The organism is Methylibium sp. (assembly GCF_035762065.1).
Classification (GTDB): domain Bacteria; phylum Pseudomonadota; class Gammaproteobacteria; order Burkholderiales; family Burkholderiaceae_C; genus Methylibium.
Window position 1 is genome coordinate 1 of record NZ_DASTPW010000006.1, and the last position, 56,432, is coordinate 56,432.

Annotated in this window: 48 protein-coding genes; 15 read left to right on the forward strand and 33 right to left on the reverse strand. The window is 72.3% G+C overall.

Annotation, left to right across the window (positions count from 1 at the left end; translation table 11 throughout):
- The 10 genes from VFR90_RS02640 to VFR90_RS02685 form a co-directional block, all read right to left on the reverse strand.
- The coding region (locus VFR90_RS02640) for an MFS transporter (RefSeq protein ID WP_326404436.1) at window positions 1–1,180 on the reverse strand (1,180 nt) is incomplete at its 3' end.
- Between the two features lie 97 nt (window positions 1,181–1,277).
- A complete protein-coding gene (locus tag VFR90_RS02645) occupies window positions 1,278–1,889 on the reverse strand; it encodes a CBS domain-containing protein (RefSeq protein ID WP_326404437.1) in 612 nt (203 codons plus the stop codon).
- Window positions 1,890–2,055: 166 nt separating this feature from the next.
- Window positions 2,056–3,981 (reverse strand): potassium transporter Kup, encoded by a 1,926-nt coding sequence (locus VFR90_RS02650; protein ID WP_326404438.1) that lies wholly within the window; start codon window positions 3,979–3,981, stop codon window positions 2,056–2,058.
- A gap of 63 nt (window positions 3,982–4,044) precedes the next feature.
- A complete protein-coding gene (locus VFR90_RS02655; RefSeq protein ID WP_326404439.1) occupies window positions 4,045–4,752 on the reverse strand; it encodes a response regulator in 708 nt (235 codons plus the stop codon).
- The gene (locus VFR90_RS02660; protein WP_326404440.1) at window positions 4,749–6,284 is read right to left on the reverse strand and encodes a sensor histidine kinase; all 1,536 of its coding nucleotides are present in this window, start codon (window positions 6,282–6,284) and stop codon (window positions 4,749–4,751) included. The genes VFR90_RS02655 and VFR90_RS02660 overlap by 4 nt, the downstream gene beginning before the upstream one ends.
- Before the next feature lie 58 nt (window positions 6,285–6,342).
- Window positions 6,343–7,767, reverse strand: coding sequence for an efflux transporter outer membrane subunit (locus VFR90_RS02665; RefSeq protein WP_326404441.1), 1,425 nt, complete (start codon window positions 7,765–7,767; stop codon window positions 6,343–6,345).
- 16 nt (window positions 7,768–7,783) lie between these two features.
- On the reverse strand, window positions 7,784–10,957 hold the full coding sequence (locus tag VFR90_RS02670) for a multidrug efflux RND transporter permease subunit (protein WP_326404442.1): 3,174 nt from the start codon (window positions 10,955–10,957) through the stop codon (window positions 7,784–7,786).
- Entirely contained in the window at window positions 10,954–14,073 is a 3,120-nt protein-coding gene (locus tag VFR90_RS02675; protein ID WP_326404444.1) for a multidrug efflux RND transporter permease subunit, read from the reverse strand. The genes VFR90_RS02670 and VFR90_RS02675 overlap by 4 nt, the downstream gene beginning before the upstream one ends.
- Before the next feature lie 15 nt (window positions 14,074–14,088).
- Window positions 14,089–15,465 carry an MdtA/MuxA family multidrug efflux RND transporter periplasmic adaptor subunit gene (locus tag VFR90_RS02680; RefSeq protein ID WP_326404445.1) on the reverse strand — a complete coding sequence of 459 codons (1,377 nt, stop codon included), beginning with the start codon at window positions 15,463–15,465 and terminating at the stop codon, window positions 14,089–14,091.
- A gap of 232 nt (window positions 15,466–15,697) precedes the next feature.
- Window positions 15,698–16,327, reverse strand: a complete 630-nt coding sequence (locus VFR90_RS02685) for a LysE family transporter (RefSeq protein WP_326404446.1) — start codon at window positions 16,325–16,327, stop codon at window positions 15,698–15,700.
- A 130-nt stretch (window positions 16,328–16,457) separates the two neighbouring features.
- On the opposite strand from VFR90_RS02685, the gene VFR90_RS02690 reads away from it, so the two are divergent.
- The 4 genes from VFR90_RS02690 (at window position 16,458) to VFR90_RS02705 (ending at window position 21,807) form a co-directional block, all read left to right on the forward strand.
- Window positions 16,458–17,828 (forward strand): cyclic di-GMP phosphodiesterase, encoded by a 1,371-nt coding sequence (locus VFR90_RS02690; RefSeq protein ID WP_326404447.1) that lies wholly within the window; start codon window positions 16,458–16,460, stop codon window positions 17,826–17,828.
- Complete coding sequence (locus VFR90_RS02695; protein WP_326404448.1) at window positions 17,825–18,088, forward strand: hypothetical protein; 264 nt, start codon at window positions 17,825–17,827, stop codon at window positions 18,086–18,088. The genes VFR90_RS02690 and VFR90_RS02695 overlap by 4 nt, the downstream gene beginning before the upstream one ends.
- The gene (locus tag VFR90_RS02700; RefSeq protein WP_326404449.1) at window positions 18,085–20,637 is read left to right on the forward strand and encodes a sensor domain-containing protein; all 2,553 of its coding nucleotides are present in this window, start codon (window positions 18,085–18,087) and stop codon (window positions 20,635–20,637) included. Before VFR90_RS02695 ends, VFR90_RS02700 begins: the two co-directional genes overlap by 4 nt.
- A 72-nt stretch (window positions 20,638–20,709) precedes the next feature.
- Window positions 20,710–21,807, forward strand: coding sequence for a PA0069 family radical SAM protein (locus VFR90_RS02705; protein ID WP_326404450.1), 1,098 nt, complete (start codon window positions 20,710–20,712; stop codon window positions 21,805–21,807).
- 10 nt (window positions 21,808–21,817) lie between these two features.
- Here the strand turns inward: VFR90_RS02705 and VFR90_RS02710 are convergent, their stop codons facing one another.
- The 3 genes from VFR90_RS02710 to VFR90_RS02720 all read right to left on the reverse strand — a co-directional run bounded on the left by VFR90_RS02710 (window position 21,818) and on the right by VFR90_RS02720 (window position 24,084).
- Complete coding sequence (locus VFR90_RS02710) at window positions 21,818–22,291, reverse strand: VOC family protein (RefSeq protein ID WP_326404451.1); 474 nt, start codon at window positions 22,289–22,291, stop codon at window positions 21,818–21,820.
- A 64-nt stretch (window positions 22,292–22,355) separates the two neighbouring features.
- On the reverse strand, window positions 22,356–22,844 hold the full coding sequence (locus VFR90_RS02715; RefSeq protein WP_326404452.1) for a GFA family protein: 489 nt from the start codon (window positions 22,842–22,844) through the stop codon (window positions 22,356–22,358).
- 103 nt (window positions 22,845–22,947) lie between these two features.
- Window positions 22,948–24,084: a metallophosphoesterase gene (locus tag VFR90_RS02720; protein WP_326404453.1), complete on the reverse strand. Its 1,137-nt coding sequence runs from the start codon at window positions 24,082–24,084 to the stop codon at window positions 22,948–22,950.
- A 139-nt stretch (window positions 24,085–24,223) separates the two neighbouring features.
- On the opposite strand from VFR90_RS02720, the gene VFR90_RS02725 reads away from it, so the two are divergent.
- From VFR90_RS02725 to corA, 4 genes are read left to right on the forward strand one after another with little or no spacing between them, the layout of a single operon-like run.
- Window positions 24,224–25,234, forward strand: a complete 1,011-nt coding sequence (locus VFR90_RS02725; protein ID WP_326404454.1) for an LLM class flavin-dependent oxidoreductase — start codon at window positions 24,224–24,226, stop codon at window positions 25,232–25,234.
- Between the two features lie 38 nt (window positions 25,235–25,272).
- Window positions 25,273–25,995, forward strand: a complete 723-nt coding sequence (locus tag VFR90_RS02730) for a c-type cytochrome (protein WP_326404456.1) — start codon at window positions 25,273–25,275, stop codon at window positions 25,993–25,995.
- Window positions 25,992–27,284 carry a c-type cytochrome gene (locus VFR90_RS02735; protein WP_326404457.1) on the forward strand — a complete coding sequence of 431 codons (1,293 nt, stop codon included), beginning with the start codon at window positions 25,992–25,994 and terminating at the stop codon, window positions 27,282–27,284. Before VFR90_RS02730 ends, VFR90_RS02735 begins: the two co-directional genes overlap by 4 nt.
- Window positions 27,285–27,297: 13 nt before the next feature.
- Window positions 27,298–28,263: a magnesium/cobalt transporter CorA gene (gene corA, locus VFR90_RS02740; RefSeq protein ID WP_326404458.1), complete on the forward strand. Its 966-nt coding sequence runs from the start codon at window positions 27,298–27,300 to the stop codon at window positions 28,261–28,263.
- A gap of 13 nt (window positions 28,264–28,276) precedes the next feature.
- On the opposite strand, the gene VFR90_RS02745 is transcribed toward corA, so the two are convergent.
- From VFR90_RS02745 to hslR, 9 genes are all read right to left on the reverse strand, one after another.
- A complete protein-coding gene (locus VFR90_RS02745) occupies window positions 28,277–29,767 on the reverse strand; it encodes a DUF3526 domain-containing protein (RefSeq protein ID WP_326404459.1) in 1,491 nt (496 codons plus the stop codon).
- Between the two features lie 14 nt (window positions 29,768–29,781).
- Window positions 29,782–31,287 (reverse strand): DUF3526 domain-containing protein, encoded by a 1,506-nt coding sequence (locus tag VFR90_RS02750; protein ID WP_326404460.1) that lies wholly within the window; start codon window positions 31,285–31,287, stop codon window positions 29,782–29,784.
- A complete protein-coding gene (locus VFR90_RS02755; RefSeq protein WP_326404461.1) occupies window positions 31,284–32,012 on the reverse strand; it encodes an ABC transporter ATP-binding protein in 729 nt (242 codons plus the stop codon). Before VFR90_RS02755 ends, VFR90_RS02750 begins: the two co-directional genes overlap by 4 nt.
- A 17-nt stretch (window positions 32,013–32,029) precedes the next feature.
- Window positions 32,030–34,060 carry a TonB-dependent receptor gene (locus tag VFR90_RS02760; protein WP_326404462.1) on the reverse strand — a complete coding sequence of 677 codons (2,031 nt, stop codon included), beginning with the start codon at window positions 34,058–34,060 and terminating at the stop codon, window positions 32,030–32,032.
- 196 nt (window positions 34,061–34,256) lie between these two features.
- Window positions 34,257–34,754 carry a hypothetical protein gene (locus tag VFR90_RS02765; protein ID WP_326404464.1) on the reverse strand — a complete coding sequence of 166 codons (498 nt, stop codon included), beginning with the start codon at window positions 34,752–34,754 and terminating at the stop codon, window positions 34,257–34,259.
- A gap of 94 nt (window positions 34,755–34,848) precedes the next feature.
- On the reverse strand, window positions 34,849–35,985 hold the full coding sequence (dnaJ, locus tag VFR90_RS02770) for a molecular chaperone DnaJ (protein WP_326404465.1): 1,137 nt from the start codon (window positions 35,983–35,985) through the stop codon (window positions 34,849–34,851).
- A gap of 83 nt (window positions 35,986–36,068) precedes the next feature.
- Window positions 36,069–38,030: a molecular chaperone DnaK gene (gene dnaK / locus VFR90_RS02775; protein ID WP_326404466.1), complete on the reverse strand. Its 1,962-nt coding sequence runs from the start codon at window positions 38,028–38,030 to the stop codon at window positions 36,069–36,071.
- Between the two features lie 83 nt (window positions 38,031–38,113).
- Complete coding sequence (gene grpE, locus VFR90_RS02780; protein WP_326404467.1) at window positions 38,114–38,692, reverse strand: nucleotide exchange factor GrpE; 579 nt, start codon at window positions 38,690–38,692, stop codon at window positions 38,114–38,116.
- Window positions 38,693–38,838: 146 nt separating this feature from the next.
- The gene (gene hslR, locus VFR90_RS02785; protein ID WP_326404469.1) at window positions 38,839–39,258 is read right to left on the reverse strand and encodes an Hsp15 family ribosome-associated heat shock protein; all 420 of its coding nucleotides are present in this window, start codon (window positions 39,256–39,258) and stop codon (window positions 38,839–38,841) included.
- A 78-nt stretch (window positions 39,259–39,336) separates the two neighbouring features.
- On the opposite strand from hslR, the gene nadB reads away from it, so the two are divergent.
- Window positions 39,337–40,980, forward strand: coding sequence for an L-aspartate oxidase (nadB, locus tag VFR90_RS02790; protein WP_326404470.1), 1,644 nt, complete (start codon window positions 39,337–39,339; stop codon window positions 40,978–40,980).
- A 6-nt stretch (window positions 40,981–40,986) separates the two neighbouring features.
- On the opposite strand, the gene VFR90_RS02795 is transcribed toward nadB, so the two are convergent.
- From VFR90_RS02795 to VFR90_RS02815, 5 genes are all read right to left on the reverse strand, one after another.
- The gene (locus tag VFR90_RS02795; RefSeq protein WP_326404471.1) at window positions 40,987–41,472 is read right to left on the reverse strand and encodes a hypothetical protein; all 486 of its coding nucleotides are present in this window, start codon (window positions 41,470–41,472) and stop codon (window positions 40,987–40,989) included.
- A gap of 85 nt (window positions 41,473–41,557) precedes the next feature.
- Complete coding sequence (locus tag VFR90_RS02800; protein WP_326404472.1) at window positions 41,558–41,839, reverse strand: late competence development ComFB family protein; 282 nt, start codon at window positions 41,837–41,839, stop codon at window positions 41,558–41,560.
- A 76-nt stretch (window positions 41,840–41,915) separates the two neighbouring features.
- Window positions 41,916–42,785: a carboxylating nicotinate-nucleotide diphosphorylase gene (nadC, locus tag VFR90_RS02805; protein ID WP_326404473.1), complete on the reverse strand. Its 870-nt coding sequence runs from the start codon at window positions 42,783–42,785 to the stop codon at window positions 41,916–41,918.
- Window positions 42,785–43,900 carry a quinolinate synthase NadA gene (nadA, locus tag VFR90_RS02810; protein ID WP_326404474.1) on the reverse strand — a complete coding sequence of 372 codons (1,116 nt, stop codon included), beginning with the start codon at window positions 43,898–43,900 and terminating at the stop codon, window positions 42,785–42,787. The genes nadC and nadA overlap by 1 nt, the downstream gene beginning before the upstream one ends.
- Window positions 43,901–44,033: 133 nt before the next feature.
- Window positions 44,034–44,957, reverse strand: a complete 924-nt coding sequence (locus VFR90_RS02815) for an AraC family transcriptional regulator (protein WP_326404475.1) — start codon at window positions 44,955–44,957, stop codon at window positions 44,034–44,036.
- A gap of 65 nt (window positions 44,958–45,022) precedes the next feature.
- Here VFR90_RS02815 and VFR90_RS02820 point away from each other — a divergent pair, with 65 nt between their 5' ends.
- Genes VFR90_RS02820 through VFR90_RS02840 form a run of 5 tightly spaced genes read left to right on the forward strand, consistent with a single transcriptional unit; the run spans window position 45,023 to window position 49,826 of the window.
- Window positions 45,023–46,303: an MFS transporter gene (locus VFR90_RS02820; protein WP_326404476.1), complete on the forward strand. Its 1,281-nt coding sequence runs from the start codon at window positions 45,023–45,025 to the stop codon at window positions 46,301–46,303.
- 33 nt (window positions 46,304–46,336) lie between these two features.
- Window positions 46,337–48,079 (forward strand): thiamine pyrophosphate-dependent enzyme, encoded by a 1,743-nt coding sequence (locus VFR90_RS02825; protein WP_326404478.1) that lies wholly within the window; start codon window positions 46,337–46,339, stop codon window positions 48,077–48,079.
- Entirely contained in the window at window positions 48,076–48,585 is a 510-nt protein-coding gene (locus VFR90_RS02830) for an META domain-containing protein (RefSeq protein ID WP_326404479.1), read from the forward strand. Before VFR90_RS02825 ends, VFR90_RS02830 begins: the two co-directional genes overlap by 4 nt.
- 21 nt (window positions 48,586–48,606) lie before the next feature.
- Complete coding sequence (gene rraA, locus VFR90_RS02835; RefSeq protein ID WP_326404480.1) at window positions 48,607–49,113, forward strand: ribonuclease E activity regulator RraA; 507 nt, start codon at window positions 48,607–48,609, stop codon at window positions 49,111–49,113.
- Window positions 49,110–49,826 (forward strand): hypothetical protein, encoded by a 717-nt coding sequence (locus VFR90_RS02840; RefSeq protein ID WP_326404481.1) that lies wholly within the window; start codon window positions 49,110–49,112, stop codon window positions 49,824–49,826. Before rraA ends, VFR90_RS02840 begins: the two co-directional genes overlap by 4 nt.
- A gap of 32 nt (window positions 49,827–49,858) precedes the next feature.
- Here VFR90_RS02840 and VFR90_RS02845 read toward each other — a convergent pair whose 3' ends face one another.
- The 6 genes from VFR90_RS02845 to VFR90_RS02870 all read right to left on the reverse strand — a co-directional run bounded on the left by VFR90_RS02845 (window position 49,859) and on the right by VFR90_RS02870 (window position 55,464).
- Complete coding sequence (locus VFR90_RS02845) at window positions 49,859–52,582, reverse strand: putative bifunctional diguanylate cyclase/phosphodiesterase (RefSeq protein ID WP_326404482.1); 2,724 nt, start codon at window positions 52,580–52,582, stop codon at window positions 49,859–49,861.
- A 1-nt stretch (window position 52,583) separates the two neighbouring features.
- The gene (locus VFR90_RS02850; RefSeq protein ID WP_326404483.1) at window positions 52,584–53,033 is read right to left on the reverse strand and encodes a prepilin-type N-terminal cleavage/methylation domain-containing protein; all 450 of its coding nucleotides are present in this window, start codon (window positions 53,031–53,033) and stop codon (window positions 52,584–52,586) included.
- 104 nt (window positions 53,034–53,137) lie between these two features.
- Window positions 53,138–53,632, reverse strand: a complete 495-nt coding sequence (locus VFR90_RS02855; RefSeq protein ID WP_326404485.1) for a MarR family winged helix-turn-helix transcriptional regulator — start codon at window positions 53,630–53,632, stop codon at window positions 53,138–53,140.
- Complete coding sequence (locus VFR90_RS02860; RefSeq protein ID WP_326404486.1) at window positions 53,614–54,237, reverse strand: hypothetical protein; 624 nt, start codon at window positions 54,235–54,237, stop codon at window positions 53,614–53,616. Before VFR90_RS02860 ends, VFR90_RS02855 begins: the two co-directional genes overlap by 19 nt.
- Window positions 54,238–54,259: 22 nt before the next feature.
- Window positions 54,260–55,240, reverse strand: coding sequence for a thiolase family protein (locus VFR90_RS02865; RefSeq protein WP_326404488.1), 981 nt, complete (start codon window positions 55,238–55,240; stop codon window positions 54,260–54,262).
- A complete protein-coding gene (locus VFR90_RS02870; protein WP_326404489.1) occupies window positions 55,126–55,464 on the reverse strand; it encodes a hypothetical protein in 339 nt (112 codons plus the stop codon). Before VFR90_RS02870 ends, VFR90_RS02865 begins: the two co-directional genes overlap by 115 nt.
- 181 nt (window positions 55,465–55,645) lie before the next feature.
- On the opposite strand from VFR90_RS02870, the gene VFR90_RS02875 reads away from it, so the two are divergent.
- A partial coding sequence (locus VFR90_RS02875) for a crotonase/enoyl-CoA hydratase family protein (protein ID WP_326404487.1) occupies window positions 55,646–56,432 on the forward strand: 787 nt, incomplete at its 3' end.

A 56,432-nucleotide genomic window follows, 5' to 3' on the forward strand; every position in this document is an offset into this window, starting at 1 on the left:
ACACCTCGCTGACCGTCAGGTAGGCCGAGCTCGCGGCGGCCGAGGCGAGGAAGAACACGCCCGACCAGGCCAGCGTCTGCGTGGTCGCGTCGAGCACGCCGGTGTAGAAGCCCAGCCCGGTGAGCAGCAGGCCGACGCCCGACAGCGCATAGGTCGCCGAGATCATCACGCGCCGGCCGATGCGGTCGAACAGCGGGCCGAGCAGCAGCGGGCCGAGCACGTTGCCCGCCGCGAACGGCAGGATGTAGAGCGCCACGTCCGCGTCGGCCACGCCGTAGAAGCGCGTGAGCACCAGCGCGTAGGTGAAGAAGATCGCGTTGTAGAAGAAGGCCTGCGAGACCATCAGCGCGAGCACCACCATGCTGCGCACCCGATAACGCCGCAGCAGCAGCTGCGCGACCTCGCGCATCGTCGGAAGCTGCCGGCGCCCGACCGGCAGCGCGGCGCTCGCCGGCACCTCGGCGAGCGGGCGGCCGCTGCGCTCGCGCACCTCGGCCTCGATCGCGGCGACGATGCGCTCGGCCTCGTCGGCGCGGCCATGCGCGAGCAGCCAGCGCGGGCTCTCGGGCACGTAGCGGCGCACCAGCAGGATCGCCACCGCGAGCACGCCGCCGGCGAGGAAGCCGGCGCGCCAGCCGAGGTCGGGGCCGAGCACGCGCGCATCGAGCAGCCCCAGCGCCAGCAGCGCGCCGAGCGCGGCGCCAAGCCAGAAGCAGCCGTTGATCGCGAGGTTGACGCGGCCGCGCACCCGCGCGGGGATCAGCTCGTCGATCGCCGAATTGATCGCCGCGTACTCGCCGCCGATGCCGAAGCCGGTGACGATGCGGCAGGCGACGAAGCTCCAGAAGCCGGTGGTGAAGGCGGTCGCGACCGTCGCGGCCATGTAGACCGCCAGCGTCACCATGAACAGGCGCTTGCGGCCCAGCCGGTCGGCCAGCCGGCCGAAGTACACCGCGCCCAGCACCGCGCCACCGACGTAGGCCGAGCCGGCCCAGCCCACCTGCGCCGCGCTGAGGCCCAGGGTGTCCGGCCGTTGCAGCACGCTTGCGATCGAGCCGACGATCGTGACCTCGAGCCCGTCGAGCACCCAGGCGACGCCGAGCGCGATCACCACGCGCCAATGCCAGGGCGACCAGGGCAGGCGGTCGAGCCGGGCGGGGAGGGTGCTGAGCGCGCTCATGCGCGCGGGCTCGCTGGTTGCTCGCATCGGCGGCGCTGGGCAAACGGCGCGCGCGGCGCCGCGCCTCGCGGCGCGCGCCACCGGGCCGCGCCCGCTGCTAGGACAGCATCTGCCCCAGCTCCGCGAAGCTGTGCGCGATCTCCGGCACGTCGATCGTGCGGCCGAGCTGGCGCTCGATCTGCGCGCGCGAGACCACGCCGCGCACGCGGCAGGCCTTCGGGTCGGCCGCCGGTCCACGGTCCATCACCAGCAGGTGGTTGCGGCCGTGGCGCTGCAGCGTCGCGATCAGGTGCTCGACGCGCGCGTGGCGCAGGTCGTCGTGGTCGATCGCGTCCATCAGCGCGAGCGGCGTCATCACGTCGGCGACGCAGAGTTCGTCGTGGCGGATGCCGCGCTGCTGCACCACGCGCATCGGGCGGTCACCCTGCAGGTCGGTGGTGGTGATCAGGCCTTCGATCGCCGGCATCGCGCTGACGACGAAGAGCATGCGAACACCCTGGCAGATCATGATCTGCTCGGCATGCCGCAACGACGTGGCCGGGCCGGTGGTCGCGGCCTCGACCTGCGTGAGGTCGGTCATGACGTCGAGCGCGAGCGAGTCGAGCGTGACCGGCGCCGTCGATGTGTGCGGTCGGGCCTGGGCGAGCGCGGCGCCGCCGTCGAGGCGGCGGATGGTGAGGGCGCTGGCGGTCATCGTCATCTCGTCCATCGCAGGTTCCTTGATCGGGGCTGGGTGAGGAACGACTGATCGCCACGCGGCGGTGACGCCTGGCCACGGAGAGCCCCGATGCTGCACCCACAAGGCGCTCGGCACCAGCGCGATCGTCCGGACGAAGCGAGGGTCGCCCGCAGCCGGGTTCCAGCGACGCGCCGGCTCACACCTGCAGCCGCGTGCCGAGCTCCACCACGGCGTTGTCCGGCAGCCGCAGGAACTCGACGACGCCGCCCGCGTTGCGGCTCATCGCCGCGAACAGGCGCGCCCGCCAGTTCGCGAGGCCGCCGCCGGGCGCGGGCACGAGCGTCTCGCGGCTGAGGAAGTAGGTGGTCTCGAAGGGCGGGATCGCGAGGCCCTGGGCCCGCACGAGATCCAGCGCCTTCGGCACGTCGGGCGTGTCCATGAAGCCGAAGCGCAGGGTGACGCGCCAGAAGCGGTTGCCCAGCGACTCCACCTGCACGCGCTCCTCCTGCGGCACCCAGGGCACCGGCTCGAACTCGACGGTCAGCACGACGTTGCACTCGTGCAGCACTTGGTTGTGCTTCAGGTTGTGCAGCAGCGCCTGCGGCACGGTCGCTACGTCGGCCACCGGGTAGACCGCCGTCCTGCCGGCGCGGTGGATGGCCTGGGCCTGCAGGCCGTCGATGAAGCCGCGCAGCTCGAGGCCGTCCTGCCGAATCTCGTCCATCAGCCGCGCGCGGCCGCGCCACCAGGTGCTCATCACGACGAACAGCAGCAGCCCGAGCGCCAGCGGGAACCAGCCGCCGTCGAGGAACTTGACCGCGCAGCCAGCCACGAGCAGCGCATCGACGGCGAGGAAGAAAGCCGTCGCGCCGCCGGCGAGCCACGAGGGCAGCCGCCAGCGCTCGCGCACGACGAACCAGGTCAGGAGGGTGGTCGTCAGCATCGTCAGCGTGACCGCGATGCCGTAGGCCGCCGCCAGCGCCGACGAGCTGCCAAAAAACAGCACCGCGCCGAGCACGGCGGCCAGCAGCATCGAGTTGACCGCCGGCATGTAGATCTGGCCGGGCTCGCGCGCGGAGGTGTAGAGGACCCGCATGCGCGGCAGGAAGCCGAGCTGGACGGCCTGCCGCGTCAGCGAATACGCACCCGAGATCACCGCCTGCGAGGCGATGATGGCGGCGAGCGTCGCCAGCACCAGCGCGGGCACGAGCCAGGCCTCGGGGAACAGGTGGTAGAACGGGTTCTCGATCGCGGCCGGGTCCTTCATCAGCAGCGCGCCCTGGCCCATGTAGTTGAGCGCGAGCGCGGGCAGCACAAGCCCAGTCCACGCGATGCGGATCGGCCGCTTGCCGAAGTGCCCCATGTCGGCGTACAGCGCCTCGGCGCCGGTGAGCGCGAGCACGATCGCGCCGATCGCGGCCGGCAGCTGCCAGCCGCGCCCGGTGACGAACGACCACGCATGCAGCGGGTTCAGCGCGGCGAGGATCGCCGGCTGCTCGGCGATGTGCACGGCACCGATGGCACCGAGCGTCGCGAACCAGAGCACGATGACCGGCCCGAAGAAGCGGCCGACCAAGCCGGTGCCGTAGCGCTGCACCGCGAACAGCCCGACCAGGACCGCGATCGTCGCGGGCACCACGTACGCACCGAGCGCCGGCGCGATCACGCCGAGCCCCTCCATCGCGCCGAGCACCGAGATCGCCGGCGTGATGACGGCATCGCCGTAGAACAGCGTCGCGCCGAACACCCCGAGCAGCAGCAGGCCGCGCCGCAAAGCCGGCCGCGAGCGCACGGCCTCGGCCGCGAGCGCCGTCAGCGCGAGGCCGCCGCCTTCGCCGTGGTTGTCGGCGCGCAGGATCAGCACCACGTACTTCAGCGTAACGACCAGCATCAACGCCCAGAAGATCGTCGAGACGGCGCCGACGATGCGCAGCGCATCGAGCGGCACGCCGGTGTGCGGCGCGAACACTTCCTTCATCGTGTACAGCGGGCTGGTGCCGATGTCGCCGTAGACGACGCCGAGCGCGCCGAGCGTCAGCGCGGCGACGCCTTGTCGGGGCAGCCTGGACGGGGCTTCGGCGGTCGAGCGATCCGCGGCGAGGGTGACGGAAGCGGGGGGCATGGGCGACTCCTTGCGAGGAGCCGGGACGATCGCCCGGACGGCGTCAGCAACGCATAAGGACCGTCAGCCCTCGGTATCGACGATGCGGTAGCCGACGCCCGGCTCGGTCAGCAGCAGGCGCGGGTCGGCCGGCTCAGCTTCGAGCTTGGCGCGCAGTTGCGCCATGTACAGGCGCAGGTAGTGCGTCTGCTCGGTGGCGTCGGCGCCCCACACGTCCGCCAGCAGCCGCCGGTGCGTCACCACCTGGCCGGCCTGCCGCACCAGGCGCGCGAGCAGCCGGAACTCGGTCGGCGTCAGGTGCACGGCGGTGCCGCCGCGGCGCACCACATGCGCGGCGATGTCGATCTCGACGTCGTCGCGGCGGTAGGCGGTCACGGCCGGCTGCACGGCGGTGCCCCGGTGCCGCAGCGCCACGCGCATGCGCGCGAACAGCTCGGCCAGGCTGAACGGCTTGACGAGGTAGTCGTCGGCGCCGCCGTCGAGCAGGCGCACCTTCTGGCCGTCGGCCTCGCGTGCCGAGATCACGACGACCGGCGTGGCGCTCGTGCGGCGCAGCGTGTCGAGGAAGGCGCTGCCGTCGCCGTCGGGCAGGCCGAGGTCGAGCAGCACCAGGTCGATGCCGGCGCCGCTGCGCTCAGCCTGTGCGGCGAGCGCCTGCGCGTCGGCGAGGCTGGCGGCGGCCAGCACCTCGTAGCCCTCGACGTCGAGCGCCGCGCGCAGCGTGGCGCGCAGCTCGCGCTCGTCTTCGACGAGCAGCACGCGCAGGCTCACGGCACGGGCTCCTCGAGCGGGGCTGCCGGCGCTTCGCGCAGCGGCAGCCGGCAGTCGAAGCTCGCGCCGCCGCGTCCGCGGGAGCGCACGGCGAGCGTGCCGCCGTGCGCGCCGGCGATCGCGCGGCACACAGCGAGGCCGACGCCCGCACCGGGCGCCTCCTCGCTCACCGGCGTGGCTTCGCCGCGCCGGAAGACCTCGAACACTTTCTCGCGCCAGGCCGGCGTGATGCCGGGGCCGCGGTCGCGCACGGCGAGCCGGAGGTCGCCGTCGTCGCGGCACACCGCGACCTCGACCGGCGTGTCCGGCGGGCTGTACTTGAGCGCGTTGTCGATCAGGTTGTCGAGCAGCTGCGAGACCAGGATCGCGTCGCACCACAGCAGCGGCAGGCCGGGCTCGACCCGCGGATACACGCGCTCGCCGTCCTTGCGGCGGCGCGCCCGTCGCATTGCGCTGCCGACGATCTCCTCGGCCGACTCCCAGTCGCAGCGCAGCCGAACACCGGGTGCGTCGAGCCGTGCGAGCTGCAGCGTGTTGTCGGTGAGCCGCGCGAGGCGGCCGGCCTCCTCGACGATCGTCGTGGCGAGCCGGCGGCGCTGCTCGGTGCCGAGCCGGTCGGACTGCTGCTCGAGCGACGAAGCCGCGCTCATGATCGTCGCCAGCGGAGTGCGGTAGTCGTGCGAGACGGCGGCGAGCAGTGCGTTGCGCACGCCCTGCTCGTGCGCCTGCTCGCGCGCCTCGCGCTCGCGATGGGAGGTGGCGGCGCGCTGCAGCGCCTGGCCCATTTGGTCGCACAGCGCCTGCGCATGCGCGAGGTCGACGCGGTCGACCGCCGGGTCGATATCGGGCAGCAACGCGGCGCCGAAGGCGAGCCCGCGGCCGCGCAGCGGCAGATAGACGTCGCGCTGTTCCTCGAAGCGCCCGCTGCCGGGGCCGAGTGCGCGGTTCTCGCGCAGGCACAGATCGAGGCCGGCACGCTGGTTGGCGTCGGGATTGCCCACGACCGCCGGCTCGGCCGCCGCGTCGCCGTGCGGCGCGACGAGCACCGCGACCGGTGCACCGGGCGCGACGTAGGCGAGCAGGTCGCGCAGGGCGCTTGCATGGGTCACCGGATCGGCCGCGTCGCGCAGCGCGTCGCCCCACTGGCGCAGGCGCTGCTCGCGCTGCGCGCTCTCCTGCGCGGCGCGGGCCAGCGCGCGTTGGCGGATCACCAGCGCGCTGACGATGCCGTTGACGACCAGCATCGCGATCAGCAGCAGCGCGTGCTGGCGCAGATCGACGCCGAGCGTGTGGCGCGGCGGCACGAACGACCAGTTGAACGCCAGCACCGCGGCCCCACCCGCCACGGCCGCGGCCCAGCCCTGCCACCACAGCGATGCCACGGCCGAACTCAGCATCAGCACGAGCGCGAGATTGGCCAGATCGACGCTGCCGTCGAGCACGAACATCGCCGCCCAGCCGACCGCCCAGGCGACCCACGCCGGCCAGGTGCGCAAGCCGACGGGACGGGATGGCGCTGCGGCGGGCTGCATGGGCTGCGAGCGTAGCGTCGCCGTCGTCAGGACGGCGTATGCATCCCGGCGCTGCCGCCTAGACCGGCTGCCAGCGCCCCGCGATGTTCTTCAGCAGCTGGTTCACCGCCGCGAGCTGGCGGTTGCGCACGTCGAGCAGGCTGTTCTCGCTGCCGAGCGCCGAGGTCTGCGCGAGCACCACGTTGAGGTAGCTGACGGTGCCGGCGCGGTACTGGTCGAGCGTGATCTCGAGGTTGCGCCGCGCGGCGGCGAGCGCTTCCTGCTGCAGCTGCGCCTGCTGCTGCAAGCGGTCGGCGAGCACGAGGTTGTCCTCCACTTCCTGCAGCGCGGTCAGCACCGTCTGGCGGTAGGTGGCGGTGGCCTGGTCGGCGCTCGCGCGCGCCTGCGCGCTGGCGAGCCGGCGCTGGCCGCCGTCGAAGATCGCCTGCGTGATCGACGGGCCGATCGACCAGAACAGGTTCGGCGCGCTGATCAAATCGGCGAAGCCCGAGCGCTGCCAGCCGGCGCTGGCCGACAGCACGAGCTGCGGGAAGAAGGCCGCGTCGGCCACGCCGATCTGCGCGTAGGCCGCCGCGACGCGGCGCTGCGCGGCGGCGATGTCGGGTCGCCGTTCGAGCAGCGCGCCGGGCAGCATCTCGGGCACCGCAGGCGGCGCCGGCAGCGTGTCGTTGCGCGCGAGCGCGAAGGCCGACGGCGCCTGGCCGAGCAGCACCGCGATCGCGTGCTCGAACTGCGCGCGCGCGATGCCGGCCTCGAGCGCCTGGGCCTGCGCGGTCTTGAGCTGCGTCTCGGCCTGTAGCACGTCGGTGCGTGCGGCGACCCCGCCTTCGTAGCGGATGCGCGTCAGTTCGAGCGAGCGCCGGTAGGCCGCCACGCTGCGCTCGTACAGCGACTGCTGCGCCTCGGCGGCGCGCATCGAGAAATAGCTCTGCGCGAGCATGGCCTGCGCCGAAAGCCGTGCGGCGGCGAGGTCGTCGGCACTCGCCTGGTAGCCGGCCTGCGCCGCATCGCTCGCCTGCGCGAGCCGGCCCCACAGGTCGATCTCCCAGCTCGACGACAAGCCCACCGACGCGGTGTTGCGCGGCGCGCGCGTGACCTCGAAGCCCTCGCTCGAGACGCTGGAGCCGTTGCGGCTGCGGCTGGCCGAGGCGTTGGCCGACAGCGTCGGGAACAGCGCGCTGCGGCTGGCCTCGACCGCGGCGCGCGCGCCGGCCACCTGCGCGATCGAGGCCCGGAGGTTCTCGTTGCCGATGACCAGGCGCTGCTGGAGGTCGTCGAGCACCGGGTCGGCGAACAGCGTCCACCAGGCGTCGGGCACCGGCACGGTGGCGGCGTCGGCCGTGGCGCTGCCGCGTTGCCACAGGCCCGTTTCCTTGTATTGCGCGGGCGGCGCCACGGGCGCCGGCGGATCGACGCGCGTGATGGCGCAGGCCGAGAACAGCAGGGCCGGTGCGATCAGCAGCAGGGGAAGCGAGCGGCTCATGTCGTCTCGTCGTCGTTCAAGTCGAGGCGGAAAGCGCGGCGGCGCGCGCCGGCTTCGGCTTGCGCCGCCGCATCGCCGCGGCACGCAGCCGGTCCATCACCACGAACACCACCGGCGTCGTGTAAAGGGTCAGCAGCTGGCTCAGGATCAGCCCGCCCACGATCGCGATGCCCAGCGGCTGGCGCAGCTCGGCGCCGTCGCCGCTGCCGAACATCGCGGGCGCCGCGAGCGGCACCGCGCCGAAGATCGCCGCCGCGGTGGTCATCAGGATCGGGCGCAGCCGCAGCTTGGCGGCCCGATAGATCGCAGGCGCCGCGCCGGTGCGCGCGGCGCGCTGCGCGTGGATGGCGAAGTCGATCATCAGGATCGCGTTCTTCTTGACGATGCCGATGAGCAGCACGACGGCGATCAGCGCAATGATCGAGAACTCGGTCTTGAACAGCATCAGCGCGAGCAGCGCGCCGACGCCCGCCGAGGGCAGCGTCGAGAGGATGGTGACCGGATGCACCAGGCTTTCGTAGAGCATGCCGAGCACCAGGTAGATCGTCACGATCGCCGCGGCGATCAGCAGCGGCTGCGAGGCCAGCGATTCCTGCAGCGCGTTGGCGGTGCCGGCGAACACGCCGCGCACCGAGACCGGCACGCCCAGCGCGGCGATGGCGCCCTGGATCGCCTCGGTCGCCTGCGAGAGCGAGACGCCGGGCTGCAGGTTGAAGCTGATCGTCGAGGCCGGCGTGCCGTTCTCGTGGCTGATCGACAGCGGCGTGTTCGTCGTCTCCACGCGCGAGAAGGCCGACAACGGCACCTGCTCGCCGCTGCGGCTGGTGACGTAGAGCCGCCCCAGCGTCTGCGGGCTTTGCAGGTACTGCGGCGCGAGCTCCATCACCACGCGGTACTGGTTCAGCGCGTTGTAGATCACGCCCACCTGCCGCTGGCCGAAGGCGTTGTTCAGCGTGTTGTCGATCGTGGCGACGCTGACACCCAGGCGCGCGGCGGCATCGCGGTCGATCACGAGGCTGGTCTGCAGGCCCTTGTCTTCCTGGTCGGTGTCGATGTCGGTCAGCTCGGGCAGCTGCGCCATCGCGTTGCGCACGCGCGGCTCCCAGGTGCGCAGGTCTTCCAGCGAGTCCGCCTGCAGCGTGAACTGGTACTGCGAGCTCGACTGGCGGGCGCCGATGCGGATGTCCTGCACCGGCACCAGGAACAGGTTGGCGCCGGGCTCGCGCGCGAGCTTGCCGCGCAGTCGCGCGATCACGGTCTCGGCGGACTCCTTGCGCTCGGCCAGCGGCTTCAGGTTGATGAAGAAGCTGGCCGAGTTGCTGCTGCCGCCGCCGCGGCCGCTGCTGCCGGTCGAGCCGTTCACGGTGGCCACCGCCGGGTCCGCGAGCAGCACCGCCATGAAGCGATCGACCCGCTCGCGCATCGACTGGAACGAGCTGCCCTGATCGGCGCGCACGTTGCCGAAGATCGCGCCGGTGTCCTGCTGCGGGAAGAAGGTCTTCGGGATCGCGCCGTAGAGATGGACGTTCAGGCCGATCACCGCGGCCAGCGACAGCAGGGCGACCGGCTGGTGCCGCAGCGTCCACGCGAGCGAGCGCCGGTAGCCGCGCATGCAGGCGCGGGCCAGGCGCTCGCGCGCGCGCGCGAACGCTGCGCCGAGATCTCGAAGCCGGCCGAGACGGCCGGCGGGGCCCGGCCGGCGCCGCTCGCCGCGCGGCTTCAGCAGGGCCGCGGCCATCATCGGCGTGGTCGTCAGCGACACCAGCATCGACACCAGGATCGCCGCCGAGAGCACCACCGCGAACTCGCGGAACAGCCGGCCGACCACGCCGCCCATCAGCAGGATGGGGATGAACACCGCCACGAGCGAGAGGCTGATCGAGACGACGGTGAAGCCGATCTCGCGCGAGCCGCGCAGCGCGGCCTCGAGCGGCTTCATGCCCCTCTCGATGTGGCGGGTGATGTTCTCCAGCACGACGATCGCGTCGTCGACGACGAAGCCGGTCGCGACGGTGAGGGCCATCGCCGAGAGGTTGTCGAGGCTGTAGCCGCACAGGTACATCACGCCGAAGGTGCCGGCCAGCGAGACGGGCACCGCGACCGCCGGGATCAGCGTCGCGCGCCAGCTGCGCAGGAACAGCAGCACCACCAGGATCACCAGACCGATGGCGATGCCCATCGCGCGCTCGACCTCGCGCAGCGATTCGCGGATCGTCGGCGTGCGGTCGCTGATGACGTCGAGGTCGATCGCCTGCGGGATCTGCGCGCGCAGCCGCGGCAGCATCGAGCGCACGCGCTCGACGGTCTCGATCACGTTCGCGCCCGGCTCCTTCAGCACGTAGAGCAGGATCGCCGGCTTGCCGTTGGCGACGCCGTAGTTGCGCACGTTGTCCACCGAATCGACGACCTCGGCGACGTCGCGCAGGCGCACCGCGGCGCCGTTGCGGTAGCTCAGCACCACCGGCGCGTACTCGGCCGCGGTGCGCGCCTGGTCGTTCGCGCCGATCTGCCATTGGCGCGTGCCGTCGTCGACCGCGCCCTTCGGCCGGTTGGCGTTGGTCGCCGTCAGCGCGATGCGGACGTTGTCGAGCGCGATGCCCTGCGCGGCCAGCTTGTCGGGGTTCAGCTCCACCCGCACCGCCGGCAGCGCGCCGCCGCTGACGTTGACCTGCCCGACGCCGTCGACCTGCGCGATGCGCTGCGCGAGCACGGTCGAGGCCGCGTCGTACATCTGGCCGCGCGAGAGCGTCGCCGAGGTCAACGCGAGGATCAGCACCGGCGCGTCGGTCGGGTTCACCTTGCGGTAGGTCGGGTTGCTCGGCAGGCCGGTGGGCAGCAGCGAGCGCGAGGCGTTGATCGCGGCCTGCACGTCGCGCGCGGCGCCGTCGATGTCGCGGTCCAGGTCGAACTGCAGCGTCACGCGCGCCGAGCCGAGCGAGGAGCGCGAGGTGATCTCGTTGACGCCGGCGATGCTGCCGAGCGCGCGCTCGAGCGGCGTCGCCACCGTCGCGGCCATCGTCTCGGGGCTCGCGCCGGGCAGCGAGGCGCTGACCGAGATGGTCGGGAAGTCGACCTGCGGCAGCGAGGCGATCGGCAGCAGCTTGAAGGCCAGCGCGCCGGCCAGCGCGACGCCGAGCGTCAGCAGCGTCGTCGCGACCGGCCGCGCGATGAAGGGCGACGAGATGTTCATCGCGCCACCGCCGGTTGCGCACCGCGGCGGCGCCAGCGTGCGATCAGGTTCGCGAAGCCGAGGTAGATCACCGGCGTGGTGAACAGCGTCAGCAGCTGGCTGACGATCAGGCCGCCGACCATCACGACGCCCAGCGGATGCCGCAGCTCGTGGCCGACGCCGGTGCCCAGCATCAGCGGCAGCGCGCCGAGCAGCGCGGCCATCGTCGTCATCAGGATCGGCCGGAAGCGCAGCAGGCAGGCCTTGTGGATCGCCGCGCGCGGCGCCATGCCTTCATGGCGTTCGGCGTCGAGCGCGAAGTCGATCATCATGATCGCGTTCTTCTTGACGATGCCGATCAGCAGCACGATGCCGATGATCCCGACGATGCCCAGATCGAGCCGGGCCGCGAGCAGCGCGAGCAGCGCGCCCAGGCCGGCCGAAGGCAGCGTCGAGAGGATCGTCACCGGGTGCACGTAGCTCTCGTAGAGCACGCCCAGCACGATGTACATCGTGACGACGGCCGCAAGGATCAGCAGCAGCGTGCTGGTCAGCGAGGCACGGAAGGCCTCGGCCGCGCCCTGGAAGCTCGTCTCGACGCGGGCGGGCAGTTCGAGCTTCGCTTCCTCGGCCTTGATGGCATCGACCGCGTCGCCCAGCGCCGCGCCCGGCGCGAGGTTGAACGACACGGTCGCCGCCGGGAATTGCGCGACGTGGTTGATGGCCAGCGCCGCCGGTCGCTCGGTGACGCGAGCGACCGAGCTCAGCGGCACCTGCACCGTCGTCGAGACGCCGGCGGCGTCGACGGTCGTGCCCGGCAGGTAGATGCTCTCGAGCGCGCGCGGGCCGCGGCGGAATTCGGGCGCGGCTTCGAGCACCACGCGGTACTGGCTCGCCTGCGTGTAGATCGTCGAGATCAGCCGCTGGCCGAAGGCGTTGTAGAGCGCGGTGTCGATTGCCGCGACGGTCACGCCGAGCCGGCCGGCGGCCTCGCGGTCGATCTGCACGAAGGCCTGCAGCCCCTGGTCCTGCAGGTCGGTCGCCACGTCGGCCAGTTGCGGCAGCGTCTTCATCCGCTCGACCAGGCGCGTCGTCGCCGACGCAAGGTCGCCCGCATCCGGCGAACTGAGCAGGAACTGGTACTGCGTCTTCGAGACGCGGTCCTCGATCGTCAGGTCCTGCACCGGCTGCATGTAGGCGGTGATGCCGGGCAGGCGCGCGGTCGCGTCGGCCAGCCGCCGGATCACCTCGGTCGCCGAAGCGTCGCGCTCGGCGAAGGGCTTGAGCGCGATCTGCATGCGGCCGGTGTTCAGCGTCGCGTTCGCGCCGTCGACGCCGATGAACGAGGTGAGGTGATCGACGTCCGGGTCCTGCAGGATCACCTCGGCCAGCGCCTGCTGCCGCTCGCTCATCGCCTCGAACGAGGTGCTCTGCGTCGCCTCGGTGATCACCTGCACGAGGCCGGTGTCCTGCACCGGGAAGAAGCCCTTCGGCACCGCGAGGTAGAGCGCGGCGGTCGCGACCACCGTCGCGGCGAACACCGCGAGCGTCGCCGCCGGGCGGTCGAGCACCCGGTCGAGTGCGCGGCCGTAGCGGGCGATCAGCCGGTCGAACCACGCGCCGAAGCGCTCGCCGAGCCGGCTCCGCCTGCGCTCGCCTTCCGGCTTGAGCAGGCGCGCGCTCATCATCGGCGTAAGCGTCAGCGAGACGACCGCCGAGATCAGGATCGCGACCGCCATCGTGATCGCGAACTCGTGGAACAGCCGGCCGATCACGTCGCCCATGAACAGCAGCGGGATCAGCACCGCGATGAGCGAGACGGTGAGCGAGATGATCGTGAAGCCGATCTGCTTCGATCCCTTCAGCGCCGCCTCCATCGGCGAATCGCCTTCCTCGACGAAGCGGGCGATGTTCTCGATCATCACGATCGCGTCGTCCACCACGAAGCCGGTGGAGATCACCAGCGCCATCAGCGTGAGGTTGTTGATCGAGAACCCGGCCATGTACATCACGCCGAAGGTGCCGATCAGCGAGACCGGCACCGCGACGCTCGGGATCAGCGTCGCGCTCGCGCTGCGCAGGAACACGAAGATCACCGCCACGACGAGCGCGATCGCGAGCAGCAGCTCGAGCTGCGTGTCGCGCACCGAGGCGCGGATCGTCGTCGTGCGGTCGGCGACCACGGCCACGTCGACCGACGCCGGCAGCGTCGAGCGCAGCTGCGGCAGCAGCGCCTTGACCCGATCAACCGTCTCGATCACGTTCGCGCCCGGCTGGCGCTGCACGTTGAGGATGACGCCGGGGGTCGCGCCGCTCCACGCGGCCAGGCGCAGGTTCTCGGCGTCGTCGACGATCTTCGCCACGTCGCGCAGCCGCAGCGGGCTGCCGTTCTTCCAGGCGATCACGAGATCCTGGTATTCGGCGGCGGTGCGCAGCTGGTCGTTGGCGTCGATGGTGGAGGCGCGCTGCGCGCCGTCGAAGCTGCCCTTGGCCTGGTTGACGTTGGCCGCCGCGATCGCCGAGCGCACGTCGTCGAGCGAAAGCCCCAGCGAGGCCAGCGTCTGCGGATTCGCCTGGATGCGCACGGCCGGCCGCTGCCCGCCGGCCAGCGACACCAGCCCGACGCCTTCGAGCTGCGAAAGCTTCGGCGCGAGGCGGTTCTCGGCGAGGTCGTGCACCTTGATCACCGGCAGCGACGGCGAGGTGACGGCGATCGTCAGCACCGGCGCGTCGGCCGGGTTGATCTTGTTGTAGATCGGCGGCAGCGGCAGGTCCTGCGGCAGCAGGCTGTTCGCGGCGTTGATCGCCGCCTGCACCTCCTGCTCGGCGACGTCGAGCGCGAGGCCGAGCGAGAAGCGCAGCGTGACCACCGAGGCGCCGCCCGAGCTGACCGAGGTCATCTGCGCGAGCCCCGGCATCTGGCCGAACTGGCGCTCCAGCGGCGCGGTGACGGTGGTGGAGATGACGTCGGGGCTCGCACCCGGGTAGAGCGTCGTGACCTCGATCGTCGGGTAGTCCACCTCGGGCAGCGCCGAAATGGGCATCAGCCGGTAGGCGAGCAGGCCGGCGAGCACGATCGCCAGCATCAGCAGCGAGGTCGCGACCGGGCGTTCGATGAAGAGGCGGGACGGGTTCAAGGCGCTTGCCGGCTGTCAAGGCGCGCGGCCGGCCTCGAACGGTGCGGAGGCGCGCCGGTACGGGCGGCTCGCGGCGTCCGGGCCCGGGGCCGCACCGGCCGCGGGCGCCGCGCCGGGCGGGCCGCGCCGGCCGCCGCCCGGCGGCTCGCTTGCGCCGGCACGCAGCCTCGGGTCGCTGGCGATGACCTCCACCTTCGCGCCTTCGCGCAGCCGGTCCACGCCGTCGATCACCACCCGCTCGCCGGCCTGCAGCGCACCGCTGACGGCCATCCAGTCGCCGTCGACCGCACCCGTCTTCACCACGCGCGTCGAGACCGTGCCGTCCGCGCCGACCACGTAGACGTAGAAGCCCCGCGCGCCGCGCAGCACCGCGGCCGGCGGCACCGCGAGCGCGTTCTCCTGCGTGTCGAGCTCGAGCTTCACGCTGACCGACTGGTTCGGGAACAGCGCCTCGTCGCGGTTTGCGAACTCGGCCTTGGCCTTGATCGTGTCGGTCGCCGGATCGATCGCGTTGTCGATCGTCGCGAGCCTGCCGAGCGCGAGCCGCTGCGCGCCGCCGCGGTCCCAGGCCTCGACGACCAGCGGCTCGTTCGCGCGCAGCTTCGCGGTGATCTGCGGCAGGTGCGCCGAAGGCACCGCGAAGACGAGCGCGATCGGCTGCGTCTGCGTGATCGTGACCAGCCCGTTCGCATCGCCGGTCTGCACCAGGTTGCCGAGGTCGGCCTGCTTCAGGCCGACGCGGCCCGAGATTGGCGCGACCACGCGGGTGTACGAAAGCTGCAGGCGCGCCGTCTCGACCGCGGCCCGGTCGGTCTGCACCGTGCCTTCGAGCTGGCGCACCAGCGCTTCCTGGGTGTCGAGCTGCTGCTTTGCTATCGCGTCCTTCGCGAGCAGGTCGCGGTAGCGGGCCAGGTCGATGCGTGCGTTCTCGAGCTGCGCGCGGTCGCGCGCCAGCGTGCCCTCGGCCTGGCCGAGTGCGGCGCGGAAGGCGCGCGGGTCGATCTGCGCGATCACCTGGCCGGCCTTGACCTGCTGGCCCTCCTTGAACGAAAGCGACTGCAGCACGCCGGCCACCTGCGCGCGCACGACGGCGGTGTTGCTCGCGCTGATCGAGCCGATCGCATCGACCACGACGCGGATGTCGCGCAACTCGGCCGGCTGCACCGAGACCGGCTGCACGCCGGCACCGAAGCGGCGGTTCGCGCCGCCCGGGCCACCGCCGGCGCCGCCGGCACGTGCGCCCGGCTCGGCGCCGCCGGCCGCCGGCTGCGTGCTACGCGCGTGCCACCACCAGCCGCCGAGCGCCGCGAGCACCACCGCCAGGGCCAGCATCCACGGCCAGACGGCACCGCGCTGGGTAGCGGGTCGTGGCGACTCGAATCGAAGGTTCATGGGGGTCGGTGGCTCGTGGCTGGCCGGGGAAGGCGCCTCGCAGTGTGCCGCCCGCACCGCGTCGCCCGCCCGGTTCAATCAGGCGCTTGATTCGGCCGCCCGGGCACGAGCGGCGTCTTGCAGCCCGGTAAAGAAACTTGAACGGCGTGCCGTCGCGGCGCGCGTCGAAGCCGTTCGACCGCGGCGGCCAGCCGGCAGCCCCCACCGTCCGCGACGGCCTCGCGTGGCGGTGCTAGCCGCCGCGCCGCACCGTCGCCAGCAGCGCCGCGACGCCGACGAAGAGCCCGCCGAAGCAGCGGTTGATCCAGCGGATCTGCCCCGGCTCCTTCAGTGCACGCAGCAGTTGCGCGCCGAGCGCGGTGTAGACGGCCATCACGACCAGATCGGTGAAGCCCAGCGTCGCCGCGATCCACAGGTACTGGGTGCCCAGCGGCCGGGCGAGGTCGAGGAACTGCGGCACCACCGCCAGCAGGAATACGGTGCCCTTCGGGTTGACCGCGTTGACCGCCCAGCCGCGCAGCACCATCGCGAGCGGCCGGGCGAGCTCGGCCGAGGCGGCATCGGCGACCAGCGGGCGGGCCGGCGCGCGCCAGTGCGAGATCCCCAGCCACAGCAAGTAGGCGACGCCCACCCACTTGACCACCGCGAAGGCGAGCGCCGAGGTCGCGATCAGCGCGCCCACGCCGATCGCGACGGCGAGCACCTGGGTCCAGATGCCGAGCACCAGGCCGATCGTCAGCGGGTAGCCGCGCACGAAGCCGTGGCGCGCGCCGGCGCTCATCGCGGCCACCGCGCCCGCCCCCGGCGAGATGCTGATCGCCCAGGAGGCGGCGAAGAAGGCGAGCCAGGTCGACGGTTCCATGCGGCACCCCACGGCGATGCGACACGGCGAATGTAGTGCCGCGTGCCGCCGCGTCGGCGCCTTGCGCTCAAGCTTCGCCAGCCGCTGCCGAAAGCCCAGGGGCGGGCAGCCCCGCATCCGAAGTCCAACCATGCACGAGACCCTGACCCTCACCGTCGGCCAATTGCGCCCGGGGCTCTACATCCACCTCGATCTCGGCTGGATGGACCATCCGTTCCCGCTGAGCCATTTCAAGATCACCGGCGATTCGCACCTGGCGACGCTGCGCACGCTGGGCCTCGGCCGCGTGCGCGTCGATGCCGAGAAGAGCGACGTGGCGGTGCTCGAGGCCCGGGTTGCCGAAGGCCTGCTGAGCGCGAAGCAGGCCGAGGCGAACTCGGTGCTGCGCGCACAGGCCGAGGCGCGGCGCGCGGCCGAGGCCGCCGCCGCGATCGGCGAGGCACCGCCGCCGGCGCTTTCGCCCGAAGCCGCCGAGCGGCTCGCGCGCCGCGCCGCGCTCGAAGCGGAACAGGCCTGCGCCGCGCTCGCCGAGCGCCGCTACAACGAGGCGAGCAAGGCGCTGAAGGCCGCCTTCGACCTCGCCTTGAAGCAGCCTGCGGCCGCGCGCGAGCAGGCCGAAGGCCAGGTGCGCTTCTTCCTCGACCACCTGCTCGGCGCCGAAGAACTGGCGATCCGGCTGCTGAGCGAATCGGCCGGCGACCGCGCGGCGATGCACGGCATCAACGTCGCGGTGCTCTCGCTGCTGCTCGGCAAGCAGGTCGGCCTCACGAAGGACGAGATGTTCGACGCCGGCGTCGGCGCGATGCTGCACGACGTCGGCAAGATCGAGCTGCCCGACCGCGTGCGCTGGCTCGACGCCAGCGCGCCCGGCGTGCCGCAGCACGAGCGCCAGTATTACCAGGAGCACGTGAGCCGCGGCGTCGTGATCGGCCGCGGCATGAACCTCGCGCCCGGCGCGCTGCTCGTGATCGCGCAGCACCACGAGCATGCCGACGGCAGCGGCTTCCCGCTGCGCCTGACGGCCGAGCGCATGACGGCCGCGGCGCGCATCGTCGCGCTCGTCAACCGCTACGACCGGCTGTGCAACCCGCCCACGCTCGACAAGGCGCTGACGCCGCACGAGGCGCTGGCGCACATGTACAGCCAGCTCAAGCACCGCTTCGACGCCGCGGTGTTCGCCCTCTTCATCAAGATGATGGGCGTCTACCCGCCGGGCTCGCTGGTGCAGCTGAACGACGAGCGCTACGGCATGGTCGTCGGCGTCAACGCCGCGCGGCCGCTGAAGCCGCGCGTGCTGGTGCACGACGCGAAGACGCGCCGCGAGGACGCGCTGCCCCTCAGCCTCGAATCGCTGCCCGGCCTGGGCATCCGGCGCAGCCTGCGCACGGCGCAGCTGCCGGCCCATGCGCTGGGCTACCTGTCGCCGCGCCCGCGCATCACCTACTTCTTCGAGCCGGCCGGCGCCGTCTATCCCGAGGCCACCGCCGGGGCGGCACGATGAAGCTGCTGGCGCGCTTCCCGCAGATCCTGGTCGGCGGCCGCCGCGCGGCCGGCAACGCCAGCGAAGTCGTCCAGCGCAGCGCGTTCTGGCCGACCACCCGCAACCACGAGGAGACGCTGAACCATCCGCTCGGCAGGCCGGTCGGCCCATTGCCGCCGGCGCAGCGCGCGCTCGTCGAGCGCCCGCGCAACGACTGGGCCAGCACCGTCGCCGCGTGGCGCAGCACCACCGGGCTCGGCAGCCGCGAGGACCGCACATGACCGACACGTCGCTGCTGCCCGCATTGCCCGCGCCGCCGGCGTGGCAGGCGCTGCTCGACGGCCTGATCGAACCGGTCTGCCTCGTCGAGCCGCAGCACCTCACCGTGCTGGCCGCCAACCCCGCGGCCGGCCGGCTGCTGGGCCACGCGCCGGCCGTGCTGGTCGGCCGCTCGGTGTTCGATCTCGCGATCACCCCCGAGGACCAGTCGTTCTGGGAGGACGTCGTCGCCGGCCATGCGACGCCCACCGGCGTGCAGATCCATTCCGATTCGCTGGTGCGCCACGCCGACGGCCGCGTGCTGCCGGTCGAGCGCTGCGTCAGCCGCGTGTGGCTGCGCCCGGGCCAGGCCATCTACGTGCTCGGCCTGCGCGACCTGTCCGCGCAGCGCCAGGCCGAAGACGAGCTGGAGAAGATCGTCGCCGAGCTGCGCGCGACGCGCGAATCGACCGCCGAAGGCCTGCTCGTGACCGATCTCGACGGCACGGTGCGCGCCTGCAACCGGCTGTTCGCCAAGCTCTGGGATCTGCCCGAGGTGCTGGTCGCCGAGCCCGACGACCGCGAGATCCGCCAGTGGATGCGGGAGCAGGTGCTCGACGAGCGCGAATTCGCCGAGCGCCTGCGCGAGCTCGACGGCGACCCGCTGCTGCGCGGCAGCGACCTCCTGCGGCTGCAGTCGGGCCGCGTGCTCGAACGGGTGGTGCTGCCGCAGTACAGCGGCGGCCGGCCGGTCGGGCGCATCAGCTCGTTCCGCGACGTGACCGAGATGCTCGCCAACGCCGAGCGCCAGGAGCTCGCGGCGCGCGTCTTCGAGTCGAGTCTCGACGCGATCTTCGTCACCGACGCCGAGCACCGGATCGTCGCGGCCAACGCGAGCTGCGAACGCCTGACCGGCCTTGCGCGCGAGGAACTGATCGGCTTGCGCACCGACCGCCTGCTCAGCGAGCCCGACGGCCCGGGCGACGCCTGGTTCGCGACCGCCGCCGCGCGCCTGACGCGCCAGGGCTTCTGGGAAGGCGAGCTGCGCCACCGCCGCGCCGACGGCACGGTGCTGCCGGGGCATGTGTCGCTGGTGCGCATCGGCGGTGCCGCTTCGCAGCCGACGCTCAACGCGGCGAGGAGCCGCGCCGCGGCGGCCGGCGCGAGCCTCGCCGGCGGCGCCGCCGCGGCCCGGCACGTCGGCTTCTTCAAGGACCTGAGCGAGACGGTCGCGGCGCACAAGCGCATCGAGGAGCTGGCCTACACCGACGCGCTGACCGGCCTGCCCAACCGCGTGATGCTGGCCGAGCGGCTGGAGTTCGCGCTGGCGATGTCGCAGCGGCACGAGACGCCGTTCGCGCTGCTGTTCCTCGACCTCGACCGCTTCAAGCAGATCAACGATTCGCTCGGCCACGTCTCGGGCGACCGCGTGCTGGTCGAGGTGGCGAGCCGGCTTTCGACCTGCGTGCGGCAGGTCGACACCATCGCGCGCCTGGGCGGCGACGAGTTCGTGATGCTGCTGACGCAGACCGACGCGCGCGGCGCCGAGACCATCGCGCGCCGCGTGATCGACGTGCTGGGCCTGCCCTTCGACCTCGACGGCATGAGCTTCTCGGTCACCGCGAGCATCGGCATCGCGATGTTCCCGACCGACGGCGAGTCGATGAACGACCTGATCAAGAACGCCGACGCCGCGATGTACCGGGTGAAGGAGCGCGGGCGTGCGGGCTTCCGCTTCTACCAGCCGCAGATGAACGTCGACCTGCTCGCGCGCATGAAGCTCGACCACGCGATGCGCGTCGCGCTCGAGCGCGGCGGCTTCAGCCTGCACTACCAGCCGCAGGTGGACATCGAGACCGGCGCGGTGATCGGCGCCGAGGCGCTGCTGCGCTGGATCGACGAGGACCTCGGGATCATTCCGCCCGGCGAGTTCATCCCGGTCGCGGAAGAGAGCGGCTTCATCGTCGCGCTCGGCGACTGGGTGCTGCAGGAAGCGGTGGCGCAGGCCGCGCGCTGGCAGGCCGAAGGGCGGCCGGTGCGCGTCTCGATCAACGTCTCGGCGCTGCAGTTCCAGCAGCTCGACTTCGTCGAGCGCGTCGCAGCGGTGCTGGCCAGCGCGCAACTGCCCAGCGAATGGCTCGAGCTGGAGCTGACCGAGTCGATCCTGGTGCGCGACGCGAACGAAGCGCTGCAGCGCCTGCGCGCGCTCGACGCGCTCGGCGTGCAGCTCGCGATCGACGACTTCGGCACCGGCTACTCGAGCCTCGGCTACCTGAAGCGCTTCCCGATCAAGAAGCTGAAGATCGACCGCAGCTTCATCAAGGGCCTGCCCGGCGACGCCAGCGATGCCGGCATCGCCTGCGCGGTGATCCAGCTCGGCCGCGCGCTCAACCTGCGCGTGATCGCCGAAGGCGTGGAGACGCCCGCGCAGCGCGACTTCCTGCGCCGCAACGGCTGCCACGAGTACCAGGGCTGGCTGTTCGCGCCGGCGCTCGAAGCCGCGCAGTTCGCGCGCCAGACGGCAGGGCGGATGGCCGGCGCGGCGGGCGCGCCGGACGCGAACCGCGCCTGACCGGCTGCGCGCAGGACAGGCCCCGGGTTCGGCCGGGTGCGAGGCTGTATGGAAACCCAGTAACCTCGCCGCATGGGCGAGAGCATCGATCCGCGTGCGCCGGGCGCCATCCACGGCCGCGGCACGGCGGTGCGCATCGCCCACCGCTACGAACGTCAGGCACGCGAGGCCTTCTTCGACGGCTGGCCCGAGGATGAAGACATCGACGCGGGCGCGCCGCCGCCCGCGACGACGGTGCGCGACGAACAGGCCGGCTCCATCCTCAGCCGCAACGACTCGCCCGACATTCCCTTCGAGCTTGCGATCAACCCCTACCGCGGCTGCGAGCACGGCTGCATCTACTGCTACGCGCGGCCGACGCACAGCTACCTCGATCTCTCGCCGGGGCTCGACTTCGAGACGAAGCTGGTGGCGAAGGTGAACGCCGCCGAGCTGTTGAAGCGCGAGCTCGGCCGTCGCGGCTACGTGCCGAGCCCGATCAACATCGGCTCGGCGACCGACGCCTACCAGCCGATCGAGCGTCGCCTGCGGCTCACCCGCGCGGTGCTCGAGGTGCTGTGTGCCTGCGAGCACCCGTTCACCATCGTCACCAAGTCCGCCGGGATCGAGCGCGACCTCGACCTGATCGCGCCCGCCGCGCGGCGCCGGCAGGCGCAGGTGTTCATCAGCGTGACGACGCTCGACGCCGCGCTCGCCCGCAGGCTGGAGCCGCGCGCTGCCTCGCCGCGGCGCCGCCTGCTCACCGTGCGAAGGCTGGCCGATGCCGGCGTGCCGGTGGACGTGAACCTCGCGCCGGTGATCCCGTTCATCAATGAGCCCGAGATCGAGGACATCGTCGCCGCCGCCGCCGAGGCCGGCGCGCGCGCGATGCACTACACGGTGCTGCGCCTGCCCTGGGAGGTGGCGCCGCTGTTCCGCCAGTGGCTCGACCAGCACTTCCCCGAGCGCGCCGCGCGCGTGATGGCGCGGGTGCAGGAGATGCGCGGCGGCAAGGACTACGACGCCGATTTCTCGACCCGCATGAAGGGCGCCGGCATCTGGGCCGAGCTGATCCGCCAGCGGGTCTGGAAGGCGGCGGACAAGCGCGGCATGACGCGCGAGCGCGTCGCGCTCGATGCAAGCCGCTTCAGGCCGCCCGGCAAGGACGCGGCGCAGGGCGCCTTGTTCTGATGCGGTGCCGTCAGCCGCGGATCGCCGCTTCGATCGCCGCGACGTCGATCTTGCGCATCGGCATCATGGCTTCGAAGGCGCGCCGGGCCGTCTCGCCGCCCCGGGCCATCGCGTCGGTCAGCACGCGCGGCGTGATCTGCCAGCTGATGCCCCACTTGTCGCGGCACCAGCCGCATTGGCTTTCCTCGCCGCCGTGGCCGACGATCGCGTTCCAGTAGCGATCGGTCTCTTCCTGCGACTCGGTGGCGATCTGGAACGAGAAGGCCTCGCTGTGCTTGAAGGTCGGCCCGCCGTTCAGGCCGATGCAGGCCACGCCGGCGACGGTGAACTCGACGACCAGCACCGCGCCGGCCTTGCCGCCGGGGTAGTCGGCCGGCGCGCGGTGCACCGCGCCGACGCTGCTGTCGGGGAAGGTCGCGGCGTAGAAGCGCGCGGCGTCCTCGGCGTCGTGGTCGTACCAGAGGCAGATCGTGTTGCGGGCCATGAGCGATCTCCTGGAATGGCTGTGGCGCAAGCATGCATGAGGCTCGATGACCCCGCGGGCCGCCTCAATCGACCCAGAGGCCGCGCTCGCGGTGCCAGTCCTCGAGCGTGGCTTCGGGGTGGCCGTCGAAGCAGCGATCGCCCGCGCCGATCGCGGGCTCGACCCACCTGGCTTTCGACGCCAGCATCATGTGCACGCTCGAAGGCGCCTTCGGCAGCGCGCTGTCCATGGCTGAAGCGAACGGGTGGAAGAGCTCGGGGTACGTGGGGTCGAACATCCACAGCGCCGTCGCGCAGGCCGCACAGAAGTGCCGCTCGCCGCCGCTGACGCGGCAGGCGCCGTGGACGTCCGCCAGCTCGGCGCGGTACACGGCGGTCTCGCCCTCGACCCTCAAGCTGCGCTTGTCGGCATGCAGGTTGATCGCGTAGCCACCGCCGCCGGCCGTCTTGCGGCAGATCGAGCAGTAGCACCGCATGAAGGGCACCGGCGCGTGGCTTTCGGCGCTGAAGCGGACCTTGCCGCAGCGGCACGAGGCTTCGAGCTTCAACGGCATGGCGACTCCCTGTCCAGAGGCCCGGCAGCGGCGCGCCGGCATGGGAGCGCGCCTCTCGCACGGGTCTTCGTCGACCCGTGCGGTGGCAAGGGAGGCGCCCGCCTCAGCGCCCAGCCGGCTCGCGCGCCGCGACCAGCCGCACCCGCGTGATCTCCGACGGCGCGCCGAGCCGGATCGGCGGCCCCCAGTAGCCGGTGCCGCGGCTCGTGTAGACCCACAGCGCGCGCAGCCGGTGCAGCCCCGCGGTGTAGGGCTGCTGGAAGCGCACGAACAGGTTCCAGGGCCAGAACTGGCCGCCGTGCGTGTGGCCGGAGAGCTGCAGGTCGAAGCCGGCCTCGGCCGCGGCGGCCGCACTGCGCGGCTGGTGGGCGAGCAGCACGCGCAGCGCCGCATCGGCCGGCGCGCCGCGGATCGCGCGGTGCGGATCGCTGCGGTCGTCGGGCGTGAAGTGGCCGGCCGAGTAGTCGGTGACGCCGGCCAGCACCAGCCGGGCGGGGCCTCGTTCGATCACCACGTGCTCGTTGTTCAGCACCCGCAGACCGAGCTGGCGCAGATGCGCGATCCACTCGGCCGCGCCGCTGTAGTACTCGTGGTTGCCGGTCACGAAGAAGGTGCCGTGGCGCGAGCGCAGCCCGGCCAGCGGCTGCACGTCGGCGGCCAGGTCGCCGACGCGGCCGTCGACCAGGTCGCCGGTGATCGCGATCGCGTCTGCATCGAGCCGGTTCACCACGTCGGCGATGCGCTGCACGTAGCCGCGCTTGACGGTCGGGCCGACGTGCACGTCGCTGATCTGCACGACGGTGAACCCGTCGAGCGCCGCGGGCAGCCCGGCGATCGGCACGCGCACTTCGCGCACGCGGGCGGTGCGGCGCGCACCGACGACGCCGAGCACCACGCCGGCCAGCGCCAGCAGCGGCACTGCCAGCGCGGTGGGCCCGGCCAGCGGCGGCAGCTCGAAGGCGCCGCCCAGCAGACGGCTCGCAAGCAGCACCGCGTCGCGCAGCAGCGTGGCGACGAACAGCATCGAGAACAGGCCGAGCGCCAGCATGCCGATCCAGGTGCGGCGGTCGGCGGCTGCGCGGTCGTGCGCGCGGCGGCTGCGAAAGCCGATCGGGATCGCGAGCCAGCAGGCCAGCAGCAGCGCGAGGAAGAGGCCGGCGGCGACGGGGCCCGGCAGCTCGGGCGCGACGCGCCAGCCGATGTACAGGTGCGCGAGCGTGGCGACGGCAAGGATCGGCATCGCCGCCAGATGGCGCCGCGGCGCGTTCGTTCAAGCCGAGGGCGGCGAAACCTGCCTCCGCGCCGGCCGGGCCGGCGCCGCCGGCCGCGAGCGGCCCTGGCGAACGTGATGGCACCGACCTTTGGGCACCATGCACGACATGGCCGTCCCCGCGTTCAACACCCCCCTGTCCGTGCTCGACCTGGCGCCGATCGTCGAAGGCGGCGACGCCGCGCAGGCGCTGGCCCACAGCATCGAGCTGGCCCAGCACGCCGAGCGCTGCGGCTACCGCCGCTACTGGGTCGCCGAGCACCACAACATGGAGGGCGTCGCCAGTTCGGCGACCGCGGTGCTCGTCGGCCGGCTCGCGGCGGCGACGCGGACGATCCGCGTCGGCTCCGGCGGCGTGATGCTGCCCAACCACGCGCCGCTGGTCGTCGCCGAGCAGTTCGGCACCCTCGCGACGCTGTTCCCCGACCGCATCGACCTGGGCCTCGGCCGTGCGCCCGGCACCGACCGCGCGACGATGCGCGCGCTGCGCCGCCGGCTCGACGCGAGCCACGACGAGGACGAGTTCCCGCAGGACGTCGTCGAGCTGCAGGGCTACCTCGCGCCGCTGTCGCGCTCGCAGACGGTGCGCGCGATCCCTGGCGCCGGCACCGAGGTGCCGATCTGGCTGCTCGGCTCCAGCCTGTACAGCGCGCAGCTCGCGGCCTACCTCGGCCTGCCGTTCGCGTTCGCGTCGCACTTCGCGCCCGACCTGCTGCTGCGCGCGCTGGAGACCTACCGCGCCGGCTACCGGCCTTCGGCGAAGTGGCCCGAGCCGCACGTGATGGTCGGCGTGAACGTGGTGTGCGCGGCCAGCGACGAGGAGGCGGCGCACCTGTTCACCTCGATCCAGCTGCGCTTCCTCGGCATGCAGCGCGGCGAGCGCGGGCCGCTGCCGCGGCCGATCGAGCCGGCCGAGCTGGAGACGTGCTGGAGCGCGCCCGAGAAGGCGCAGGTGCAGCGCATGCTGGCGGCCTCGGCGGTCGGCTCCGCGCAGACGGTGTGGCGGCAGCTCGGCTCGCTGGTCGCGCAGACGCGCGCCGACGAGCTGATCGTCGCCGGCGCGATCCACGACCACGCGGCCCGGCTCGCGTCGTACCAACTGCTCGCGGCGCGGCCTTGACGCCGGCCGGGCGCTGGCCGACGCCGCGGCCCTGCACGATGCGCGCACTGCGGGTGCTGGCTGCCGTCGTCCTGCTCGCCGGTGCGGGCCGCGCCGCTTCGGCGCAGCAGCCGGCGCCGGACAACCCCGCGGCCGGCGTGCAGGACACGATGGCGCAGCGCATGCAGGCCTGCGTGGTCTGCCACGGCAAGGAAGGCCGCGCGACCAACGCCGGCTACTTCCCGCGCATCGCCGGCAAGCCGGCCGGCTACCTCCACAACCAGCTGCGCAACTTCAAGGAGGGCCGGCGCCGCCATGCCGCGATGCATCACCTGGTGCAGCACATGTCGGACGACTACATGCGCGAGATCGCGCAGTACTTCGCCGCGCTCGACCTGCCGTATCCGCCGGCGCAGCCGGCCGCGCTGACGCCGGCGCGCATCGGCCTCGCCCAGCGTCTGATTCGCGACGGCGCGCCCGAACGCGGCATCCCCGCCTGCGCGGCCTGCCATGGCGAGACGATGGCCGGCAAGCTGCCGGCGATGCCCGGGCTGCTGACGCTGCCCGGCGACTACCTGATCGCGCAGTTCGGCGCCTGGCGCACCGGCCAGCGCCGCGCCCACGAGCCCGACTGCATGGGCGAGGTCGCGCGGCGGCTGACGCCCGACGAGATCACCGCCGTGGCCCGCTGGCTTTCGGCGCAGACGCTGCCGCTAGGCACCGAGCCCGAGCCGGCGAGCCGCGCGCCGCTGCCGCTGGCCTGCGGCAACGCAGCGCCATGAGTGCGATCGCGCGCACACGCCGGTGGAGGCGCCGGCTCGGGGCCGTTGCGGGTCTCGTGCTGGTGCTCGGGCTCGTGCTTGCCGGGCTCGTCGCGTGGCTCAACCTGCGCGGCGAAGCACCGCTCGAAAGCGGTACCGCGGTGCGCGCGAGCGCGGCGCTGATCGAGCGCGGCGCCTACCTCGCGCGCGCCGGCAACTGCATCGGCTGCCACGCCGGCGTGCAGGGCGAGCCCTTCGCGGGCGGGCGCGGCGTCGAGACGCCCTTCGGCGTCGTCTACGCCTCCAACCTCACGCCCGACGCGGCGACCGGCCTGGGCCGCTGGTCGCCCGCCGAGTTCTGGCGCGCGCTGCACCACGGGCGCTCGAAGGACGGCCGCCTGCTCTACCCGGCCTTCCCCTATCCGAGCTACACGCGCATGCGCCGCGAGGACTCGGATGCGCTCTACGCCTTCCTGCGCGGCGTCGCGCCGGTCGAGCGGCCCAACCGGCCGCACGCGCTGCGCTTTCCCTTCGGCACGCAGCCGGCGCTGGCGGTGTGGCGGGCGCTGTTCTTCGAGGCCGAGGACTTCGCGGCCGATCCGGCGCAAAGCGAATCGTGGAATCGCGGCAAGTACCTGGTGCAGGCGCTGGGCCATTGCACCGCCTGCCACTCGAGCCGCAACGCGCTGGGCGCGACGAGCCTCAATGCCGAGTTCGCCGGTGGCCTGATGCCCGACGGGAGCTGGTATGCGCCCTCGCTCGCGAATCCGCGCGAAGCCGGCGTGCAGGCCTGGCCGCGCGCCGAGGTCGCCCGGCTGCTGAAGACCGGCCGCTCCACCCACGCGACGGTCGCCGGCCCGATGGCCGACGTCGTCTACACCAGCACGCAGCACCTGCGCGACGACGACCTCGACGCGATGGCGCAGTTCCTCGCATCGATCCCGGTGCGCGAGGCGCCCAAGCGCGCGTTCGAGCGCGCACCGGAGCCGACGCTCGCACGCGGCGCCGCGCTCTACGAGACGCACTGCGCCGCATGCCACGGCGATCGCGGCCAGGGCGTGGCCGGCATCTACCCGGCGCTCGCCGGCAACCGCGCGGTGACGCTCGGCTCGCCGGCCAACGTGATCCAGGTGATCCGCTGGGGCGGCTTCGCGCCGAGCACCCCGGGCCATCCGCGGCCCTTCGGCATGCCGCCGTTCTCGCAGGTGCTCGGCAACGACGAGATCGCCAGCGTCGCGAGCTTCATCCGCCAGTCCTGGGGCAACGGGGCGGCGGAGGTGACGCCGGTGGCGGTGCGGCGGGTGAAGTGAACACAATCCCGCCATGCTCATCAACTGCGTCGCCTACCGCGAAGGCAAGAAGCTCGCGGAACTGCCGGTCGAACGGATCAGCGAGTACGTCGCGCAGCCGGGCTGCTTCGTCTGGGTCGCGCTGCACGACGCGACGGCCGAGGAACTGGCCGAGATGCGCGACGAGTTCGGCTTGCACGAACTGGCGGTCGAGGACGCGCTGCACGGCCACCAGCGCCCGAAGATCGAGGAGTACGGCGATTCGATCTTCGCGGTGATGCACCTGGTGCAGCGCGACGCGGCCGGCAACCTGCAGGTCGGCGAGGTCGACGTCTTCGTCGGCCACAACTACGTTCTCTCGGTGCGCAGCCGCAGCAACGAGGGCTTTCGCATCCGCGAGCGCGCCGAACGCGAGCCGCATCTGCTGAAGCACGGCGCGGGCTACGTGCTCTACGCGCTGATGGACGCGGTGGTCGATCGCTACTTCCCCATCCTCGACGCGCTCGAGAGCGAGCTCGAGACGGTCGAGGAACGCATCTTCGACAAGGGCACCGCGAAGAACAACATCGAGCGGCTGTACGACCTGAAGCGCAAGCTCACCGTGCTCAAGCACGCGGTCGCGCCGCTGCTCGAAGCCGCGAGCAAGCTGCACGGCGGGCGCACACCCTACATGTGCCGCGGCACGCAGGAGTACTTCCGCGACGTGGTCGATCACCTGCTGCGCATCAACGCCTCGATCGACGCGATCCGCGAAACCATCGGCACGGCGATCCAGGTGAACGTCTCGATGGTCGCGATCGAGGAGGGCGAGGTCACCAAGCGCCTCGCGGCCTGGGCCGGCATCTTCGCGGTCGCGACCGCCTTCGCCGGCATCTGGGGCATGAACTTCGAGGCCATGCCCGAGCTGAAATGGCAGTGGGGCTACCCGATGGCGCTTGCCGTGATCGCGGCGTCGTGCGGCTTCGTCGCGTGGCGCTTCCGGCGCGCCGGGTGGTTGTGAGGCGCGGCCTTTCTCAGACCGGCACGTAGCGCCGCAGCCGCCGCGCCGCCGCGAACAGCAGGGCGAGCGTCGGCAGCAGCAGCCCGACGGCCGCCGCCACGACCGCGGCGACGACCGCCCCCGGCGCCAGCCGCGCCGGCTCGAAGCGCGGCAGCGCCGCGTAGTCGGCCGCGGCGAGCGGCCGGTTCGCGAGCACCTTCGGCCGGAACCACGCCTGCCAGCGCGCATGGAAGCGCGCGACCTCGTCGTTGAACGCGCGATAACGCGCGGTGCCGGTGCCGGCCAGATCGTTCAGCGCCTGCTGCATCACGACCGCGGGCGACACGAAACGCAGGCGATCGACGAGCGCCTGCTGCGCGGCCAGCCGCGCGTCGTAGCGGGCGATCTCGGCCTGCACGTTGGCCGCAGCCGCGGCCTGCAGCGCGACGCGGCGCACGCCGCGGGCGTGGTCGCTGTCCGGCGCGATGCCGGCCGGGTCCATCTCGGGATGCTCGGCGTGGAAGCGCGCGAGCGTCGCCTCGGCGTCGCGGTGGACCGCGATCTGCGAGGCGCGCAGCCGCTCGACCATCTCGGCACGCGACGGCACCGGATGCAGCACCTGGATCGCGAGGCCGAGCAGCGTCGGCAGCAGCAGCGCCAGCGCGATCCACGCGCCGGCCAGCACCAGCGCGTTGCTCGCCGCGCTGCGCCCGCGCAGATCGACCCATGCCGCGAGCGCGAACCAGAACGCGAGGTAGGCCGCGAGCAGCAGCGCCCAGCCGCCGAGCGCCAGCGCGCCGTGCATCGCATCGAAGCCGTCGCCGAGCGCGAGCGCGGCCGCGCCGGCCGCGAGCAACGCGCCGTACAGCAGCGCAAAGCGCAGGCCGAGCTTGGCCGCGAGCAGGCGGCGCAGCCGGATCGGCTGGGCCAGCAGCAGCTTCAGCGTGCCTTGCTCCTTCTCACCGGTGAGCAGGTCGTGCGCGAGCGCGAGCGCCAGCAGCGGCGCGAGGAAGACGACCACGAAGGCAAGGTCGAAGCTGCCGTTGAGCAGGTGCGCGGGGTTCTCGATCTCCTCGGCGAACAGGAAGCTGTCGGCGTTGTCGGTCGAAACCTTCACGTAGGGCGGGTTCAGGTCGCTCTGGCCGAACGAGACGAGCGCGAGCGGCTCGCGCGCGATCGCCGCGACCGTCGCGCCGTGGCGCAGGCCGACCCACAGCGCCGAGCGCGGGTCGTAGAACGCGCCCTGCGGCTTCAGCGCGCCGGCCTCGACGGCGGCGAGATCGGCGCGCAGCTTGTCGATCCGCTGCACTTCGTCGGCGCGCGCGGCGGCGACGGCGGCGTCCTGCCGCGCGAACCAGGCGGCGCCGTTCGCGAGCGCGTAGCCGCAAGCGAGCAGCAGCGCGAGCGCGAGCCACAGCAGGTGCCGGTCGGCGAGCATCAGGCGCAGCTCGTGGCGCAGCAGCACGCCGAAGGGCGCGCTGCGCTCGCCCGCGAGCGCGGCGTGGGCAGGCGGGGCGATGGCCATCGTCGGCTCCTCGGTCAGACCGCGCGCAGGCGGTCCGCCGCCCGCAGCGCGAACACGCCGCACAGCAGCGCCCACAGTCCCAGCGCCGCGAGCGGCTGTGCCTGCCGGGCCCAGGCCCAGGCGGCCGGCGGCGGCGCGTAGGCGAACGGCGGCACCTGCTGCCACAGCGCACGGCCGGCCTTGTAGTTGGCATCGCCGTAGCGGCTGAAGTTGGCGATGTCGTCGTTCATCGCCTTCTGGATGACGCGCCGATAGCCCTCGGCGGCGTCGGCGAAATGGCGCTGGTGCGCGCCGTCGCTCGCGGCGAAGCCCATCGACGCCGGCTGCAACGCCAGGCGCGGCAGCGCGGCGCCCAGCACCACGGCCAGCGTGCGCTGGCGCTGCTCGGTCGCCGCGAGCGCCGCGTGGTGCTTGTCGAACACGCGGTAGCCGTTCTCCTCGCCTTGCTGCAGCGCCAGGCCGCGGAAGTTCTGCGGCAGCTCTTCGAGCCGGTCGACGCCGTGCTCGTCGAGCAGCTTCTTCTTGAAGGCCTGGAAGCCCGGATGCGCTTCGTCGTGGCCGCTGAAGCTCGCGCGGATCTCGGCGGCGACCTGCGACTGGAACGCCGCCGCCGAAGGCGACGGGAAGACGCTGCGCGCGATGTCGCCGGCCAGCCGCGGCGCGACGAAGGCATTGAGCACCCAGAACGCCAGCAGCAGCACCAGCGCCTGCCGCGACGACGCCGCGCGCGCCGACACCGCGAGCGTCAGCGCGACGAAGCCGAGCAGGTAGACGAGGTAGCCGGCGCCGAGGCCCGCCGCGCGTGCAAGCAGGTCGCCGCGCGGCGCGGCATGCTCGTCGGGCCAGGCGAGTGCCGCGCCCATGCCGATCACGGCCAGCGGCAGCAGCACCACCGCGAGCAGCCCGGCCAGCGCGAGCGCCTTGCCCAGCAGCAGGTCGCGCGCGCGCACGCCCTGGCCGAGCAGCAGCTTCAAGGTGCCGCGCTCGCGTTCGCCGCTGAAAGCCGGGAAGCCGAGCAGCACCACCAGCAGCGGCGCGAGCACCTGCAGCACGAAGCCGACGCTCAGGTCGCCGAAGCGCTGCAGCGCGGTCGCGTCGCGCGCCGGGCGGAAGCGGAAGTCGTTGCGCTTGTGCGCCTCCATCCAGGTCGTCACGCCGACGTAGGGCGCGACGCCCGGATCGACGAAGGCCAGCGCGCTCGGCGGCTTGAAGGCGTACTGGCCGAAGTGGGCTGCGCCGTGCGGGTTCTTGTCGCCCTGGTCGAGCCACTGCGCGTAGCTCGCCTCGCGCGCGGCGGTGTGCTCGGCCTCGACCTGCAGCGCGCGCTGCCAACCGAGCAGCGCGCCGACCGCGAGCAGCGCGAGCAGCAGGCCGAGCGCCCAGCCGAAGCGGCGGTCGCGCCGCATCGCGGTCCATTCGGCGCGGGCGACCGTCAGCACCGCGGACGCGGGCTTGGCCGGCGAGGACGCCACCGCCGTCGCGGCGAGCCGGTCGCTCGGCAGACGAACTCGGGTGCTCATGCCGCCACCTCCGCCTCGTCGTCCTCGGCCTGCAGCTCGAGGTAGACGCGCTCGAGGTCGACGTGATCCAGCTCGGCGGTCGCCATCGTCTTCAGCAGCCGCCCGCGCCGCATGATCCCGACGCGATCGGCCGCCTGCTTCGCGAGGAAGAGGTCGTGCGTCGCCATCAGGATCGCGACGCCTTGTGCCTTGAGCTGCTGCAGGAGCCGCGAGAACTCGTTGGCCGCCTTCGGGTCGAGCCCCGAGGTGGGCTCGTCGAGCAGCAGCGCCTGCGCGCCCTTGGCGAGCGCGATCGCGATGCCGACCTTCTGCCGCATGCCCTTCGAGTAGCCGGCGACGCGCTCGGCGCCGCGGCCGCGTGCGAGGCCTGCCTGGTCGAGCCACTGCGCGAGCTCGGCGTCGCCGGGCCGGCGGCCGAGCGCGAGCGTCGCGAAGTAGGCGAGGTTCTCCAGGCCGCTGAGTGCGCCGTAGAGCATCACGTTCTCGGGGATGTAGGCGACGCGGCGCTTGGCGGCAAGCGGGTCGCGCGCGACCTCGACGCCGCCCACCAGCGCCTGCCCGCCGCTGGGCTCGACGAAGCCCATGAACAGATGGATGGTCGTCGTCTTGCCGGCGCCGTTCGCGCCGAGCAGCGCGAAGATCTCGCCCGGCTCGACCTTCAGGTCGAGCGGATGCAGCGCCACCGCCTCGGCGTAGCGCTTGTGCAGTCCTCGTGCTTCGAGCATCGCCGTCTCCTTCGCCTTCACAGGAAGCTGTACTTGAATACCGCGCCGAACTCGAGCCGCGGTTTCGGGTTGAAGCTGGTGCCGGCCTGGTCGGAGCCGAATTCGCGCGGCTGCCAGATCAGGTAGCCCGTGTAGGCGCTGCGGCCCTGCTCGAAGCTGAGCCGCGCGTTGACCAGCTCCCAGGGGTCGGTCTCGCGCTCGCTCGTGCCGACGTAGTAGGGCTCGGGCGCGGAGTGCAGGTAGGACAGGTCGAACAGCAGCCGGCCGCCTCGATACGGCATCGCGCTTTCGAGGCCGGCGCCGTAGAGATCGGGCGCCACGTTGGCGAGCTTCGTCTGCCCCGCGACCAGCGGGTTGGCGACCCGCGCCTTCACGTGCGCCCACGAGCCGTAGACGACGAGCGACTCGTTGACGCTCCAGCGCGCATCGAGCTCGAAGCCGTCGCGCCGGCTGTCGCCGATGTTGACGAGGAGGCCGCTGCCCGGCGGGTCCTGGCGCAGCTCGCTGCGGATCTCGGTGCGGTAGACGTTGGCGTTGACGCGCACCGGCCCGAGCTTCGCGTTCAAGCCGAGGTCGCGCGTCGTGCCGGTCGGAATGGCGAAGTCGAAGTTCGCTGCGCCGACCGCGCCGGACGGCGACAGCTCGGCCGCGCCGAGCGAGCGGAAGCCTTCGCCGGCGTTCGCGTAGACCGTCAGCGCCTTGCTTACTTCGTAAGCCGCGCCAAAGCGCGGCGAGCCGAGGTGCTGCGAGCCCGAGCCCGAGCGTTCGGGACGGCGGCGGTTGTCGATCGCCTGGTGGAAGCTGTCGAGCCGCCAGCCGCCGACGAGCTTGAGCGCGTCGATCGGCTTCCACTGCGCCTGCACGAAGGCGCCGTAGCTCGCGATGGCCAGCCCGTAGTCGCTGTTGACGGCGCCGGTGCGGCTGCGCGCGACGGTCGCGAAGTTGCCGATGTCGCCGCGGTCCTGGCGCGTGTCGACGCCCAGCGTGACGGCGACGCGCTCGCCGAGCGGCGCGTGGTAGTGCAGCCGGCCGCCGAAGACGGTGCGCTTGTCGAACTGCTCGGTCTGCAGCATGGGCATCGCGGCGTTGAAGCTGCTGTAGCGGACGCGGTCGAAGGCATCGACGTAGGCGGTGCCGGACCAGCCGGCGTCGCCGGTGCGCGGCTGCCAGCTCGCGACCAGGCCGTAGCGCGCGTTGTCGCCGCCGTCGCTTCGGTACGGCGTCGAGCGCGGGTCGACCCGGCCGGCCTTGACCGCATCGAAGTCGAGGTAGCCGGGCACGTCGTAGTCGGCGCGGTAGGCGTTGGCGCGCAGGCTGACCAGGCTCGCGCCGAGCGGCAGCGTCGCTTTCGCGAGCAGGCTGTAGCGGTCGTACCGCGAGCGGTCGCGCCAGCCGTCGGAGTGGTAGGCCTCGCCGGCGGCGAAGGTCTGCACGCCGTCGGGCTCGCCCGGCTGCCGGCAATGCACGCCGGCGACGCGGCCGAGGCCATAGCGGCCGGCCTCCAGACTCACGCTCGACGCCGGCGCGCAGCGGCGCGTCACGATGTTCACGACGCCGGCCAGCGCCTGGTCGCCATAAAGGGCCGAGAACGGGCCCTTGACGACTTCGACGCGCTCGATCATCTCGGGCGTCAGCCAGTTGTATTCGGACGTGCCGTGCCCGCCGATGCCGCCCGAGGGGATGTTCTGCGGCACGCCGTCGATGAAGAAGCCGGTGGCGATGCCGTGCGATCCGTTGCCGAAGCCGCGCATCACGAAGGGCGAGCCGATGTCGCCCTGGCCGAAGTTCACCGACTGCACGCCGGGGATCGCGCGGTAGAGGTCGCTGTAGGAGCGCAGGTTGAGCCGCTCGATGCGCTCGGCATCGAGCACCTGCACCGGCGCGGGCAGGGCTTCGCTGCGCGGCGAAAGATCGAGCTTGTCGTCGCGGCTGCCGGTGACCTGCACGGCCGGCAGCGTCTGCGCGATGACGGCGGCTTCGGGGGCCGGCGGCGTTTGCGCGAAGGCGCAGGCGGCCGTGCCGAGCAGTGCGGCGCAGCTGCTGCGCACGGGAACGCGCGGACGGCCGCGGCTGGCGCGGCTGGATGAGCGATGCATGGCGGCTGGGGACCGGTCGGGGCCGCCGTTCGGCGGCCGAGGGAACAGCCGGCCTGCCCGGGGCCGCGTCTTCGAGGCGCGAAGCGCGCCACGACGCAGCGGCCGCGAGCAGGGCGGGGCGACGCAGGCTGGCGGCAGCCAGCGCGTCTCAGGCCCGGGGCGGTCGCTCGATCGCCGGCAGGCTGCGCGACGCGAAGCCGGCCACTGCCGTCGCCGGCCAGCGCCGCGCCGCTTCGGCCGCGCCGGGATGCACGCCGACGACCGCGTCGACCGCGAGCGCGCCCGCGGCGCCGGAGCCGGTGGCGGCTTCGCCGTCGTCGAGGGCGATCACGCCGGCGTCGTCGCCGGCGTGGCGATGCGGCCCGGCGCCGTGGTCGTGCTCGGGGTCCTCGCCGGCGTGCAGCGACGCCGCGCGCCGATCGCCGGGCACGATGCGGCGAGCGTCCTGCCAGCCGGCCATCAGCCGCGCTTCGTCGAGAGCTGCCGCGCCCGCGGGCGCATGCACATGCCGCGCGACCCCGAGCACGCCGCCGAGGCCGGCCTCCAGCGCGACCAGCGGCAGGCTCGCGATCACGGCCAGCAGCACCAGGCGCCGCGCGCCGTGGCGCAGCAGCGATCGCAGGAGCAGGGCAGGGGGCAGGGTCATCGGAGTCGCCGGCGCGGCGCCGCGCGGTATGCGCGGGCCGCTCGTCCGACTTACGGCGGCGACCCCGAAGCGGATGCAGCGATCCGCGCGCTCGCTACTTGAAGAGGTCCTTGACCCGGTCGGCCCAGCTCTTCGTGTTCGGTGAGTGGCGGTCGCCGCCCTTCTTGAAGCTGTCGTCGAGCTCCTTCATCAGCTTGCGCTGGTGCTCGGTCAGCTTGATCGGCGTCTCGACCGCGATGTGGCAGTAGAGATCGCCGGGGTAGCTCGAACGCAGGCCCTTGATGCCCTTGCCGCGCAGGCGGAAGGTCTTGCCGTGCTGGGTGCCCTCGGGCAGTTCGATTTCCGCCGAGCCGCCGAGCGTGGGCACGCCGATCGCGCCGCCGAGCGCGGCGGTGGTCATCGGCACGGGGATCGTGCAGTGCAGGTCGTCGCCGTCGCGCTCGAAGATCTCGTGCGACTTGATGCGGATCTCGATGTAGAGGTCGCCCGCCGGCCCGCCGTTGGTGCCCGGCTCGCCGTTGCCGGCCGAGCGGATGCGCATGCCCTCGTTGATGCCGGCGGGGATCTTCACCTCGAGCGTCTTCTGGTTCTTGATGCGGCCGGCGCCGCTGCAGGCAGGGCAGGGCTCGGGGATCACCTTGCCGGTGCCGCGGCAGTTCGGGCAGGTCTGCTGGATGCTGAAGAAGCCCTGGCGCATGTGCACCTGGCCCGAGCCGTTGCAGGTGGGGCAGGTCTTCGCGCTGGTGCCGGCCTTCGCGCCGGAGCCGTTGCAGGTCTTGCAGTCGTCCCAGCTCGGGATACGGATCTGCGTGTCCTTGCCGCGCGCCGCCTCCTCGAGCGTGATCTCCATCGAGTACGAGAGATCGTTGCCGCGGTAGACCTGCGCGCCGCCGCGGCGCGCGCCGCCCTGGTTGAAGATGTCGCCGAAGATGTCGCCGAAGGCTTCGGCGAAGCCGCCGAAGCCTTCGGCCCCCGGGCCGCCGCGCGCGCCCATGTTCGGGTCGACGCCGGCATGGCCGTAGTGGTCGTACGCGGCCCGCTTGTTCGAGTCGGACAGCATCTCGTAGGCCTCCTTGGCCTCCTTGAATGCTTCCTCGGCCTTCTTCGCGCCCTCGCCCTGGTTGCGGTCGGGGTGGTGCTTCATGGCCAGCTTGCGGTAGGCCTTCTTGATGTCTTCCTCGCTGGCGTTCTTCGCCACGCCGAGGATTTCGTAGTAATCGCGCTTCGCCATGAACAGCCTTCGTCAGACACGAAACCCCCGCGGGCTTCTAAGGCCTCGCGGGGGTGGATCGTCGGGTCAGGTCGGGATCGTCATCAACCCTGCTTCTGGTCCTTGACTTCCTTGAAGTCGGCGTCGACGACGTTGTCGTCGCTGGCCGGCTTCGCCGCCGAAGGCTGCGGCTGGGACGCCGCGTCGCCACCGGCCGCCGCACCGGCCGCGGCCTGCGCCGCCTGCACGTCGGCGTAGACCTTCTCGCCCAGCTTCTGGCTCGCGGCCATCAGCGCCTCGGTCTTGGCTTCGATGTCGGCCTTGTCCTCGCTCTTCAGCGCGGTCTCGGCGTCCTTCAGCGCGGCTTCGATCTTGGTCTTCTCGTCGGCGTCGAGCTTGTCGCCGTGCTCGGCGAGGCTCTTCTTCACCGAGTGGACCATCGCGTCGGCCTGGTTGCGCGCGGTGACCAGCTCGATCTTGCGCTTGTCCTCGGCGGCATTGAGCTCGGCGTCCTTCACCATCTTCTGGATCTCGTCCTCGCTGAGGCCCGAGTTCGCCTTGATGGTGATCTTGTTCTCCTTGCCGGTGCCCTTGTCCTTCGCGCCGACGTGCAGGATGCCGTTCGCGTCGATGTCGAAGCTCACCTCGATCTGCGGCATGCCGCGCGGCGCCGGCGCGATGCCTTCGAGGTTGAACTCGCCGAGCATCTTGTTGCCGGTGGCCAGCTCGCGCTCGCCCTGGTAGACCTTGATCGTCACGGCCGGCTGGTTGTCGTCGGCCGTGCTGAACACCTGCGAGAACTTGGTCGGGATCGTGGTGTTCTTGGTGATCATCTTGGTCATCACGCCGCCGAGCGTCTCGATGCCCAGCGACAAGGGCGTCACGTCGAGCAACAGCACGTCCTTGCGGTCGCCCGCGAGCACCTGGCCCTGGATGGCGGCGCCGACGGCCACGGCCTCGTCGGGGTTCACGTCCTTGCGCGGCTCCTGCGCGAAGAACTCCTTGACCTTCTCCTGCACCTTCGGCATGCGCGTCATGCCGCCGACCAGGATCACGTCGTGGATGTCGCTGACCGACACGCCCGCGTCCTTGATCGCCGTGCGGCACGGCGCGATGGTCCGCTCGATCAGGTCCTCGACCAGCGCTTCGAGCTTCGCGCGCGTGAGCTTGATGTTGAGGTGCTTCGGGCCGGTGGCGTCGGCCGTGATGTATGGCAGGTTGATGTCGGTCTGCGCGCTGTTCGACAGCTCGATCTTGGCCTTCTCGGCCGCTTCCTTCAGGCGCTGCAGCGCGAGCACGTCCTTGCTGAGATCGACGCCCTGGTCCTTCTTGAACTCCGCGATGATGAAGTCGATGATGCGCTGGTCGAAGTCCTCGCCGCCGAGGAAGGTGTCGCCGTTGGTCGAGAGCACCTCGAACTGCTTCTCGCCTTCGACGTCGGCGATCTCGATGATCGAGACGTCGAAGGTGCCGCCGCCCAGGTCGTAGACGGCGATCTTGCGGTCGCCCTTCTCGTTCTTGTCGAGGCCGAAGGCGAGCGCCGCGGCGGTCGGCTCGTTGATGATCCGCTTCACGTCCAGGCCCGCGATGCGGCCGGCGTCCTTCGTGGCCTGGCGCTGCGCGTCGTTGAAGTACGCGGGCACGGTGATCACCGCCTCGGTGACCGGCTCGCCGAGGTAGTCCTCGGCGGTCTTCTTCATCTTGCGCAGCACCTCGGCCGACACCTGCGGCGGCGCGAACTTCTTGCCGCGCACCTCGACCCACGCGTCGCCGTTGTCGGCCGCGGCGATGGTGTAGGGCATCAGGTCGATGTCCTTCTGCACTTCCTTCTCGGTGAACTTGCGGCCGATCAGGCGCTTCACCGCGTACAGCGTGTTGCGCGGGTTCGTGACCGCCTGACGCTTGGCACTCGCGCCGACCAGCACCTCGCCGTCTTCCTGGTAGGCAATGATCGACGGCGTGGTGCGCGCACCTTCGCTGTTCTCGATCACGCGGGTGGTGTTGCCTTCCATGATGGCGACGCACGAGTTCGTGGTCCCGAGGTCGATGCCGATGATCTTGGCCATGTTGATGTGCTCCTGGGCGATGTCGGATGCGGTGGAAGTTGTGGACAACTTCCGCGGGTTCAATGAGGAAACGAGTGCGCGCGCTACTTCGGCGCGACCACGGTGACGAGCGCCGGGCGCAGCACGCGCTCGGCGATGAGGTAGCCCTTCTGAAGCACCGCGACGATGGTGTTGGGCTCCTGGCCTTCGGCGCCGGGCACCATCGTGATGGCCTGGTGCTGGTGCGGATCGAAGCGGGTGCCGGCCGGCGGCGCGATCTCGACGACCTTGTGCCGCTCGAAGGCGCTGGCCAGCTGGCGCAGCGTCGCGTGCGTGCCTTCGCGCAGCTGCTCCGGCTGAGCGTTGGCGATCGCAAGCGCCGCCTCGAGGCTGTCCTTCACCGGCAGCAGGCTTTCGCAGAAGGACTCGATCGCGAACTTGCGCGTCTTGCTCATCTCCTCGTCGGAGCGGCGGCGGGTGTTCTCGACCTCGGCCTTGGCGCGCAGGTAGGCGTCGGACAGTTCGGCGTGCCGCGCTTCGAGCGCGACCAGCCGCTCCTCGGCGCTTTGCTCGGCGCCGGTCGGGGCGGCATCGGACGACGGGACTTCGTCGAGGCCGCCGGCCCCGGTGGTGGTGGCCAGGGTCTTGAGCACCTGGTCTTCGTCGGACGCGGGTTTTTCCATCGTGAGGGTCGTCTTCGTTGGGGCGCAGCCGCCAGGGACCGCGGAAAGCATGACCGCGCGCTTGGCGCCGGTGCGATCGGACCTTGGGCCCGTGTCCGCGATTTCAAGAGGGAGATTCGCCCGACGGCGCGATCGCGGCAGGTCGGTCAACCGTCCGGCTCCAGGCTGGCGCTCCAGCGTTGCCAGTCGGCCAGCTTGCGGCGGTCGCGCTTGCTGGGCCGGCCGTGTTCCAGCGTCGCGGCCGGCTCGGGGGCGAGCCGGGCTTGGCGGGCGCGAGCTTCGCGGGCGGCGAGGCTCTCCGGCGTTTCGGCGTAGAGCGCCTGCGCCACGGGCGCCGGGCCGCGCACCGCCGAGATCGCCAGCACGTCGAGCACCCGCTCGACGCCACCGGGCTGGCGCAGCCGGACGCGGTCGCCGGGGCGCACCGGGCGAGAAGCTTTGGCGACCTGGCCGTTGACCTCCACGCGCGTCCGCTCGATGGCCTCGGCCGCCAGCGCGCGCGTCTTGTAGAAGCGCGCGGCCCACAGCCATTTGTCGAGGCGGACGTCGGCGGCGGTCTTCGTCATCAGGGCGCGGATTGTCGCGGGAGCCGCCGCGGCGGATGCACTTCTAGAATCGCCGCCCACTGCAGCCCGGAGCGCCCCATGCCGTCGTCGAAGTCCGTGTTGCCGCCGCATCCGGTCGTGGTCGTCGGTGCCGGCCTCGCCGGCCTGACCGTCGCGCTGCATCTGGCCGACCGCCATCCGGTCGTCGTGCTCGCCAAGCGCGGCATGCACGAAGGCGCGACGGCCTGGGCGCAAGGCGGCATCGTCGGCGTGCTCGGCAGCGATGACAGCATCGAAAGCCACGTCCGCGACACGCAGGAAGCCGGTGCCGGACTCGTTGACGAAGACACCGCGCGCTACATCGCGAAGCGCAGCGCCGAGGCCATCGAATGGCTGGTCGCGCGCGGCGTGCCGTTCTCGCCCGACCCGAGCGGCCCGATGGGCCTGCACCTGACGCGCGAGGGCGGCCACGCCGTGCGGCGCATCGCGCATGCCGCCGACGCGACCGGCCGCGCGATCCACGAGGCGCTGCTCGTCGAGGTGAAGCGTCACCCGAACATCGCGCTGCGCGAGCGCTGGATGGCGCTGGACCTCATCACCCAGCGGCACCTGAAAGGCGACGGCGAGCCGCGCTGCCACGGCGTCTACGCGCTCGACATCGACGGCAAGCGCGTCGAGGCGCTGGCCGCCACCGCGGTCGTGCTCGCGACCGGCGGCGTCGGCAAGGTCTACCGCTACACGAGCAATCCCGACACCGCGACCGGCGACGGCATCGCGATGGCCTACCGCGCCGGCTGCCGGGTCGGCAACATGGAATTCATCCAGTTCCACCCGACGTGCCTGTACCACCCGCAGGAGCGCAGCTTCCTCATCACCGAAGCGCTGCGCGGCGAAGGCGCGCAACTGAAGCTGCCGGAGGCCAACGGGTCGAGCGGCGAGCGCTTCATGGCCGCGCACGACGAACGCCTCGAACTGGCGCCGCGCGACATCGTCGCCCGCGCGATCGACTTCGAGATGAAGAAGCACGGCCTCGATCACGTGTGGCTCGACGCGACGCATCTCGGCGAAGCGTTCCTGAAGGAGCACTTCCCCACGGTGCATGCGCGCTGCCTCGCGCTCGGCATCGACATCGCGAAGCAGCCGATCCCCGTCGTGCCGGCCGCGCACTACACCTGCGGCGGCGTCGTCACCGACCTGCATGGCCGCTGCGACCTGCCGGGCCTCTATGCGGTCGGCGAGACCACCTACACCGGGCTACACGGCGCGAACCGGCTGGCGAGCAACTCGCTGCTCGAATGCGTGGTGCTCGGCAAGAGCTGCGCCGAGCACATCCTTTCGCAAGGCGAGGTGCGGGTGCCGGTGCTGCCGGCATGGGACGAGAGCCAGGTCGAGAACGCCGACGAGCAGGTGGTCATCAGCCACAACTGGGACGAGCTGCGGCTGCTGATGTGGAACTACGTCGGCATCGTGCGCACGACCAAGCGGCTCGAGCGCGCCTTGCACCGCATCAAGCTGCTGCGCAGCGAGATCGACGACTACTACGCGAACTTCCGCGTGAGCCGCGACCTGCTGGAACTGCGCAACCTCGTCGATTGCGCCGAGCTCATCGTGCGCAGCGCGCTCAGCCGCCACGAAAGCCGCGGCCTGCATTCGAGCCGCGACTTCCCGGCGACATTGCCGGTGAGCTTTCCGACGATCCTGACGAGGAAGCCGAAGCGCAAGGCGCCGCCCTGGGCGGCGTGAGTCTTGTCAGGGCTGGTAGCAGGCGCCGCTCGCATCGTGGTCGATGCGAATCAGATCACCGCCGGCGCCGCCCCAAATGTTGCCGTCGGCGAAGATCAGGCAGCCCTCGCCCTTGTAATGCACCTGCATGCGGCGCGCATCGTTGCCGAAGTAGAACGGGATCCAGCGCTTGCCCGATTCATAGGTATGCGATCGATCGGGGGTGCGGTCCAGTACGTTCTGCACATCGCTCATCGACATCCCGATCTGCAGCTTGGCGAACTTGCTGTTCGGCATCGGCGTACCCGTAACGACACCGTCGAACTTGCCATCCCGCGACTTGACGGCTCGCTCGGTCGAGCTGGGTGTGGGGCTGGTGGTGGCTGCCGCATCGGCGGCCGGCGGTTTGCCGGCGCAGCCTGCAAGTGATAGCGCGACGATGCTCGGAAGTAGGCGTGCGATGGGCATGTTCAGTTCGAAGTGGAAAACCTCGGAAGAGGCGAAGCCGTGCAATCTACTCAAGCTCCTTGCCGATGCGGCTCCTGCAGCCGCATCGCCGGCGTGAGCTAATCCGCACCTCGTGCGATCTCGGCAAGCCTTACCTCGCCCGCATCGCCGTCCTCGCCTGCACGAACTCGAAGGCGTAAGCCACGCTCTCCGTCACCGCCGCGTCGAGCGCGGCGCGTTCCTTGTCGGTCAGGTAGAAGGCCAGATCGACTTCGTGGCGGATGTAGCGCGTGGGCAGGCGGTTGAGCGCGACGCAGGCGACGTCGGGCCACTTGTCTTCGTGGACGCCGGGATAGCCGGCGGCGCTGGCGACGACCGCCTCGAAGACGGCGCGTTCGTAGTAGTTGTGGATGGACGTGAAGTCGGCGCTCATCCAGGCACTATCGGCGCGGGCGCCTGCGCGCTGAAGCGGGATCAGCACCGCTTTCGCGGGCAGTTCGTGATGCAGTTCAGCCCGCGAGCACGCGCATGGAGAAGTCGGTCGCCTTCACGTCCTTCGTGAGCCCGCCGATCGAGATGCGATCGACGCCGGTGGCGGCGATCCCGCGCACCTGGTCGAGCGCGACGCCACCCGAAACTTCGAGCAGCGCGCGGCCCGCCGTCAGCGCCACGGCCTCGCGCATGCGCGCGAGATCGAAGTTGTCGAGCAGCACGCTCGTCGCGCCGTGATCGAGCGCCTCGCGCAACTGCGCGATCGACTCGACCTCGATCTGGATGTCCACGCCGGCGTTCAGCTCGCGCGCCGCGCGCAGCACCTGCGCGATGCCGCCGGCCGCCGCGATGTGGTTTTCCTTGATCAGGATGCCGTGCCACAGCGCGAGCCGCTGGTTCTGGCCGCCGCCGACACGCACCGCGTACTTCTGCGCCTGTCGCAGGCCGGGCAGCGTCTTGCGGGTATCGAGGATCGCGCAGCCGCGAGGGTTCGCGGAGGCACCGGCGATCGCGTCGACGTGCCGGCGCGTCAGCGTCGCGGTGGCCGACAGCAGCTGCAGGAAGTTGAGCGCGGGGCGCTCGGCCGCGAGCAGCGCGCGGGCCTCGGCTTCGATCTCGACGACCGGCGTCGCCGCGCGCATCGCCGCGCCTTCGTCGTAGTGCCAACGCAGCTTCGCTTCGGCATCCAGCGCATGAAGGCAGGCCTCGAACCAGTCGCGTCCGCACAGTACCGCGTCTTCGCGCACCAGCACGCGGGCCGCGACGCGCCGGCCTGCGGGCACGAGGCGGCCGGTCCAGTCGGCGCGGCCGAGGTCTTCCATCAGCGCGTCGCGCACATTGCGTTCGCGCGCCTGTTCCAGCGTCTCGTTGATGTCGAAGGCGAGCATCACGCGGCCCCGATGTTTGGCACGAAGCCGCGCGCCGGCTGGCTGATCGCCGCCGGGTTCGCCTTGACGAAGTCGAGCATCCGCTCGATGCAGCCCAGCGCTTGGCTACGCGTCGGCTCGGGCACGGTGATCTGCGGCGCCTGCCGTTCCAGGCAATCGACCAGCCCCTGCAAGCCGTTCATCGCCATCCACGGGCAATGCGCGCAGCTCTTGCAGGTGGCGCTGTTCCCCGCGGTCGGTGCTTCGAGCAGCGTCTTGCCCGGTGCCAGCTGACGCATGCGGTGCAGGATGCCGTTGTCGGTCGCGACGATGAAGGTGGACTTGTCGCTCTTCACCACCGCGTTCAGCAGCTGCGAGGTGGAGCCCACGACGTCGGCCAGGTCGACCACGCTGCGCGGCGATTCGGGATGCACGAGCACCAGCGCATCGGGGTGTTCGCGTTTCATCAACTCGAGCTCGATGCCCTTGAATTCGTCGTGCACGATGCATTCGCCCTGCCACATCAGCATGTCGGCGCCCGAGTGGTCGGCGATGTAGCGGCCGAGGTGGCGGTCCGGCGCCCACAGGATCTTTTCGCCGCGCGCGCGCAGGTGCTCGACGATCGCGATGGCGCAGGAGCTCGTCACCATCCAGTCGGCCCGCGCCTTCACCGCGGCGCTGGTGTTCGCGTAGACCACCACGGTGCGGTCAGGGTGCGCGTCGCAGAACGCCGCGAACGCGTCGGGCGGACAGCCCAGGTCGAGCGAGCAGGTCGCGTCGAGGTCGGGCATCAGCACCGTCTTTTCGGGCGACAGGATCTTGGCGCTCTCACCCATGAAGCGCACGCCGGCGACCACCAGCGTCCGTGCCGCGTGGTCGCGCCCGAAGCGCGCCATCTCCAGCGAATCGCTGACGCAGCCGCCGGTCTCGAGCGCCAGATCCTGCAGGTCGCCGTCGACGTAGTAATGCGCGACGAGGACGGCATCGCGTTGCGCGAGCAACGCCTTCGCGCGCGCCTTCAGCCCGGCGCGTGACGCCGGCGTGAGCGGCGCGGGCGCCTTGGCCCAGGCCTGTGCGGTGCAGGCCACGCCGGCGGCGTCCTGCTTGGTGAAGTCGTAGAGGATCTGTTGGCTCATCGCTTGCCTTTTTCGTCCTGCGATTGTCCGGCGGCGGGCCGCAGGCTCAAGCCGGCGGTGTGATTCGACCGTGCCGGCATGCGCGATTGCAGCACCGCCTTCGGCGCGACGGCGTCATCGTTGCCCCGCCCGGTCACGTGGCGCCGCTGGCCGCCGCCTTCGCACCGAGCGCGTTGCCGACGAGTGCGCCTCGAGCCGAACCGAACAGGCTGCTCGGCGGCGCGCCGAACGTGCGCCTCACCATCGCGCTGAACGCGCTCGGGCTCGCATAGCCCAGCTCCGCGGCGATCTCGCCCATCGGCGTCTTGCGCGCGGCGAGCGTCAGTGCGCGCGCCAGCAGCACCTGCTGGCGCCATTGGCCAAAGCTGGTGCCGAGCTGCTCGCGGAACAGGCGGGCGACGGTGCGTTCGCTCGCGCCGACGTCGCGCACCCAGTCGCTGAGGGTGACGTGGCGGGTCGGGTCGTCGAGCACCGTTTCGCACAGCGTGCGCAGGCGGCGGTCGTCGGGCAGCGCGACGCCCAGCGGCACCGGCGCGGCGCGCCGAAGCTCGTCGGCCAGCAGCGGCGCGATCAGCTTCTCGCGCTGCAGCTCGGCCTCGCTCGGCGGCATGCCGCCGTCGGGCGCGTGCGGCAGCGCCAGCATCAGCGCGCGCAGCAGCTCCGAGACCTCGAGCACACGGCAACGCTGCCAATCGGCGTCGACCTGGCTCCGCGACTTCGCTTTCGGCTTGCCCGGCCCGCAGCGCCCGCCCGGCTGGTGCAGGTAGAGCGTGCGCATCTCGGCCGATTCGACAACAGTGACCGCGTGCTCGATGCCCGGCGGGATCCACACCGCCCGCGACGGCGGCACGAGGTAGGTGCCGCGGCCGGCGGTGATGCGCATCACGCCGGTCGCCGACCACGCGAGCTGCGCCCACGGGTGACGGTGTGGCACCACACGCGTGTGCGCCTCGTGCAGCGTGTGCTTCGCGCGCAGCGGACGTGCCGGCGTGGGCTCGAACAGATGCGGCGTGACCGGGCCGACGCTCGCCGCGGCGACGGAGGAGGGGCTTGGCATGATCTCGACAGAAGCTGTCTCGCTATCGTAAGCAAGCCGGGCGCGCCCCACCTAGCATCGAGGGCATGCCGACCACCGCTTCCGCCGACTTGCCCGCGCCGTCCGCGCCCGGCGTGCCCTTGCGCCAGGACGCGCGCACGATCGGCCTGATCGGCCTCGCGCACGGCACTTCGCACTTCTTCCACATGCTGCTGCCGCCGCTGTTCCCGGCGTTCATCCGGGACTTCGGGCTCAGCTACTCCGAGCTCGGGCTGCTGGTCACGGCCTTCTTCGTGATCTCGGGCATCGGCCAGGCGCTGGCCGGCTTCCTGGTCGATCGCGTCGGCGCGCGGCCCGTCCTCTTCCTCGCGCTCGCCTGCTTCGTCGGCGCGGCGCTGGCTGCCGCCTCGGCGCAGGGCTATGGCGGCCTGATGCTGGCGGCGGCGCTCGCCGGGCTCGGCAACTCGCCGTTCCACCCGGTCGACTTCACGATCCTCAACAAGCGCGTTTCCGCGCCGCGGCTGGGCCACGCTTTCTCCGCGCACGGCATCAGCGGCAACCTCGGCTGGGCGCTGGCGCCGGTGTTCCTGGCCGGCATCGCCGCGCTGGCCGGCTCGTGGCGGATCGCCTACCTCGCCGCGGCGGCGTACGCGGGCCTGGTGCTGGTGGTTCTGTTCATCCAGCGCGACGCGATCGACGACCGCGCCGGCACCTGGGCGCACGAAGCGAAGACCGGCGCGCCGGCGGCCGCGCGCGCCGAGCATCCGCTTGCCTTCCTGAAACTGGCCTCGGTGTGGCTGTGCTTCGCGTTCTTCTTCTGGAGCACCGCGGCGCTCAGCGCGATCCAGAGCTTCGCGAGCCCGGCGCTGCACGAGATGTACGGCCTGCCGCTCGCACAGACGGCCTTCGTCGTCACGGGCTACATGCTGTGCGGCGCCGCGGGCATGGTGGTCGGCGGCTTCCTGGTCGGGCGCTCCCCGCGGCTCGAACGCAACATCGGCCTCGCCATGAGCGCGGCGGCCGTGGCCTTGTTCGTCGCGGGCAGCGGCGCGCTGCCGGGCGCGGCGGCCGCGGCGCTGGTGGTGCTCGGCGGCTTCGGCGTCGGGCTGGCCGGGCCGTCGCGCGACATGCTGATCAAGCGCGCCTCGCCGCCGGGGGCGACCGGGCGCGTCTACGGCACCGTCTACTCGGGGCTCGACATCGGTTTCGCGCTGGCCTCGCCGGTGTTCGGCGCGCTGCTCGATCGGGGCCACGCCAGCGGCGTCTTCCATGGCGCCGGCCTGATGCTGCTGATGGGCGTGGCCTCGGCGGCGCTGGTGGGCTCGCGGGTGGCCCGCATGCGCGGCGCCGCGCCGCTCGCGGCCTGATCGGGGAGCAAGGCGCTCGGTACATTGCGCGGCATGCCGTCCAAGCCGCCGATCGAACGCCCCACCGCACCGCGTATCGCGGGCCACGCGCTGGTCGAGGCGCTGATCGAGCAGGGCATCGACACCTGCTTCGGCGTGCCCGGCGAAAGCTTTCTGGCGGTGCTCGACGGCCTGCACGAGCACCGCGATCGCATCCGCTTCGTCGCCTGCCGCCACGAAGGCGGCGCGGCGTTCATGGCGGAGGCGCAGGGCAAGCTGAGCGGGCGGCCCGGCGTGTGCCTGGTGACGCGCGCGCCCGGCGCGGCGAACGCGGCGATCGGCCTGCACACCGCCTTCCAGGACTCGACGCCGATGGTGCTGTGCATCGGCCAGGTCGCGAGCACCCAGCGCGACCGCGAAGCCTTCCAGGAGCTCGACTATCGGCAGATGTTCGGCCCAGGCACGCTCGGCATGGCGAAGTGGGTCGGCGAATGCGCGAGTGCGGATCGGCTGCCGGAGTACCTCGCGCGCGCCTTCCGGTGCGCCCTGCAGGGGCGGCCCGGCCCGGTGGTGCTGGTGCTGCCCGAGGACATGCTGGGCACGCCGACCGCGGCCGCGGTGCTGCCGCGCGTCGCGCCCGCGCTCGCGTGGCCGGCGCCCGGCGCGCTGCGCGAGGTGCGCGCGATGCTGATGGCGGCCGAGCGGCCGTTCGTGATCGCCGGCGGCAGCGGCTGGGACGCCGAGGCGGCCGCGGCCTTGCAGCGATTCGCCGAGAACTGGCAGCTGCCGGTCGGCTGCGCGTTCCGCTTCCAGGACACGTTCGACAACCGCCATCCGCTGTATGCCGGCGACGTGGGCATCGGGATCGATCCCAAGCTCGCCACGCGCGTCCGCGAGGCCGACCTGATCCTCGCCATCGGCCCCCGCCTCGGCGAGATGACGACCGGCGGCTACACGCTGCTCGACGCGCCGCGGCCCGCGCAGCGGCTGATCCACCTGCACGCCGGCGCGGAGGAACTGGGCCGCGTCTACGCCGCCGACGTGCTGCTGCAGGCCTCGATGGCCTGCGCTGCGAAGGCGCTGGAGGCGCTGGCCGCGCCGATCGACGTGCGCTGGCGCGCCTGGACCGACGCGGCCCGTGCCGACCGCGCGGCCAACCTCGTCGCGCCGCCCGTCGAGCCGATGGACCTGGCGGTGGTCGTGAAGGCGATGCAGGAGCTCGCGCCGCCGGACGCGATCTACACCAACGGCGCCGGCAACTACAGCGGCTGGCTGCACCGCTACCTGCGCTATCCCGGCCTGCAGCACCACGGCCGCACGCAGCTCGCGCCGACCTCGGGCGCGATGGGCTACGGCCTGCCGGCGGCCGTCGCCGCGGCGCTGCTGCAGCCGCATCGCACGGTGATCAACTGGGCCGGCGACGGCGATTTCCTGATGTCCGGCCAGGAGCTCGCGACGGCGATCGGCCACGGCGCGCGGCGGCTCGTCAGCGTCGTCGTCGACAACGCCAGCTACGGCACGATCCGCATGCACCAGGAGCGGGAGTACCCCGGGCGCGTCAGCGGCAGCGGCTTGCGCAACCCCGACTTCGCCGCGCTCGCACGGGCGCACGGCTGGCGCGCGGCGACCGTCGAGCGCACCGCCGGATTCGAGCCCGCCTTCGCCGACGCGCTGGCGTCACGGCAGCCGACGCTGATCCACCTGAAGCTCGACACCGACGTGATCACCACCCGCACCACGCTGGGCGCGATCCGCGCCGCGGCCGAAACGATCCCCCACCAAGCCAGGCAGTCATGACCGCATCGATCCGCATCGCCCTCGCCGTTCTACTCGCCGCCGGGCTGGCCGCCTGCGCCTCGAAGGCGCCGCCGGCCGCCGGCCCGGCGCCGGCCGCCGTCGCACCGGCGCCGGCGGCGCCCGCCGCGACGCCGCGCGTTCCGCCCGACGCGCAGGTGCTCGGCCCGTGGCGCATCGAGCAGGCGCGCAGCGCGCCGCTGGCCGACCGGCGCAGCGCGCGCCTCGATTTCCGCGCCGACGGCACGATCGTCGGCCAGGCGAGCTGCAACGACTTCAGCGGCCGCTACACGCTGGCGGCCGACAAGCTATCGATCGGCCGGCTCGCCACGACGCGCAAGGCCTGCAGCGAAGCGCTGATGGAGCAGGAGGATCGCGTGCTCACCGCGCTCGAACGCGCGGCCCGCGCGACCGTGCCGCCGCACGGCTTCCTGACGCTTCACGACGCCGACGGCGCAGTGCTGATGCGCGCCTCGCGCTTCGAGCCGGCCTCGGACGCGGCGAAGTAGCCCGCTCGCGGAGCCGCGCCCATGACCACGCCCTTCCTCACCTGCGACCTCTGCGACACCCACAAGGCCGACACCAGCGGCGCCTTCCGGGTGCTGCCGCCGGGCTTCGCCAGCTTCGGCGGCGTCGTGCGCTTCGCCGGCCTCGTCAGCACCGTGAAGTGCTTCGAGGACAACAGCCTCGTGAAGGCCGCGCTCGACGAGCCCGGCCAGGGCCGCGTGCTCGTCGTCGACGGCGGCGGCTCGCTGCGCCGCGCGCTCGTCGGCGGCAACCTGGCGGCTGCGGCGGCGAAGCACGGCTGGGCCGGCATCGTCGTCGACGGCTGCGTGCGCGATGCGGCCGAGCTGGCGGCGGCCGCGGTCGGCATCCGTGCGCTGGGCCTGATGCCGCTGCCCACCGACAAGCGCAACGAGGGCCGGCGCGACGTGGCCGTCGTGCTGCAGGGCGTGCGCGTGCAGCCCGGCGACTGGCTGTGCGCCGACGAGGACGGCATCGTCGTGCTGCCTGCGGCCCCGAAGGCGCCGCGATGACCCCGCGGCGCTGCGTGCTCGCCTGGCTCGCGGCGCTCGCGGCGCCGTCGTTCGCGCAGCCGGGCAAGCGGCTCGAAGACGTGATCGAGGCGCTGCTCGCGGCCGAGCTGCCGCGGGTGATCGGCCCGGCCGCGCGATACACCTCGAAGGTCGAGGGCGCCTTTCCCGACGGCAGCCAGATCGAGCGGGTCGCGCTCGTCGGCGAGCGCGTTGCGCGGCCGGGCAACCCGGTGCTCGACCGCTTCGAAGCGACGCTGCGCCAGGTCGAGATCGACACGCTGCGCCGCCGGGTCGACGCGATCGGCGACGCACAGGTCGAGGTGCGGCTGCGCGCCGGCGACGTGGCCGGCTTCCTGCGCAGCCAGGGTTGGGTCGACGGCGCGGCGGTGGGCTTCACCGGGCGCGACGGCATCGTCGTCAGCGGCCGGCCGATGATGAACGGCTATGTCGCGCCCGGCCTCGGCGCGGCCGAGTTCCGCGGCCGGCTGCTGCCGCAGGGCTCGCAGCTGCGGCTCGCGGTCGATGCGGTGCGCATCGCCGGCTTCGAGGCGACTGAGATCGCGCGCGCGGTGCTCGAAGGCACGATCAATCCGATCGTCGACGCCCAGGCCTACGCGGTGCCGGCGCGCATCGACGACGCGGCGGTGAGCGAAGGCAACGTGATGGTGGTGCGCGCGTCGGGCAGCCGGGTGGTGCCGGTCGCGCCGAAGTAGCACCCACACCGCACCGACCGCGCCGAACCGGCTCAGCCCGCCGGCACGGCCGCTTCGGCCGCGACGCAGGCGGCGTGCGGATAGTCCTCGGCGCTCAACGGCTTCGCGTAGAGGAAGCCTTGCAGCTCGTCGCAGCCGAGCGCGCGCAGCGCCGCGGCCTGCGCCTCGGTCTCGACGCCCTCGGCCACGAGGCGCAGCCGCAGCGACTGCGCCAGCGCGACGATCGCGCGCGTGACGCTGTCGGCCGGGCCGCCGTCGCCGAGGTCGCGGACGAAGGCGCGGTCGATCTTCATCACGTCGAGCGGCATGCGCCCGAGGTAGCTCATCGACGAGTAGCCGGTGCCGAAGTCGTCGAGCGCGATCAGCACGCCCGCCACGCGCAGCCGCGTGAGCGTCGCGGTGGCGGTGCCGCCGTCGTCGACCAGCATGCTTTCGGTGACTTCGAGCTCCAGTCGCCCGCCTTCCAGGCGGTGGCGCACGAGCGCCGCGCGAACCTCGTCGAACAGCGTGGGTTCGGCGAGCTGCCGCGCCGAGAGGTTGACGGAGACCCGCTCGATCGCGACGCCCTCGCGCCGCCAGGCGGCCAGTTGCCGGCAGGCCTCGTCGAGCACCCAGCGGCCGATCGCTCGGATCGCGCCGGTCTCCTCGGCGGCCGGGATGAACCGGGCCGGCGACACCAGCCCGTGCTTCGGGTGCCGCCAGCGCACCAGCGCCTCGGCGCCGTGCGCCCGGCCGGTCCTGGCATCGACGCGCGGCTGGTAGTGCACGACGAGCTGGCCGCGCTCGACCGCCATCGGCAGCTCGTTGACGATCCAGGCGCGTTCTTCGGCCGCGCGTTCGAGCGCCGCGTCGTAGCGCCGCGTGCGCGCACCGCCGGCTTCCTTGGCTGCGTACATCGCCAGGTCGGCGCGGCGCAGCAGCGTGTTCGCGTCATCGCCGTCGGCCGGATGCAGCGACCAGCCGACGCTCGCGCCCAGCACGAACTCGTGCCCCTCGACGACGAAGACCTCGCCGAGGCAGGCGCAGACCGCGCGCGCGGCCGCCTCGGGCGCCAGCCGCGCCTGCGGGCCGGTGTCGAGCAGCAGCACGAACTCGTCGCCGCCCGGGCGCGCGACGATGGTCTCCGGCGGCAGCGCGTCGAGCAGCCGCTGCGCCGCGACGCGCAGCAGCGCGTCGCCGGCCGGATGGCCAAGGCTGTCGTTGACGCTCTTGAAGCGGTCGAGGTCCGCGAACATCAGCGCGAACGGCCGCTCGTCGGCAAGCGCCACCCGCAGCGCCGCCTGCAGGCCCGCGCGGTTGCGCAGGCCGGTGAGCGCGTCGTGCGTCGCTTCGCGCATCAGCTGGCGCGCATGCGCCGCGGCGGACAGCGCCACCGCGACGCGGCGGCCCAGGCCGTCGATGCGCGCGCGCCACGCGGGCGCATCCAGGGCGAGATCGGCCGCGCCCACCAGCACCGCGGCCTCGATGCGGCCGTGCGCCGAGGCGGCGGTGCGGTAGAGCACGGCGCCGTCGAGCCCGAGCCGGCGCGCCGCCAGCGCCGGCGGGCCGTCGGGCTCGAGCCAGGCGCCGGCATCGGCGAGCGCAGTCAAGCTGCGCGCGGCGTCGTCGTCGATCGTCGTGCCGCCGGCCCCACCCGCCGCCGATCGCCACTGCAGCCGCGGGCGGCCCCGGTCCGCCGCATCGACCACGACGATCGCGACCGTCGCGCCCGGCGCCAGCTCGCCCAGCAGTTCGAGCGCGCGCTCGAGCAGGCGGTCGGCATCGGCGGCGTCCAGGATCTCGCGGTCCATCGAAGAGAGCATCTGCAGCTCGCGCACATGCACCTGCATCTGCGTGGCCATGTCGTTGAAGGACTCGCCGAGCTCGCGGAACTCGTCGTCGCCGCTGAGCGCGACGCGCGCGGCGTAGTCCTGGCGCGCGAGCCGGCGCGTCACCGCCACCAGCCGCCGCAGCGGATCCATCGTGCGGCGCACCTGCGCGAGGCTCAGCACCGCGACGAGCAGCAGCAGCGCGAGCACCACCTTGGCCACCAAGCTGCCCAGCGGCAGGCCGGCCAGCGCGTCGGCGCCGCGCGGCCGCGAGGCTTCGAAGCGCCAGTCGCCCGCGCCGAACTCGTGCTCGAGGAACAGCGGCTTGCTCGCGTGCAGCAGCCCGGCGGCGGGCTCGGCCGCGGGCGCCGCCGGCGCGCCTTGCGCGCAATGCAGCGCCGCATGCCCGGCGTCGCGCACGCAGGCGGTGCCGCCGTCGAAGGCCTCGAACACGTCGGCCCAGAGGAAGCGCGCATCGACCTGCGCGAGCCAGCTGCGGTTGCCGCCGGCCTGGTGCAGCACCAGCACGACGGTCGCCGCGTCGCCGCCGGCCTTCCAGTGCAGCGACGTGCCGGGCGGTCGCGGCGCGCTGCGCCACCAGGCGAGCAGCGTGCGGGCCTCGGGCTCGGCCGGCAAGGCGGCGGCATGCGGATCGTCGAGCGAGATCGCGGTGAACAGGCTGCCGGGCGGCAGCGCCGCCGGTTGCTCGCCGCGCGCGGCCAGCAGCCGCAAGGCCGCGCGCGCGGCGACGAGCCGGTCGAACACGCGCAGTGCGTCGGCGCCGATCTCGTGTTCGAGCCGGCGCTGCTGCTGCTCCTGCGTCTGCGCGCGCAGGCTGCCGTAGGCCAGCACGCCGAGCACCGCGGCCGGCAGGCTCGCGGCCAGCAGGAATTGCGCGGCGATGCGCCGGCCGAGCCGCCCGGGGGCACGAGCGCGCGAGGCGGCCACGTCAGTAGTCGGAGGCGAGTCCGATGAAGCGGCCGTCGTTGGCGCGCACGATGTCGTCGCGGCTCGCCCGCGCGGTCAGCGGGCCGACGCTGCGCCCGTCGGGTCCCATGCTGTAGAGGTCGAAGTCGGTGTTGATCGGCACCAGCGAGTGGTCCTTGCGCGCATGGCCGTTGCCGCGCAGCGTCTGCAGGTTCAGGTACTGATAGGGGTTGCCCCAAGGATCGAGGGTGCCGGCCATGCCGATCTCGGCGAGCGAGGCCGGGTAGCTGCGCGCGTCCTGCCAGTGCAGCGAGAGGCGTGTGGCGATCGCCGCGATGTCGGTGACGGCCTGCGCGGTACGCGTGCGGGTGCGCCAGCTGTCGTAGGCCGGCAGCGCGATCGCGAGCAGCACGCCGATCAACGCGACCACCAGCATCGTCTCGATCAAGGTGAAGCCGCGTCGAGGGCGCATTCGACGAAGCGCCTTGCCGCGGCCTGCTGCGTCTGCCGTTTCCATGCCGTCGCTTTCGGCCGCGCGGCGGGCAACTTGAGCCGCGCCGTCGCGGCGCCCGCGGCTCAGCGCCGCGCCGCCAACTTGTGCAGCAGCTCCGCCAGCATCGCTCGCTCGGCCGCGCTCAGGCGGTCGAAGGCCAGGCGCTCGGCTTCGACCAGCGCGGCCGTGCCCTCGGCCGCGAGCCGCGCGCCGGCGGCGGTGACGGTCAGCTCGATCGAGCGCCCGTCCTGCGCGCTGGGCCGGCGTTCAATCAGCCGGCGCGCTTCGAGGCGGCCGAGCCACAGCGTCACGTTCGGCTTGTTCAGCGCGAGCGCGGTCGCGATGCGGCTCGGCGAAGCGCCCGCGTTGGCCGCGATCAGCGCGAGCATCGTGTACTCGACCGGCCGCAGCTCGTGCGGCGTGCCGACGCTGCGGTCGAACACCGCGTCGGTCGCGATCTTGGCCTGCGCGATCTGGTAGCCGAGCAGCGCGTGCAGCCCGGCTTCGCGCAACTCGCCTACGGGCGTCGAAGGGCCGGCGGGCTCGACCGCCGAGCGCTTCAGTGCGGCTCGGTCCATCGCTTCGCCAGTCCGCCCCAGCGCTCGCTGAAGATGCCTGCGTCCATGCGCTGCACGTCGCGCATCAGCGGCTCGAAGGCCATGTGCGCAAGCACGTCGCGCGCGATGTCGATGCCGGGTGCGACTTCGACCAGCTCCAGCCCGTCGGGGCGCAGCTTGAACACCGCGCGTTCGGTGACGAAGGTGACGTTCTGGCGCCGCTCGGCCGCGTCGCGGCCGTTGAAGGTGATCTGCTCGACCTGCTCGACGAACTTCGGCTTGCGGCCTTCCTTGACGATCTTCAGCTGCCCGCCGCCGATCGCCATTTCGAGCCCGCCCGCGGTGACCATCTTCATCATCTCCTTGCCCGTCCGCCCGAAGTGGCCCGCGACCACGCGCTTGATCATCCCGGGGTGCGCGAAGTGCTTCATGCCCGCGTCGCCCGAGTTGCCGACCGCGCCGCAGGCCCAGGTGGACAGGCTGCGCGGATGGCCGGTCGCGAGGAAATGGCGTTCGAGGCCTTGCAGGACTTCTTCGGGGAGGCTCGTGACGGCGAGGCCGCCGAGGAAGAGGGTCGCCTCGTCGGGCACCAGCGGGCCGACCTGATCGGCGGTGATGACCTTCATGGAAGTCCTCGCGACACCGGTGTCAGGCCGGGCGCCGGTCGGCGACGCGCAGCACGAGCGCGGCGCCGGTGTCGCCCGCGGCGCAACCGGTGAACAGGCCGACGCCGCCGCCGCGCAGCGCCAGTTCCTCGATCAGCTCGATCACCGCGCGCAGGCCGGTGGGGCCCTGCGGATGGCCCCAGACGATGCTGCTGCCGTAGTGGTTCATCCGCTGCCATGCGAAGCCGATGGCCTGCGCGAGCGCGATGTCGTTGACCGCGAACGGGTTGTGGGTCTTGAGCGCATCGACCTGCGCGATGCCAAGCCGCGCGTGCGCGAGCGCCTTCATTGCGGCCGGCGCCGGCGCCATCGGCATGTGCGCCTTCTCGACGCGGGCCTGGCCGAAGCCCAGCAGCTCGACCTCGATGCCGGCATCGAGCGCAAGCTCGCGGGCGTGCTCGCGCGTGGTGACGATCGCGCCGGCGTTGCCGTCGGCCGGGTGCGTCTGGCCGCCGAAGGTGATCGTGCCGCCTTCGCGCACCGGCTTCAGCCTGGCGAGCCCTTCGGCGGTGGTGGGGAACACGCCTTCGTCGGCGGCCAGCGTGCCGAGCTGCCTGCGAAAGCGGCTGTCGAAGATCGGCGCATCGACCATGTAGCGGCGCTGGAAGGCGCGGTCGTCGGCGAGCGCGGCCTGGTACTGCTGGAAGCGCAGCAGCTTGAGCTCATGCTGCTCGACGGTGCCGATGCCGTAGCGCCGCGCGACGTTCTCGCCGGTGACGAGCATCGATTCGCCGGCGTAGGGATCGCCGGCCATGTTGTCGGGCACCCAGTGCTCGGTGACGCCGTAGCCGCCGGGGGCGGTCGGGTCCGGGTGGTGGAGGACCGGGCCGTTGCTCTGCCGGTCGCACATCACCAGCAGCGCGCAGTTCGCGGTGCCGCCGGCAACTTCCTGCGCGGCCATCTGCAGCGCGCGCGTCGATGTGGCGCAGGCCTGCTGCACGGTGGGCCCGGCCACCGCGTCGATGCCATCAGCCCGGTGACGTAGGGCGGGCCGTAGAAGCTGCCCCGCTGCGGATTGGTGTGGCCGAGGATCGCGAGATCGATCCGGTCCATCGGCATGTGCCGCGCCTCGAGCGCGGCGCGGCCGGTGATCGCCGCCAGCCGCAGCGCGTTCATGTTCGCGAGCGAGCCCTGCCACTTCGCGAACGGCGTGGACCAGTAAAGGCCGTAGGGGATGAACGCAGGCATGGGGCTCCGGTGTGGCGTTCGACGAAGCCGATTATTCAACAGGTGAATCAAGTAGGGCAACGCGGACGATGGCTGCCGGCGCCGGTGCTCCCACGAAACTTGCCAGCCTCATGGAAGCGCCGCATCATCAGGCTTCCCACGATGTAATTCATACAACGAATCAAATCAAGGTCGCCGAACGATGAGTACCGACGCCTTCCGCCCCGCCGCCGGCGTGCTCGCCACGCTCGATCTCCTGGAGATCACGCAAAGCGGCCAGGTGCTGCACCTGCGCCTGAACCGCCCGGCCAAGCGCAACGCGATCTCCGACGCGCTGATCGCGCAGATCCACACCGCCTTCGTCAACCTGCCCGATGCGATGCGCGCGGTGATCGTCAGCGGCGCGGGCGAGCACTTCTGTGCCGGGCTCGATCTGTCCGAACTGGTCGAGCGCGATGTCCTCGGCGCGGTGCAGCACTCGCGCGGCTGGCACGCCTGCTTCGATGCGATCCAGTACGGCCGCGTGCCGGTGATCGCGGTGCTGCATGGCGCGGTGGTCGGCGGCGGGCTCGAGCTGGCCGCGGCCTGCCACCTGCGCGTGGCCGAAAGCTCGGCCTACTTCGGCCTGCCCGAAGGGCAGCGCGGCATCTTCGTCGGCGGCGGCGGCTCGGTGCGCGTGCCGCGGCTGATGGGCACCGCGCGCATGACCGACATGATGCTCACCGGCCGCGTCTTCGACGCGCGCGACGGCGAGCGCTTCGGCGTCGTCTCCTACCTCGTCGGGGAAGGCGAGGGCGTCGCGAAGGCCGTCGCGCTCGCGAACCGCATCGCGAACAACGCGCCGATGACGGCGTTCGCGGTGATGCAGGCCCTGCCGCGCATCGTCGAGCAGTCGCCCTCCGAAGGGCTGTTCACCGAAAGCCTGATGGCCGCGGTCGCGTCGAACACGCCCGAGGCACAGGCGCGGCTGCGCGCGTTCCTCGAAGGCA

Bases quoted from the DNA above. Each gene is read 5' to 3' on its own strand.
- VFR90_RS02645 (WP_326404437.1), bottom strand. From the start codon at position 1,889: ATGGACGAGATGACGATGACCGCCAGCGCCCTCACCATCCGCCGCCTC.
- VFR90_RS02650 (WP_326404438.1), bottom strand. From the start codon at position 3,981: ATGCCCCCCGCTTCCGTCACCCTCGCCGCGGATCGCTCGACCGCCGAA.
- VFR90_RS02660 (WP_326404440.1), bottom strand. From the start codon at position 6,284: ATGCAGCCCGCCGCAGCGCCATCCCGTCCCGTCGGCTTGCGCACCTGG.
- VFR90_RS02665 (WP_326404441.1), bottom strand. From the start codon at position 7,767: ATGAGCCGCTCGCTTCCCCTGCTGCTGATCGCACCGGCCCTGCTGTTC.
- VFR90_RS02670 (WP_326404442.1), bottom strand. From the start codon at position 10,957: ATGAACATCTCGTCGCCCTTCATCGCGCGGCCGGTCGCGACGACGCTG.
- VFR90_RS02680 (WP_326404445.1), bottom strand. From the start codon at position 15,465: ATGAACCTTCGATTCGAGTCGCCACGACCCGCTACCCAGCGCGGTGCC.
- VFR90_RS02685 (WP_326404446.1), bottom strand. From the start codon at position 16,327: ATGGAACCGTCGACCTGGCTCGCCTTCTTCGCCGCCTCCTGGGCGATC.
- VFR90_RS02690 (WP_326404447.1), top strand. From the start codon at position 16,458: ATGCACGAGACCCTGACCCTCACCGTCGGCCAATTGCGCCCGGGGCTC.
- VFR90_RS02695 (WP_326404448.1), top strand. From the start codon at position 17,825: ATGAAGCTGCTGGCGCGCTTCCCGCAGATCCTGGTCGGCGGCCGCCGC.
- VFR90_RS02700 (WP_326404449.1), top strand. From the start codon at position 18,085: ATGACCGACACGTCGCTGCTGCCCGCATTGCCCGCGCCGCCGGCGTGG.
- VFR90_RS02705 (WP_326404450.1), top strand. From the start codon at position 20,710: ATGGGCGAGAGCATCGATCCGCGTGCGCCGGGCGCCATCCACGGCCGC.
- VFR90_RS02710 (WP_326404451.1), bottom strand. From the start codon at position 22,291: ATGGCCCGCAACACGATCTGCCTCTGGTACGACCACGACGCCGAGGAC.
- VFR90_RS02715 (WP_326404452.1), bottom strand. From the start codon at position 22,844: ATGCCGTTGAAGCTCGAAGCCTCGTGCCGCTGCGGCAAGGTCCGCTTC.
- VFR90_RS02720 (WP_326404453.1), bottom strand. From the start codon at position 24,084: ATGCCGATCCTTGCCGTCGCCACGCTCGCGCACCTGTACATCGGCTGG.
- VFR90_RS02725 (WP_326404454.1), top strand. From the start codon at position 24,224: ATGGCCGTCCCCGCGTTCAACACCCCCCTGTCCGTGCTCGACCTGGCG.
- VFR90_RS02730 (WP_326404456.1), top strand. From the start codon at position 25,273: ATGCGCGCACTGCGGGTGCTGGCTGCCGTCGTCCTGCTCGCCGGTGCG.
- VFR90_RS02735 (WP_326404457.1), top strand. From the start codon at position 25,992: ATGAGTGCGATCGCGCGCACACGCCGGTGGAGGCGCCGGCTCGGGGCC.
- corA (WP_326404458.1), top strand. From the start codon at position 27,298: ATGCTCATCAACTGCGTCGCCTACCGCGAAGGCAAGAAGCTCGCGGAA.
- VFR90_RS02745 (WP_326404459.1), bottom strand. From the start codon at position 29,767: ATGGCCATCGCCCCGCCTGCCCACGCCGCGCTCGCGGGCGAGCGCAGC.
- VFR90_RS02750 (WP_326404460.1), bottom strand. From the start codon at position 31,287: ATGAGCACCCGAGTTCGTCTGCCGAGCGACCGGCTCGCCGCGACGGCG.
- VFR90_RS02755 (WP_326404461.1), bottom strand. From the start codon at position 32,012: ATGCTCGAAGCACGAGGACTGCACAAGCGCTACGCCGAGGCGGTGGCG.
- VFR90_RS02765 (WP_326404464.1), bottom strand. From the start codon at position 34,754: ATGACCCTGCCCCCTGCCCTGCTCCTGCGATCGCTGCTGCGCCACGGC.
- dnaJ (WP_326404465.1), bottom strand. From the start codon at position 35,985: ATGGCGAAGCGCGATTACTACGAAATCCTCGGCGTGGCGAAGAACGCC.
- dnaK (WP_326404466.1), bottom strand. From the start codon at position 38,030: ATGGCCAAGATCATCGGCATCGACCTCGGGACCACGAACTCGTGCGTC.
- grpE (WP_326404467.1), bottom strand. From the start codon at position 38,692: ATGGAAAAACCCGCGTCCGACGAAGACCAGGTGCTCAAGACCCTGGCC.
- hslR (WP_326404469.1), bottom strand. From the start codon at position 39,258: ATGACGAAGACCGCCGCCGACGTCCGCCTCGACAAATGGCTGTGGGCC.
- nadB (WP_326404470.1), top strand. From the start codon at position 39,337: ATGCCGTCGTCGAAGTCCGTGTTGCCGCCGCATCCGGTCGTGGTCGTC.
- VFR90_RS02800 (WP_326404472.1), bottom strand. From the start codon at position 41,839: ATGAGCGCCGACTTCACGTCCATCCACAACTACTACGAACGCGCCGTC.
- nadC (WP_326404473.1), bottom strand. From the start codon at position 42,785: ATGCTCGCCTTCGACATCAACGAGACGCTGGAACAGGCGCGCGAACGC.
- nadA (WP_326404474.1), bottom strand. From the start codon at position 43,900: ATGAGCCAACAGATCCTCTACGACTTCACCAAGCAGGACGCCGCCGGC.
- VFR90_RS02815 (WP_326404475.1), bottom strand. From the start codon at position 44,957: ATGCCAAGCCCCTCCTCCGTCGCCGCGGCGAGCGTCGGCCCGGTCACG.
- VFR90_RS02820 (WP_326404476.1), top strand. From the start codon at position 45,023: ATGCCGACCACCGCTTCCGCCGACTTGCCCGCGCCGTCCGCGCCCGGC.
- VFR90_RS02825 (WP_326404478.1), top strand. From the start codon at position 46,337: ATGCCGTCCAAGCCGCCGATCGAACGCCCCACCGCACCGCGTATCGCG.
- VFR90_RS02830 (WP_326404479.1), top strand. From the start codon at position 48,076: ATGACCGCATCGATCCGCATCGCCCTCGCCGTTCTACTCGCCGCCGGG.
- rraA (WP_326404480.1), top strand. From the start codon at position 48,607: ATGACCACGCCCTTCCTCACCTGCGACCTCTGCGACACCCACAAGGCC.
- VFR90_RS02840 (WP_326404481.1), top strand. From the start codon at position 49,110: ATGACCCCGCGGCGCTGCGTGCTCGCCTGGCTCGCGGCGCTCGCGGCG.
- VFR90_RS02850 (WP_326404483.1), bottom strand. From the start codon at position 53,033: ATGCGCCCTCGACGCGGCTTCACCTTGATCGAGACGATGCTGGTGGTC.
- VFR90_RS02855 (WP_326404485.1), bottom strand. From the start codon at position 53,632: ATGGACCGAGCCGCACTGAAGCGCTCGGCGGTCGAGCCCGCCGGCCCT.
- VFR90_RS02860 (WP_326404486.1), bottom strand. From the start codon at position 54,237: ATGAAGGTCATCACCGCCGATCAGGTCGGCCCGCTGGTGCCCGACGAG.
- VFR90_RS02870 (WP_326404489.1), bottom strand. From the start codon at position 55,464: ATGCCTGCGTTCATCCCCTACGGCCTTTACTGGTCCACGCCGTTCGCG.